Here is a 56,561-nt window from a genome sequence, read left to right as displayed (position 1 = left end):
TCTGTGAGAATTTAATGCCTTTTACTTTAATCTAATTCACCCGAATCTTAATCAGTGGTTTTTGTTCGCGAAACTTACTCGCGAACCAATGCTCATTTCTCATCTATTTTTCTCTGGGAATTTTTAAAATGAGAATTGCTGCAATCTCCCAATGCCGAATTATTTTTACCCGTAACCTGGGGAAAATTTTGTTTTATATTCCCTAGCTCCCACATTTCCCACCATTCAGGATAGAGACACCAGACAATTCTTTCGCTTTGATTTTTCGTTTTGCTAACCCTTATCCTCAAATACCCTGGAGATTTTTTTATCGATTCGAGGTCTAAGTAGAATAACTCAAAATTTCTCAATCCGTATGCTGCCATCAACCCAAACGCATACTGCCAACCGCAACGATTGGGAATTTTTCCTCGCCACTGCTCTATTTCTAAATCTGTAGGAATTTCTCTAGGATTAACCGAGCTAGGCGAATAATTTCCAGCATATTCAGACGGCTCGAAATCCACACCAGCAAACTCAGCTAGTTATTTTAAGTAAGTACAAGCTTTTTTTCTGGTTCTCGTATCGGGTTTAGTTGACAACACAACTTCCAACAACGTAGCGCGGTCGAGCTTTGTACCGTCGGGAAATTTATTAAATATCTTAAGATAATCCTTCCAGGTTGTCTCAGATTTTTCGTTTCTCTCGCGTTTGTTGAAGTAATCTTCTTCAAATTTATCTACCCAGTAATTTACCGAGCCAACTGCACGGTCTGAATTCAAATAGTTAGACCAATCAAATTCATTGAGAGCGATCGTAGCTCCTAGTTTTTGCGCTTCTTTTTCAGCAACCTTAATACCAGCACCATTAGCATAGATATCTAAAGCCACGGTCTGCTGGCTAAATTTAGTTTTGTTACTTCCAGGTTTCGGTGGCAGCATTCCTCGTAGCGATAACTTGCTACCCCGTCTAAAAATGATTACTCCTGTGTTAGTCAACTTCAATCTTTGATTTGCCGCCGACAATAACCTGTCTAATTTGTCTCCCACGCGATCTAAATCCGATCTATTTTCTGCTGTAATCCGATCTATTTTCTGCTGTAAATTGTTATATTTTATTGTACCTGGAAGTAGATCGACATTACAACAGTTTACGCTGGGATTGGCTTTTAGTTTGAGTTTAGGAATGGCTCGGGTCAGATTTGAACTGACGACCTAGGGCTTATGAGTCCCCCGCTCTAACCAACTGAGCTACCGAGCCTAGTAAGCACTCGATTGTTTTAGCTAACTGGATAATTATAAAATACTTTTTAAATTTTTGGAACCTCAATCAAAAATCATTCTCAAAAATTGGCTAGGATAAATTACACGACGAAAAATACTCAAAAATATTAGAATCATCTAGCGAGCCGAGAACGACATTTATGGGAAGCGAACGAATTACTTTACTTTCTAGCCGAGAAATAGATAAAATGCGCCGTGCTGGAACTTTAGCTGCCGAGTTACTCGAGTACCTATCTTTTTTAGTCAAACCAGGAATCAGTACTTTAGAGCTCAATGATGCAGCTGAAGCCTGGACGCAAGCCAGACAAGCTAGAAGTGCGCCACTAGGTTATCATGGCTTTCCTAAATCTATTTGCACTAGCGTTAATGAAGTGATTTGTCATGGAATTCCTAATGCCAAACAAATACTTAAAGAAGGAGACATAATTAATATCGACGTTACTCCGATTTTAGATGGCTATCATGGCGATACCTCCAAAACTTTTTTTGTTGGCACTCCTTCTCCTGAAGCTAAAAAATTAGTAGAAGTCACCGAAGAATGTTTGCATCGCGGTATTGCCGAAGTCAAACTCGGTGCGAGAATAGGCGATATCGGTGCGGCAATTCAAGAATATGCTGAAGCTAACAACTATTCAGTAGTCAGAGATTTTGTCGGACATGGAGTCAGCCATATTTTTCATACTGCTCCTCAAATTCCCCATTACGGTAGGCGAGGTAAAGGCAAAAAGTTAAAACCTGGTATGGTTTTTACCATCGAACCGATGATCAACGAGGGAACGTGGGAATCGATAACTCTCGATGATGGCTGGACGGCAATTACCAAAGACGGCAAATTATCCGCTCAATTTGAGCATACGGTTGCTGTTACCAAAGATGGAGTAGAAATTTTAACCCTGCCTAACTAATATTCCGAACGGCGAATGTTAAAGCAGCACCACTCTTTGCGTCTCCATAAAGCGGCGACAGTCCATCCGTAAGCTTCGACTAAATCGGCAATTGCGTCTGCTTGTTCCAACAAAATGCCGCTTAAAATAGCCCAACTGCGCTCGCCAACGAGCTCATTAAACTGAGGAAACAGCTCACTAATCGTATCGGCAAGAATGTTACAAATAATGCCATCAAAAGTCAGTCCGAGTTTTATTAGTTGTTCGATACTGCCATCACTAACGGTTACTCGCTCTTTACCTATTTGATTTAGCTGACAATTGCTTCGAGAGGTTTTAGTAGCTAGAGGATCGGTGTCTACAGCATAAACTCGTTTCGCGCCGAGTAAGCTCGCTCCGATGGAGAGGATGCCAGAACCACAGCCAATATCAGCAATAACTTGGGACTCAGCGTTTTCGTAGAGTCGCATCTCTAGAGATTCCAAACACAGTTGAGTAGTAGGATGAGTTCCGGTACCAAAAGCTACCCCTGGATCGAGACGTAGAATAACTCTATCTGAAGCTTCGGAAAATTCTAACCAAGCCGGATAGACCATAAAGCGATCGCCAATTTTCGTGGGTTGCCAATATTGCTTCCAACTATTCGCCCAGTCTTCTTCATTAGTTAATTGCCATTGAACTTCGGGTAGAGCTGCGGCGAGCGATTTGGCATCTCGATTCAGCCATTGACATAAAGCTGCTAAATCGGATTTTTGCACCTTAATTTCGGGAAGATAAGCGCGAATTAGCAGACGTTCTTCTTTGACCTGACTAGCAGTTCCGGAACAACCAAATTGTTCTAGCCGCCAAAAAAACGATTCTTCTAAAATTGGTTCGCAGAGTATAATTATTTCCCACCAGCGATTAGACATAAATTTTTTGCGTTATTGGGTTATGTATTATCTCCAGAAGGATAGGTTAGGTTATTCTTCCAGTTATTTTCCTACTGTATGTCAATATTTAAGCTTCATCTACATTTTTCGAGTTTAAATAGGGGGTTAATTTGGCGATCGCTATTTATTCTCTATGCACTAGCATCTTTTTTCAACCTTAAATTAGGATTGAATTTTTATGTACTTGCGATCGCCGGAAGAAAAATGTCTTTTTCAAAGAATTTTTGTTATGTTTCGTAAAAATTTATTAGCGAGAAGGTTTGATAAACTTGTCTGTAATGTTTAACGGTTAATATCTATTTAGCCTAAAAACCAATAATAAGAGTAAGTTGTCGGCAATTTTTCTCTTATTTTAAAAAAACCACCAAACAAAATTAATTTTCAGGAGACTAATCATGGTTCAACGAGGTTCTACAGTCAGAATTCTTCGTCCGGAATCCTATTGGTATCAAGACGTTGGTAAAGTAGCGACCGTTGATAAAAGCGGAATTCGCTACCCGGTAATCGTTCGTTTTGACAAGGTAAACTATGCTGGAGTCAATACTAACAACTTCGCCGAGTCAGAGTTGGTAGAGATCGAAGCACCTAAAGGCAAAAAAGCCCAGAAAAAAGCCAAAACTCCTGCTTCTGATAACAAACAAACCCCAGTGGTGGCTAAAACCCGCCGCACTGGAAGCGAAGAACGCCGTGAAGACGTTAGATCGGGAGCACAGCCAGAAGCACCAGGGGATAAAAATGTTCAGACTGAAGGCGATCCCAACCAAGGAACGGAAGCTCGTTAAGTAAGTAGCTGTTAGCTATAAGCTATAAACTACTGTCTGAATCATATATATAGAAAGAGGTTGAGGAGAGCAGTCTGAATTCTCTTCTCAACCAAAAAAAAGCTACTTTTGTTGTCTTTGACGACGAATTTCTTTTGTGGCGGCTTGATGTTCGGCTAGAGTTTTGCTAAAAACGTGAGTGCCATCGTAGCGGGCAACAAAATAGAGATATTCAGTTTTTTCGGGATTGAGAGTGGCTTTAAGACTAGCAATTCCAGGAGAGGCTATGGGAGTGGGGGGCAAGCCAAAATTTATGTAGGTGTTGTAAGGAGAAGGCGTTCCTACCTGAGCATAGGTTAGAGGTTTATCGGCAGTCTGTTTGATTCCCAATCCATACTCTACAGTGGGATCTGTTTCTAGTTTCATTCCCCGTTCTAATCTGGCAGCAAACACTCCGGCAATTAAGGCTCGTTCCTCAGCGACGACCGCTTCTTTTTCTACGATACTTGCCAAAGTTACCCAGTCGAGTAGACTGAGATCGGTTTGTGCTTCTTGATAAACGGGAAGAGCGACTTGTTGAAAGCGATCGAGCATTACTTGAATAATTGCCTGAGGATTAGTAGCGCGATCGCTGCTAAGTTTATAGGTATCGGGGTATAGAAAACCCTCTAAAAGCGGTAAATCGGACGGCAACCAAGGATAGCGTTCGTAGTGTATTTCGCGGGCAGCCGCTTCAAACTCTGCCGCACTAAAATAATCTAAAGTGGCAAAATATTGACCCATTTGCTCGATCGACCATCCTTCGGGAATAGTAAAGCGAGTCTGCATAATTTCGCCGCGCCAGATTTTACCAGCGATCGCCGGTAAAGATTCTTGAGGAGATAATAAATAAGTACCTGCTTTAAATCCACCTGTAGAGTCTAATTGTCGCTGTTGCCAAGACCAAATTTTCCAGGCATCTGCCGACTGAATCAAACCTGCCGCTAATAACTGATCGCCAATTTGCCGTCCCGTCATGCCGCGCTCGACGGTAAAACGTACTGAATTGGTACCTAATTCGGTTTCTTGTCGGGCAACAGGGGCAGTCGCTCCTCGCCACCACAACCAACTAGCGATCGCACCAAATCCGAAAATTAGAGCAAAAATACCGAGAAAATAGGGTAACTTCGATTTTTTTACAGCGGTCGTGGTAATTTTCTTCATTCTTCATCCTCCGAACGCTCGGATTCGTCAAACAGCAGTTCTTGTAAAATCGGCAACAAATTTTCCTGTTCTGGGGACACTAATTCTAGCCGATTTTCTAAATCGTAGCGAGCAAAGAACAATAGTGGAGTTAAAGGTGTATAAATACAGTACTTGCGTCCGAAGTGATAGAAACTAGCCAGCAACTGTAATTCTTCTGGTTCTAGCTGAAAGTCTTCTTCATCTAGATTTAAAGTCAAAATTTCATCTTCTTCCAACGGCGGGAGTTCGCCGATCGCAGTCAGAGTATAGGCAGTATGGTAGAGATAGAGATTTTGTTCGGCGAGTACGGCTTTAGCATCGCCAAAAATTTCTGCGATTTCAGCATCGTCTTCTAGCATCGTGGCTTCTACTTCATCATTTTCATCATCTTCTTTATCCCAACTCATGATTACTATTGGTATATCTGTTGGCATGAGTAATAAATAGGTTATGCCATCGACTTCAATAGAATGCTCGATGTAGCAGGGAAGAGATCGCCCATTTTCATCAACTAAAGTTAATGTCTCTCCATCGTATTGTTCGTTGTCTCGATTAAATTGAGATGAAGACATGATCGGAAGTGCTGTTACGGTTCGATAAAATTCGATCGCTATAGATGTTAGTTTTCAAATGCGATCGATTTAGTTCAAAACTCAGAATATCATGACCCAGGACGCGAAAACGTTTTACCTGGGAGTAAGTGCTAATTAATCGCTCTCGTTCTCAAGCAATTTTTTAAATACTCGGAGATCGGTAAAATTGAAAAGATTTGTTTCTTTAGGAATATTTCAGTTATGGGCGATCGCCGTGGAGTTAAGGAGCGAAATGTTTGGATACACTGGGGTTTGCTGTTGTTTTGGATTTTAATTGGCGCAATTTTGCGCTTTACCAATCTAGAATCTAAACCACCCTGGGCTGATGAATGGGCGACTTTGGTATTTAGTCTCGGCAAGAGTTTTAAAACCATTCCCTTAGAGCAAATAATTTCACTCGATAATATTTTGCTGCCAGTAACAATAGACCATGAGCTTCAAAATTTGGATGTCGTCCGACATCTGATGAATGAAAGTACTCATCCTCCACTATATTTTCTTTTAACTCACTGGTGGTTGCAACTATTTCCCAGCCAAACAGAATTAGTATCTCTTTGGCAGGCTCGTTCCTTAAGTGCCCTATTTGGAGTATTAAGTATTCCCGCTATGTTTGGCTTGGGTTATTTGCTACGCAGTTCTTTATTAACCGGTCAGATAGCGGCAGCACTAATGGCAGTTTCTCCCTACGGAATTTATTTGGCTCAAGAAACCCGTCATTACACCCTAGCAATTCTTTGGGTTATTGCTTCTCTAGCTTGTTTGTTAGTTACGATAAAGTGCTTGCAAACCAAGTCTTTGCCACCTACCGCCGTAATTCTACTGTGGATCGTAGTGAATAGTTTGGGGATGGCTACCCATTATTTCTTTGCCCTTTCCCTACTCGCTCAAAGTGCAGTTTTAACTGGATTTTGTTGGCGAGAAGCAAACTCAAAAGGGTTTAAATATTATTTAGACATTCTCGGTTCCTACCGTTGGCGTAGAGTCGCTATGGCAATGTTAGGCACTTTTATTGGTTGTATTGGATGGATCTTAGCCTGGAAAACTATTCCCGACGACCGCCTGACGGAATGGGTATATCAGGACGATCCTTTAGGAGGAGAATTTTTCGCGCCAATTCCCAGACTGTTTGGCTGGATCGTCACGATGTTGTTAATGTTGCCCCTACAGAGCGTTCCAACTACGGTAATTATTATTTCCATTGTAATTATCTTGCCGATTTTAGTTTGGCTAGCCATCGCCACACTGAACTATTTTAATCGGGTGAAACATACGAGCGATCGCCTAATTATTTGGTATCTTCTCGCTGCGATCGGCTTAATTTGGGGATTTACCTATATATTCGATCGCGATTTAACTCTAGCAGCGCGATTTCAGTTTTTTTATTTTCCGATGGTTATACTGGCGATCGCCGCTGTTTTTAGCGAATTATGGCGCAAAGTAGCTCAGCAAAGTAAATTTCAAACAAAACGGCATATTCGAGCTTCAAGAGCTTTAGTTATCCTTACCCTATTAATCGGCGGTTGTGGTGGAATCAGCGTGGTTAATAATTTAGCCTATCAAAAACCAGACCGACCCGATTTAGTCGTTCCGGTAATCTTAGAAGCCCAAAAACAATATCCCACAATTCCCACTGTAATCGCTACCGTGCATAAAACTCACGAACAAACTGGTGAAATGATGGGTTTAGCCTGGGAGTGGCAAAGACTTAGAGCCAAAAATTTAGCCAAGTCAGGGGAAGTTTCGTCTCTTAATAACCATTCCTCGACCGAGACCTCATTGGCAGGATCGCATCGCTTCTTCAGTGAAGTCTCTCTGTCGCCACCAAAATTTTTGTTACTACATAAAGAAGAAGACGAGGATATTCCGACTCGCAATCTAAATCGGCAGATCGAGCAGTTATCTCGACCTGTGGATGTCTGGGTGGTAAATTTTTCAGCATCAGTAAAATTGGAGACTCAAAACTGTCTTGTAGACGAAAATTTCCATCGGCTGAGAGTTTCTGGTTATCGCTATCGACTGTATCATTGCTCTTGAGTGAGCTTAGCTCTTGCAAAAAACAGAAGACGAGTAAAAACAACTCGTTCCTCAGAGCGAAGCGAGCTAAAAACGTATTAAATTGTAAAAGCGATAGCCTATTGCTAACTACTGCTCGTTAATTACCACTACTTATGCCCAAAGCTGAGATTATTGGATTAGGAAGATCGGGAATTGCTGCTGCCAAACTTTTAAATCGAGACGGTTGGCTGGTAACTATAATCGATTCTGCCACCGAAACCCAGCTAAAATCTCGTTTTCATGCCGATGAATTTCAGGCATCAACACAAAAGTTAATCCAAGAAGGAATTGAAGTCAAACTTGGCTCTAAGATCGCTTTGGCTCTCAATAAGTTGCCAGACTTAGTAGTAGTTAGTCCTGGCGTTCCTTGGGATATACCCGCCCTAATCGAAGCCAGAAAATTAGGAGTTGAAACCATTGGCGAGATCGAACTAGCTTGGCGTTATCTCAACACAGTTCCTTGGGTGGGAATCACGGGGACTAATGGTAAAACTACCACAACGGCAATGGTTGCAGCTATATTCAAAGCGGCCGGTAAAATCGCACCTGCCTGTGGCAATATCGGTCATGCTGCTTGCGAACTAGCTTTATCGCATTTTGAGAATAAATCTAGCCAGCTCGATTGGATTGTTGCCGAACTGAGTAGTTATCAAATTGAATCTTCCAGTCAACTCGCTCCCAAAATCGGTATTTGGACGACTTTAACTCCCGATCATCTCGATCGCCATAAAACTCTAGAAAATTATGCGCGAATCAAAGCTTCTTTACTACATCGCTGTAACCGACAAGTTATTAACGGCGACGATCGCTACTTACAAAGTGTAGTAAGAGAACAATTTCCTCGTGCTTATTGGACGAGCATTCAAGGCAAAGATCGATTAACCTGCGATCGCACCAAAACAGTATATTTGGAAGAGAACATGTCTGCTGAGGAAACCTCGACAGCTTATGCTGTCCGTGATGATTGGATTGTGGCTTTTGGCGAATTAATTTGTCCGATTTCCCTGTTTAAAATGCCTGGGTTACACAATCGACAAAATTTGTTACTAGCGATCGCCGCAGCTAAACTAGCAGGAATTAATAAAAGTGCGATCGTCGAGGCAATTACCACTTTTCCTGGGGTAGCCCATCGCCTCGAACCAGTGGGAACTCATCGCGGAATTAAGTTTATCAACGATAGTAAGGCGACTAATTACGATGCAGCAGAAGTGGGTTTAGTTTCTGTAGAGGCACCAGTTATTTTAATTGCAGGTGGAGAAGCAAAAGTAGGAGATGATACCGCTTGGTTAGAAGCCATTAAAGCCAAAGCAGTATTTGTATTATTAATTGGTACTGCCGCTCCACTGTTTGCCCGCAGATTGAGCGATCGCGGCTACGATAATTATGAAGTCGTCACCACCATGAAAAATGCCGTATTCAAAAGTCTGGAACTTGCCTTAAAAACCCAAACAACTGTAGTGTTACTATCTCCCGCCTGCGCTAGTTTCGATCGCTATCAAAGTTTCGAACATCGCGGGGAACACTTCCGCCAGCTTTGCCAACAGCTTTTTTCCCAAGCAAATGAATAGAAAAATTTTCTGGTTCGCGATTACTAGCTAATAGCTTGACTAATTGACTAATTCTTGTAATCTAGCGATCGCATTATTATTTTCACTCGGAGTTCCGATGGTAACTCTCAAGCCGCCCCCAGTATAACGAATTGAAGTTCCTCTGGCTTTAAGGTCGTTAATTAGCCGAGTATATTTTTGGGTGGTATTATCGGACTTAATATTTTTAAGTCTTAGATAGAGAAAGTTAGCCTGACTTTGCCAGACTTGAAGCTGGGGGTTTGCCGCTAAAACCCGCCACATTCTAGTTTTTTCCTGCATAATCTCGTTGACGAGGGGTAAAATCAGTCCGCGCTGCCGGAGAATAGTTCTAGCAGCGATTTGGGAAAAACTAGGTAGATTGTATGGCAGTCGGACTTTTTCTAACACGGCAATTAGATCGGGATGGGCGATGGCATAACCAACTCGATGAGCAGCTAAGCGAAAAGCTTTGGAAAAGGTACGCAAAATTATCCAGTTAGGATGTTGGGCTAATTCTCCTACTACTGAGGTTTGACTGAACTCAAAGTAGGCTTCATCAATGACGACTAAGATATTATCTGAGAGGTTACGCAACCAATCTAATTCTGTTTGACTCAAAACATTTCCTGTAGGGGAATTGGGGTGTACGACAAAGACCACTCTAATTGGCGGCGGCTGAGTAGTAGCGAGCGCTTCTTGCGCTGCCTCTAGAGCGATCGTCCAGTCAGTTTCTCTTCTCGCTACGGATCGGCAGGGAATACCTAGAGTTCTGGCTAAAATGCCATACATCGAAAAAGTAGGTTGAGCAACCAAAATCGCTCCTTCTCCACCCAAACAAGTGGCAATTAAGATAGAACGTATCAGTTCGTCCGAACCATTACCTACAGAAATATAATTAGAGGCGATCGCGCCGTCTAAGTTAGCAGAATCATTGACGTATTCGGCGATCGCTCCTCGTAGTTCCCAGTGACTACCATCGGGATAACGGTTGGCGGCAATTTCTTGTCGATACATCCAGGCAAGCTTGGCTTTCAATTCTTCTGGCAGATCTTCGGGATTTTCGTTCGCATCGAGACGATCTGGAGAACGAAAAATTTTTTCTCCTGGGTTGGGAGTATAGGCTACGAGTTGGTTTAGGTCAGAACGAATAAAAGAATAGCGCTCGCTCATAGGAATTTTGGTAAGTGGACGGACGGCACGATGATTACGATCTCTGAGTTAAATTTTTGTAATTGGGCAATTGAGTTAATATTTTATCGATTATTAGACTAACTAAAAATATCGTTTCTCAAACAGTAACAGTTATGACTACTACCGCTAAAGTTAGAGTATCGCGCCGTTTTCGTTTTAACCCTTCACTAGCCTTAACTATTGTCGGATTAGTAGTTACAATTTCTTTTATAGCGATCGCCATCTTGGCACCGAGTTTACAACAATTGGGCTGGCTGCAAGATCCTACCGAAGGGTTGAGTAATCCCGTTCACGAACCGCCAGGAGCAAGCTACTGGTTTGGCACTACTCGCCAGGGATACGATATTTTTGCTAGAACTTTGTTTGGTACCCAAGCAGCTTTAAAAGTAGTAGTTTTGGCAACTACGATAAGCTCGTTCATTGGGGTTCCTTTGGGCTTAATAAGCGGTTATTTAGGAGGCAAAATTGACAAAATCGCGCTCTTTTTTATGGATACCGTTTATACTTTGCCAGGATTGTTACTATCTGTCACTTTAGCTTTTGTGGTAGGACAAGGAGTGGTCAATGCCGCCATTGCCCTCAGTATTGCTTATATTCCGCAGTATTATCGCCTCGTGCGCAACCATACTACTAGTGTCAAAACCGAATTATTTATCGAAGCTGCCCAGGCAATGGGAGCCCCGACTTCGAGAATTTTGTCACGCTACTTATTTTTGAATGTAATTCAGAGTGTTCCCGTCTTATTTACCCTTAATGCTGCTGATGCTATTCTAATTTTAGGGGGATTGGGTTTTCTGGGTTTGGGACTACCTCCCGAAGTTCCCGAATGGGGACATGACTTGCGCTTGGCATTAGATGCACTACCCACTGGAATTTGGTGGCCGGCAACTTTTCCAGGCTTGGCGATGACTTTAATGGTCACTGGCTTATCTTTAGTAGGGGAGGGAGCGAGCGAATTTTTAAATCCGAAATCTCGCCGATAGGTCTATTATCGACCCCGATCGACAGCAAGTTTTGTAACAACAGCCAACGGTATATAAATATATGCTGCGAACTCGTATGAGTAAAGCTCGAAACTATTACAACTCGGTTAAAATCTGACAAACAATCATGAAGATGGATGCCAATCTCGTAGGACAAAATATCTATGGACGCTATCGTATTATTCGGCAATTAGGGCGAGGTGGAGTAGGGATCACTTTCTTAGCTGAAGATTTACAGTGTTTTAATAGTCCTTGTGTGGTCAAACAGCTAAAGCCTAAAGAGAACAAACCCAAAACTTTAGAAGTTACCAGGCGTTTATTCAATCGTGAAGCCGAAATTCTCAACGATCTAGGTCATTGCGAATATATTCCCCGTTTGCTTGCTTATTTTGAATATCAAGGCGATTTTTTTTTAGTTCAAGAATTAATTGAAGGAGAAGATTTAAGTAAAGAAATTATTGCCAACCGCCCTTGGTCAGAAGCTCAAACCATTAAGTTGTTAACCGATGTTCTCGAAATATTGTCAGTGGTTCAACGACATGGAGTAATCCATCGAGACCTCAAACCATCTAATTTAATGAGACGAACCCGAGATGGCAAAATCGTCATGATTGATTTTGGTTCGGTAAAACAAGTCAGCACTCAAGTTATGGATCGCTCGGGGCAGATTAAGCATACTGTTGCAGTGGGAACCAAAACCTATATGCCCATGGAACAAATGATGGGTCATCCAGGATTTTACAGCGATATCTATGCTGTAGGGATCGTCGCCATCCAAAGTTTAACCGGAGTTCCTCCCCAACAACTACCAGTAGATCGCGATGGTGAATTAGTTTGGCGCGATCGCTTGAGAAGCGACATCTGCTATAACCCGAAGCTCTTAGATATTCTAGATAAAATGGTACGCTATCGATTTCAAGAACGCTATTCTCATGCCGAAAGCGTACTGGCAGACCTCAAGCAACTGACCGTTGACAACGGCAGCGATCGCACCACGATCGTCGTTAAATCCGAGCGACAGAATCTCAACCACCATTCCCCGACCTCTAGTCGCCCCGTAGACCGTACCAAAATAATCCCCAGGGTCGAGAGTAATTTACCCCGCTCCTCGCGGTCTTCTCCACGTAAATCTAAGTTAATTTTAATCTGTTCGATTTTGGGCGCGATCGCTGCTTTAATTATCATTTGGGGTTTCTGGCGACAGAGAACCCCCAAATTTGAATTAGCTCCCTACGAAGATCGAGAACAGGGTTTTCAAATTAATTATCCCAAAACTTGGACTAGGGAAAATAGAGATGATTTTGTTGCCGTTGGGGTAGTATTTATCTCTGACTTAGAAGATGAAAGCGATAATTTTCAAGAAAAAGTCAGCGTGCTGGTAGAAAACTTAACTTCTGAAATATCTTTAGACAAGTATACGGATGAATCGATCGCCGAAATTCAAAAATTATCCGATCCGGCAGTAACTTTTCCCAAGTCAGTTAGTCTGGGGAACAATCAGGCTAAAACAGTGATTTATCAAGGAGAAGAAAACGGTTATCCAGTCCGCAGAATGCAAACTTGGTCGGTAGAACGAGACCGAGCCTATATCGTTACCTACACTGCTGCTCCTGAAAGGTATAATTTTTACCTACCCGTAGTCAAAAAAATGATTGGGTCGTTTGAAATTATTTCTCAACCAGCTAATTGAGAAACTGATATTGAGACGAGCTAAGATCTCCAACTCAAAGGTCGCGGGATCTAAAATCCCGCGCTGCTTTGAGCGTTGCTCAAACCGAAACTTCAATTCGTTCCTCTCCAGACAACTCAAAGGTTTCGTGAACCGCTTTTAAGGCTCTTACCCCATCTCGTCTCTCGACAACGCAGCTAATTTTAATTTCCGAGGTAGTAATCATCTTGATATTAATGTTTTCTCTGGCTAAGGCTGCAAAAAACTTGGCTGCTACCCCGGGTTGCGCCACCATTCCCGCTCCAACTATGCTAACTTTGGCAATCTCTCGATCTGCCGAAACTGCACCACAGTTTAACCGAGTAATTGCCTGACAGGCAAGGTCTGCATCTGTTTGAGCTACGGTAAAGGCGATGTCGCGGGTAGGAATTTCGTTGACGATTCGACAGCGTTGAGATTGAATGATCGAATCGACGCTAATTTTTTTCTCCGCCAGCAAACCAAAAATTCGCGCTGCCATACCGGGACGGTCGGGTACGTGACGAATGGCGATTTGTGCCTGATTGCCATCTAAGGCGACTCCCCGAACGGGAGGGCGATCGATGGACAATTCATATTCTGTCTTGGCTGGTTGAGAATTGAGATCGATCTCGAAAGCTTTGGCGAGAACGGTTAAGGCGCGATCGCATTCTTGTTTATCGATGACGCAGCTTACTTTGACTTCCGAGGTAGAAATCATCTGAATATTAATTTGCGCATCGGCAAGGGTTTTAAACATTAAAGCAGCAATTCCAGGACGACCGATCATTCCCGCACCGGAAATGGCAACTTGAGCGATATCGCGCTCGACAATTGCTTCTGCTTCCTCTGAGGCTGTAGGATGATTGCGTAAGGATGGAGCGATCGCTTCGGTTACAGCTTCGGCTTTGGTCAGTAGATCTCTGACTACGGTAAAAGCAATATCGTTGGTATTGCCTTCGTGAATTGATTGAATAATTAAATCCACATCGATCTGCTGGCGGGAAATTTCTCCAAACAGCCGAGCGGCGATCCCAGGGCGGTCGGGAACTCTCAATAGGGCGACTTTGGCGCGATCGGTATCTACCGCTACCCCATCTACTGCTTTGGCTAACTCTAGCCCTTCCAGAGAGCGGGGTTTGGGTAGGGGAGAAATCACTTTAGTGCCTGGGGCATCGCTCCAACTAGACAAAACTACTAAAGGAATGCCAAAGTTGCGGGCGATTTCTACGGCGCGAGGATGGAGTACCTTGGCTCCCAAACTAGCCAGCTCCAGCATTTCGTCGGCAGTAATTTCCGTCATTAGACGAGCCGAGGGAACGAGGCGCGGGTCGGTAGTCAGAATTCCGGGTACGTCGGTATAAATTTCGCAACGACTGGCTTTGAGAGCAGCCGCTAAGGCTACTGCCGAGGTATCCGAGCCCCCCCTACCTAGGGTGGTAATTTCTAGTTCTTCGCCGTTACTAATACCCTGAAACCCAGCAACGACTACAACTTCTCCGCGATCGAGATGTTTGGTAATTCTTTTGTCACAAATTTGTAAAATCCTGGCGTGACTGTGTTCTGCCTCAGTAACAATTCCTACCTGTGCTCCTGTCAATGAAATTGCTGGCTGGTTTAATTCTTGTAAAGCCATGCTCAACAGTGCGATCGAAACTTGTTCTCCCGTAGACAGCAGCATATCCATTTCGCGGCGAGACGGATTGCTAGAAACTTCCCGTGCTAAGTTGACTAAAGTATCGGTGCTTTTACCCATCGCCGATACTACTACTACAACACTATTACCCTGTTGCACGGTCGTTTGTATTCTACGAGCGACAGCCTTGATGCGCTCTACCGAGCCGACAGAGGTACCACCATATTTTTGAACTACTAAAGCCATAATTTTGTGTACTTTTTCTTAGCCTAAGTATCGCTTACGAAAAGGGCGATCGGCTATTAATTCTCAGTTACTATACGCAAACTTTACCAAGTTAGAGGCAGTTCCACCGAAAAAAACGGGCTTTCTCTTACAGTAAGTAAATCTTAAAAGAAAAATCGAGCACTTACAATTTCTGTTAAGCTTCGGTAAATAATTTTGGCGTTCTAGAGGAATTACCAATTATTACTGGGTTAGAAGTGAGAGCGAACTCTAATTTTCGATTTAGATTTATCCGTCCCAGATTCCGTCACAAGTAACCGCTTTCAGTAAACCGAACCCCAAAATGTGTTAGACAAGAAAGATATACCCCGATCGAAAGCGTAGAAGATGTTAGAAGTAGGCAAAATTGTCAGCGATCGCTATATGCTCGAACATAGATTGGGTCGTAATGCAGGCAGACAAACCTGGTTAGCAAGAGATTTAAACACCGAATCTAGAGAACGAGTTGTGGTTAAGTTTTTGGCGTTCGGAGGCGATATTCAGTGGGAGGATTTAAAATTATTCGAACGAGAAGCTCAGACTCTCAAGCAGTTCGATCATCCTCGAATTCCTCAATACAAAGATTATTTTTCCATTGACGATCGCATTCTGTGGTTTGCTTTAGTACAGCAGTATATCCCTGGATTGTCTCTCAAACAATTATTGGCTTCAGGGAAACGTTTTACCGAGTTAGAGGTTAGAAATATTGCCGAAGAAGTCTTACAAATTTTAATTTACCTCCATTCACTCAATCCACCATTGCTGCATCGAGATATCAAACCAGGCAATTTAATTTTGGGTGAAGACAGCAATGTATATTTGGTAGATTTTGGTGCGGTGCAAGACTGTGCTGCCACGGAAGGTGATACTTTTACCGTAGTGGGTACTTATGGTTACGCTCCAATCGAACAGTTTGGTGGTAAAACGATTCCCGCCTCCGATCTCTACGCTTTAGGAGCGACTTTAATTCATTTATTGACTAGAACTTCTCCTGCAGAATTACCCCAGCGAGACTTAAAAATTCAGTTTAGAGAACGAACCAACATTACAGAACAACTGGCTAATTGGCTAGAGCGAATGACGACACCTGCTGTAGAACAAAGATTGGCTACTGCCAGGGAAGCTCTTGAGAGTCTAAATTCTAAATCTGTCTCTACTGCGGTGGTAAATTTTCAGCGAGAGCCACTCAAACCCTACAATACTGAAGTCAGACTCAGTCGCTCGCCCAAATTTTTAAAAATAACCATACCGATGCGAGGCGAGTTTTTGATTCGAGACAAATCTCTAATAACTCTAGTGCGAATGGCTCTATTAGTTATTTGCTGTAGCTCGATTCCCCTAATAATTTTATCTAGAATGCTGCTTTTTGTCGTTTTTGGCATGGCTGGTTTGGGGCTGATTTTGATGCCAATTGGCATCGCCATATCTTACACGATTTTAAAGTACTTTTTTTCTACAACTCGGTTGACCCTAAATCCGAAAAAGTTTGAAATCGAAACCCGATTTCTATGGTCGAATAAACGACAGTGGGGTTTGACTAAGAGCATTCAAGATGTTTCGGTTAATTATGTAGCTAGTGCTCCCAATACTACAGAAATGGAAACTAGTTCTCTGGTAATCAATACGAGATCCTCAGGAATTTCTAATCGATTTAGCCGATATTTATTCGGAAAAAGTTTGACTGAAGCAGAATTAATTTGGTTGGCTAGCGAAATTCGCGACTGGCTAGCTGCTCTAAGAATTTCTCAGGGATAAGAAATATAAATAAAACCAGGCAGATCTGGTTAAAAAGTTTCGATTGTAGAATATAAAAACGTAGTTTCATCAAATAAAAATATTAGTAATGATAGCTATACTCGATCGAGAACCAACAACCTATCAGGGTCAATTTGGCGAATACACTATTGCTAAACACGATCGCCTAGAAGTAATCGTCTATCGCTTGGGGTTGGCACTCGCCGCCATTAGTTTGGCGATCGCTAGTAATCTTTTCTTTGCCAAAGGCGAAGTTATTTTACCCTGGATTACTCCGCTATTTGGACTATTTACCTTGGGTTTGGGCATTAGCTTATTGACCATTCATATTTACCTAGCACCACTGCACAGGCTATTACAAGCTTTTTGGGTTATAGGAACGATTTCGGCGATCGCTCTAGCTTGGCAAACTAAGGAACCTCTGGCACTATATGTCTACGAACATCCCCTAACTTTACTGGGTGTTGGCTTTACCTTTGCCGCTTTGACCGGAATCTATTTTAAAGAAGCGTTTTGTTTTAACCGTTTTGAGACTAAAATTTTGACTCCGATCGTGCCATTTTTACTTTTGGGACATTTATTTAGCTTCTTGTCGGTCAATGTAGAACAAGTACTCTTAGCAATCTGGACGATTGGATTTACTATTTTTGCCGCACGCAAACTGACTCAGGAAATCGATCCCGATATCGGCGATAAGTCAGTATTTGCCTATTTAAAACAACAAAAGCAATAACTCAGTTTGAGAGCAACTAACGGTAGCCATAACTTGCTCTCCAAGCCATGATTAGCTTCACCGATCTAAATCAATTTCAGGGCGTTAATCAATCATAGAGGATATCTTGCTAGAGATTAATTATTTGTAGCGGTATCTTATAACGAAACTTTCAAATTGATAAAAAAGCGTAATCTATGCAGTGTAAGAGATACAACTCAGTTAAATCACTCAATTAATAGCTACAAATTAAGGAAACACCGAGTAAATCTAAGCAGAATTGTTGTAGCGCAGTAGATTGAGTTATCTCCACAAATTCTCCGACTCTGATGAGTCAATTTTTCCCAAAGTGCGCGTTCCCTCGCGCCTGTCGTCGGCGCAGGGTCGCATTTGAGTTTTTTCTTCTTCAAATAAATCTGAGAAAATTGCGATCTAGTAGAGTCTGGCAACCGAGAGAATTTTTTCTCTTCTCTACCCTTGGTGAGAGGAATTTTAGTTAAGAGTATCGCTACGGTGGAATTGCAGCGCACGTAACCTTCAATAAAACATCGTTAGTGGAAGGGAAGAAAGCTTGGGTTCGTCATTCCGCTCGAACCCTCTACGTTGTTCGATGGGAAGGAATGGTAAATATCGATTAATTAGAGCAAAAAATAGGGATGAAGTTGAAAATGAGACGTTTTGAAGACCTAGTAGTAATTGTCACCGGTGCGGGTACGGGTATTGGAGAAGCGATCGCCCATAAATTTGCCAAAGAAGGTGCCAAAGTAGTAGCCAATGGCTTACACGACGATCCTTTAGATGAGGTGGTTGCGGCAATTAAAGATTATGGCGGCGAAGTAACTGGTTATCGCGGCGATGTCTCGGAAGAAGATCGAGCACTAAACTGTGTCAAAACCGCGATCGAGCGCTACGGCAAGCTAAATATTTTGGTCAATAACGCCGGTGTCTTTTTAGCTGTAGCCGAAACTCAAGACTATCCCGTCGATGCTTTCGATCGCACCCTGAGAATGAACTTGCGTTCGGCTTTTTTAATGACTAAATTTGCTCTACCTCATTTACAAAAAACCAGAGGCAACATCGTCTGTGCGGGTTCGGAAGCGGGCTTTAATGGCTTGGCGCAGAATACTCCCTACGGTGGTACTAAAGGTTGGATGCACTCTTTTGTTAAAGGGATAGCAGTAGAACAAGCCAAATACGGAGTTAGAGCTAATTGTTACTGTCCTGGGGCAATCGATACGGCTTGGACGCATCAGGAAACGGGACCGATGGATGCACAGATGGAAGAAATGCTAATTAACGCTACGCCAATGGCAAGAAGAGGTACCCCAGAAGAAATAGCGAATGTTTGTGCTTTTCTAGCTTCCGATGAAGCGAGTTACGTTACCGGAGCCTTATGGCTGGCAGATGGGGGAGTTACAGTAGCTAAAGGTGCGGTAGGTCAACAAACACCAGAAGAGTTGCGTTCTTTACCTCATGGTGAATTACGTTTAGACCACTCCAAAGAAGGATTAGCCAACAAGCAAACTCAGACGATTAAGTAAGAAGTCTCTTGTTCTAATAAGATTGGATTTTTATCTGGATAGCTAATGGTTGAGTGTCCCGAGTCAAAGGACCAGTCCAATCGATAATAAAAAATATTATCTCACTACCAAGCTTAGTAAGAACGCAATATAATATGCAATCGATCGCTAAATACTTGTCATCAAAAAAATTAGCCAAAATTCTGTTGACCTTAGGTGTAACTTATCTGGTTGGAAATTATCCACTAACTAACTCCAGTCAGCCAATAGCTATCGCTAGTTCCATTTCCGATTTTCTAGTAGAACAGCCCGAAGCAGCAACAACTTCCGAGCCAGCTACTTTACCAGTGCCAATTCAAACTGCAGTATTAGAAGAAGTTGCTCGACGAACCAGCCGAACTGTTGCTGAGTTTAGAGTTTTGAACGCCCAACGGCGCCAGTGGTCCGATGGCTGTTTGGGTATTCCCCAACCAGATGAATTATGTACTCAAGTAATTACTCCTGGATGGCAAGTAATAGTTACCGACGGTCGCAGAAATTGGGTTTATCGAACTGATGTCTTGGGCGATCGCGTTAAGTTAGCCGAAGCACCCCAACCATCGGAAGGAGAAAGTAACTAGCAAGCAATAACTACAATAACTTTCAATTTCGGACTTCCAATTAAAATCTGAGAGCTTGCCAGGGCGGGAACGGCAAAATGAAGCGAAAAACTAGTACATTAACCATTACTAAAATAATCTTACCTATTATTTTATTTCCCTGGTTACTAGGTTGTGATTCTGGGACTAATTCTGAGTTGCAAGCAAGTCGGTCAACAACAGCAACATCTGCAGACAAGACCGACCCAACCATCTCTCTCAGTCAAACCTGTAGCAACGATCGCGCTGGTTATCAAATTAATTATCCCCAAGATTGGCAGACTAATCCTGGCGAAGTACTCAATCGCTGCCAAGTTTTCGATCCCCAATCGGCAACCGTTCCGGAAAATACCGAAAGTACTGGTAAAGCAATTTATCTGCGAATCGAAGCAAATGTACCTTTCGAGCGAATCGCAACAGAAAATCGCGGCGAGCGGCATTTGTCCCGTCAAAGGATGAGTATTGGAGATTATCGAGCCGTGGCAATTGAAAGTGAGTCTACTGGTAAGGCACTATTACCTCAAGGAATCCGTACCTATAGTTACGTTGTCGCTCTAGACAAAGGCACTTTGGTTGCTATTACTTACGATTTGGGAAGCAACGAATATCAGACCAATAAGCAGATTTTAGATCGCATGATGGAAACTATCGAATTCAATGACAGACCATGACTACTCGGCAACACTCGGCAAATTATCAGCTTGGCTTGACTAGCCTCGAACGGGAAGTAGAGAACGAACCCCTATCGATTCAAGGAAAACTGCTGCCCTCTTGGTTGAATGGCAGCTTAATTAGAACTGGTCCGGCTAAGTTTGAAGTAGGTGCCAACTCATATCGGCACTTGTTAGACGGTTTGGCGATGCTGCATCGGTTTGACTTTGAAGGAGAAGTAATTTATACCAACAAATTTCTCTCTAGTCAAGCATACCAACAAGCAAAAGCTACGGGAAAAATTAGTAAAACTGAGTTTGGCACTTTTCGAGACCGCTCTTTTTTGGGCAGACTGTTCGATTTTTTTTCCGATAGCCAAGCTACAGATAATGCTAATGTCAATATCGCTCAGTTAGGCGACCGCCTGGTATCCCTGACAGAAACTCCATCACCAGTGATTTTCGAACCTAAAACTCTCGCTACTGTGGGCAAATTAGACTACGAACCCAAACTACCAGGACAAATAACTACGGCTCATCCCCATTTCGATTTCGAGCGCGATCGCATTTACAATTATCAAACTCATTTTGCTCGTCACAGCAGCTATCAAGTTTATTATCTAGAGGCAAACAAAGTCAGCCAACATTTGCTCTGCACCGTATCTGCTAGAGAACCTGCCTATATGCACAGTTTTGCCATGACTGACAATTACCTCATCTTGGCAGAATTTCCTTTAGTCGCCAATCCCTTAAACTTGGCAACTAGCGATCTTCGGGGTAAATCTTTTATCGAAAATTATCACTGGAAACCGCAACTGGGAACGTGCTTTTCCATAATTAGTAAAAATGATGGCACTATAGTTAATACCTATATCAGCGAGCCATTTTTTGCCTTTCATCATGTCAATGCCTTCGAGCGAGATAATGAAATCGTGCTCGATATCAACGCCTATCCCGATGCGGCGATCGTGGAAAAACTATACCTCAAAAATTTAGCAACAGGAAAGACTGACTTCGGTAAAAGTAATTTACGTCGCTATTATCTTCCTCTTAACGGCTCTGCTGCTAACTTTGAGATACTCTCAACAGAGACGGTAGAGTTTCCCCGAATTAACTATAAGCAGTGTAATGGTAAAAACTATCGCTTCGTTTATGGTGGCAATAGTAGTCAACCCGATAATTTTATCGATCGCCTGGTTAAGGTAGATGTCGAACAGCGAGCGACAAAGTTTTGGCAAGAAACAGACTGCTATCCAGGAGAACCAGTATTCGTAGCGGCACCAGAAACATCAGTAGAAGATGCAGGAGTAATTCTGTCTGTCGTTTTGGATGCTCGCAAAGCCAAATCCTTTTTACTCGTCTTAGATGCTAGCTCTTTCTCTGAGGTAGCCAGAGTGCATTTACCGCACCATATTCCCTTCAGTTTTCACGGACAGTATTTTGCTGACGACCAAAAATCTACCTTCAACTCCAACCTTCATCGATAAGCGCTTGGTTTAGGCTCTAACTTATATTAGCGAGCCGGCGATCGAGAAATAAATATAACTAGAAAAAACAAATGTTACTAACCCAGACTGTAGCTAATTAATTATGCAGTTGTCTAGCAGAACTACCCAAATTTTAATGGCAATAATTGCCACCATCTTAGTTGTGGGGGCTCTTAAAGCGACTCGCCCGATCTCGATGCCGCTGGCATTTGCCTTTTTTATCGTGGTATTAGTGCATCCCCTACAACGTCGGCTCGAACGCCATTTACCCAAATGGTTGAGTCTCATTCTAGTTTTGTTACTCTTACTAGCAATACTAGGCTTGGCAGGTGGAGCGCTATCCTTGAGTGCAGAGATTATCGAACCCAAACTTCCCGAGTATCTCGATCGCCTTCAGCAGTTGTTGGAAACAGCGCGTTCTTGGGCGAGTGCTCGCAACCTATCATTTCCTCAATTCGGTTCTCAGTCTAATGGCTCGTCGAGTCAATTGACGCAACAAGCAATTGGCGGCATTGAAACTTTTCTATCCGCACTTAGTTTGTTCGTGTTGGTAGTATCTTTACTGGTATTACTTTTGTTAGAAGTCAGTCAATATCACCAAAAGGTACAAAAAGCTTTTCCCGGTCGAACTGGCGATCACTTGATTGATGCCGTCGGTAATACTAGTGAAAAGCTACGTCGTTATCTTCTGGTTATGAGCCTTACTAGTTTTTTGACGGGAGTTTTGACTAGCATCTGGTGCTTTATTTTAGCAGTCGATTTAGCCATTGTCTGGGGATTAATTGCCTTTGTACTGAACTTTATACCAACTTTAGGTTCGATTATTGCCGTCATTCCACCCACTTTGGTAGCACTTTTGTTTAATGGAGTCAGTCGCGGCATTGCTACTTTGGCAGGTTTAGCCGTTATCCAAACGGTGATGGGCAACTTTGTCGATCCGCGAGTGCAGGGCAAATCTTTGCAACTATCACCTTTTGTAGCTTTAGTTTCTATTGTTTTTTGGGGATGGGTTTGGGGAATTCCGGGAGCTATATTGGGTGTCCCCATGACCATATCGATTATTCTATTTTGCCAGGAATTTAAGGAAACTCGGGGAGTAGCGATAGTTTTAGGGGCAGTTGAAAGATAGTAAGAGCTCAAATTAATTTTATTTTTTCAGATTCTGGATTTTTTCTCTGTCATGAGATGGAGAGTTTTTCTGTTGCTTTTTAATAGCATCAAAAATAGAGATTGTAGCTTCAAAGAGATCTTTGAGTAATTAGAATGAATGATAGGAGCATTATCGTGAAAGCTGAAGAACTTCAACAACGTTATAGAGCAGGAGAACGAAGTTTTCCTCAAACAGATCTGTCTGGTGAAGACCTGAGCGACATGGATTTAAGCGAAATTCAACTGCCTAAAGCCAATTTACAAGGTGCTAATTTAAGAGGAACGAGACTAAAAGGAGCAGATCTTAGTGCGGCAGATTTGAGTAATGGCGATCTTAGTAACGCCAATCTTACCGGTGCTAGTCTTTACGAGACAGTATTAAATAATGCCAATTTCACTCAGGCACAGCTAGACCAAACTAGTTTGCAGACAGCAGATCTCACGGGAGCTAACTTAACCAAAGCTAATCTAATTCAAACCGATTTAACGGGAGCTAATTTAACTAAAGCTAATTTAACTGCAGTCGATCTCAGTCACGCAACTTATAAAAAAACTAATTTTAGCTATGCCAATTTGCAGACAGCTAATTTGAGCCAAGTAGATTTAGACGAGCTGGTTTTAGATAATGCTTCCCTGCCTAAAGATTTTTCTCCGTTCGTCTAATCCACTCTCTTAAGGATATATAAATATAAATAAATTAAATAAATACCTTAAATAAATACCAGTAACGATGCACAGTTTTCGACTTGGTTCTATCTTTGGTTTTGAAATCCGCGTCGATTTGTCGTGGTTTATTATTTTCTTTTTGATTCTCTGGTCCCTTACCGCTAGTTTATTTCCGGCAAACTATCCAGAACTCAGCAATACTACTTATATAATTATGGGAGTAGTGGGAACGCTGCTGTTTTTTGCTTCACTCGTCGCCCACGAACTAGCTCATGCTCTGGTTGCTAAAGCCAAAGATATTCCCGTCGAAGGAATTACCCTATTTATATTTGGCGGAATTTCCCGCACTCGTATGGATGCGGAGCGCCCAGGGGATGAGTTCCAAATCGCTGGAGTCGGACCTTTAGTGAGTTTAATCTTAGCTGGAGTGTTTGGACTAATTTGGTGGTGGGGTAATAGTGCTGGTTGGAGTGTGGGAATTACTGGTGTTGCCAGATATCTCGCCTCGATTAATTTATTGCTGGCAATTTTCAATCTTCTTCCCGGTTTTCCACTCGATGGCGGTCGGCTATTTCGTTCCTTAGTTTGGAAAATTACGGGAAACTTAAAACGAGCGACACGTATTGCCAGTTGGGGTGGGCGATTTTTTGGCTACTTTCTCATCGCCTTGGGATTCGTACAGCTATTTGGCAATAATTTTTTAGGCGGTTTGTGGTTGATTTTAATCGGCTGGTTTTTGTCTAATGCTGCCGAAATGAGTTACCGACAACATTTAGTCCATGCTGGTCTAGAAGGAGTGCCGGCTAAAGAAATTGCGACGCGATCGCCCCAAACCGTTACTTCAGACTTGAGTTTACAGGAGCTAGTTGACGAATATTTTCTGCATTATCGTTACCAGGCTTTTCCAGTAACCGAAAACGGTCAGTTAGTAGGCATAATTACGCTCAACCAAGTTAAAGAAATTCCACGAGAGCGATGGCAACAACAGACTGTAGCTAAAACGATGAAGCCCATAGACGATGTCGTCACGGTCAGTCCCAATGAAAATATGACGCAAGTCATACAAAAGATGGAAGATTCGGGGATTCGCAGAGTCTTAGTAACTCAAGACGCACAATTGCGGGGAATTATTACTGGAAGCGATATATCTGGCTGGTTAAGACGCAGACGCGAACTAGACCAAAGTTAGTTTTTTTAATTTGAATTTGAAGTAAAAATTATTTTATTAGTTGTGAATATTATTCGTAGGCTTGTTTTAGTAATTATTTTGTGCCTTTGTTGGTTGGCATACGATAGTGGCGCAGTTGCTGAAGATTTAACTGTCTATCAAAATCCCCAAGCTCAAGCGCGGATTCTGCTCAAACCGGAAAATCGCGATCCGACATCTCAAGCATTACAAAATACCCTAGTAGAACTTATAGATCTCTCGCTTTCAACCAAACAGGCTCACTGGAATCTCAACGGTCCGCTATTTTATTCTCTGCACGAACTATTAGACGATTTTGTAGAAGACTACCGCGAACATGCAGACATCGTTGCCGAAAGAATGCTAGCGGTGGGACGTACGGCAGATGGTAGACCAGAGGTAGTGAGCGATACTGCCAATTTAGCTACTTTTCCTCAAGGGTACATTAGCGATTATCGAGTAGTAGATTTGCTTTCCCAGCGTCTCGATGAGGTAGGTAATCGATTGCGAGATCGCATTGCTCGGCTAGACGATCTTGACTTAGTATCTCAAGATGTTTTGATCGACCTCGAACGAGAAATTGCCGAGCATTTATGGATGTTACGAGAATTTCAACAACAAACCAACTCTAATTTTCCTAGCCGATCGCTCTGAGGTTGCCTGAAAATTATAATTTACTACAATAAATGAGCTACGAAATTTTCACTTCTGCGAACTTCAACTCGCTCGAGATTTACTTCAATAATTCAAGAAGCGGTATTAATGTAATTGGCAATAGTATTGAGAATTAGTTTGGCTTCCAAATATTCGTCGATTAATTGGGAACAACCAGCTCTTTTAGCCTTAACCCAATCACCCGAGCCAATTGTTTTGCTATATAAAATTATTGGAGTATGGCTAAAAACATCTGTTTCTCGTAACCAAGAGCAGAGATCGTAACCGCTAAATTCTGCTAATTCTATATTGATGAAAATTATATCGGGCAAGCTTTCCTGTAAAACCGCACTCGTATTTAAAGAGCCACTGTCACTAATATATAGATAACTAGCACTGGTAATAATTTTTTTCATAATCTGACAGACCATCGAATTAGAATCGATGCAGGCTATCTTTAACTGGTGGTTATCCCTCAAAGCTAGAGAAGAAAAATTAGTGCTATTGAGCCGAGCATTGGTAGAGTCTGTAAGAGTACGAAGGACAGTTGGTATCGCCAATTCTGTGGCTGAGGTGGGCAAGGTATTAGGCAAGTCGGGAATCGATACTAATTCTATACAGCCCAATCGGTAATAGGGAGTTAGAGAACGCGCAACTAACAGCAAGCTAGTTTGTTTCTGAACTGCCAAATCTCGGAATGTATATTTTCCCTTGAGTAATTTGGTCAGGATTTGGTAAGTTGACTCAGAAGCGTTAACTTTTTTTTGTAGTGCTTGTGACTGCTTAATTAATGGAGCGAGATTGGGAGAATAGGCAGCGAATTTAGTTTCTTCCCACTGTTGCCAGAGTTTCCAAGCTTCAATAATTTGTTGCTCGCAGTCAACCATCGCTAGCGGCTTAAATGAAGCTCGTTCTTGAGGAATTAGATAGTAATCGACATTTTTAGCATGAGTGATGTCGAACAGAACTTCTGCGGCAACGGCGCGAATCATTTTGTTAGCCTGTTCTCGATCAATTTTTTGGCGTTCTATCCAAAGGGATAGCAGGTAATAATCCCAACTGAGGATTATTTTTTCAGTAGCTATGGTCTGAAGTAATTCTAATTCCGATTTTAAATTAGCTACTATTTGAGGAAAATAGTAAGCGAGATTGCGCCGCCATCTTCTAACTGGATGTTCGCCGCCGGTAGTATAAACGATTCTGCCCAGATATAGATGAAAATGCCATGTGATGTTTCGGCGATCGCTAAAGACAACTTCACCACTAAAACATTTTTCCTTTAGTTCTTTGAATAACTCAAGTTGTTTAGAAGCGATAAAATTATCGATTAATTTGGGCTTAGAAGTTGACTGTGGGGTCATTCTAATTAGGCTGGCAATTTCACTTTATCGAGTTGGTTCAATTTTCTGAGACAATGCTAACACAGGAAAAATAGCATTGAAGTCACGAGGGAGGGGCATTAAAGTGCAGCTAAAGCTGTTAGGGCAATTTTTATCGAGAATCTTCCCTAAAATGCTTGTTGCTAAGCCGATTAATTGATAGTGTATTCAAACTCTCTAGCAACCTAAGTAAATCTAGTAGTTGTAGTTAATTATGGAGCGCTCTTTGTACGAAAAAAACAAGCAGATTTTAGACAGTTTGATGGAACGAGCTAACATATCCGAACTGTCAGAACTTAGCAGATTGTCAGGAGTTTCTCAATGGCAATTAAATCGCTTGCAACATGGTTTAATTGGCAAAATATCGGTAGAAAATATTGCCGCTCTTGCCAGTGTTTTCCAGCTATCTATAGAACAATTCCTCGATACATTTATTTCTTTTGACCGCAAAAACGTTAGTCCGGAGATCCCTACCCAAGATTCGACTACCATCGCTAATTTGAAACGAGAATACGCTAACTTACAAGAGCGAATGGAGCAACAGCAAGAAACCTTAAAACAAGAATTTCAACGAGAAAGTTTGCAAGTAATCGAGTCTTGGTTACTACAGTGGCCTACGGCCGCTGCTGCGGTGCGGAAAAATTCTCAATTACCAGCAGAAAGATTGTTACCACTGGTTAAACCTCTAGAACAACTGTTAGGAGAGTGGGGCATCGAACCAATTTCTGCCGTAGGAGAGAAACTGCCTTACGATCCGCAACGGCATGAGCTATTAAAAGGAACGGCTAATTCGGGAGAATTAGTTGAGGTACGATATGTAGGATACAAACAGGCAGATAAGTTACTTTATAAAGCAAAGGTTAGTCCCGTAGAAGAATAATTAAACAGAAGGAAGAGGGAAGAAGGGTAACTTCTTACTTCGAGCGCAGCGAGTTAAAATTGAGCAGCAAGGAGTGAGTTCAATTAGCTTTCGAGCTCTAACTTCTTTATAATCACTGATTGGCAAGTTATCTTTACGAGTTGGGCAAGATTGAGCAATAACTATTTACTAATTTACTAAAACTAAATTACTGCAATGATCTGGTGGCAAAAACTAAAAAAGAATCCTCTAGCGCGCTTTGGGGCAATTACGCTGATTATTTTGTATTTATCGGCAATTTTTGCTGATTTTCTCGCGCCATATACTCCTTATGCCGTACAAGTTGATGGTTCTTTATTACCACCCACGGAAATTCACTGGCGCGATCGCGAGGGGAATTGGACTGCACCTTTTGTCTATCCTACCGTTCAAGGAGAAACAGATCTAGAGACGGGCGATCGCGAGTTAATCGTAAATTACGATCGTCCCGCACCAGTGGCTTTATTTGTTAAGGGTGCGCCATACAATTTATTTCAAATTCAGCTACCTTTACCGCCCAACTTCGAGCAGGTAACTATTTTCCCGGGTATTCCTCTGCAACGGCATTTATTCGGTACCCTGGGAGAGGCAAAAATCAATATTTTAGGCACCGACCAACAAGGTAGAGATCAGTTTAGTCGCTTACTCTTTGGTGGTAGGGTGAGCTTATTTATTGGTTTGGTGGGGATTGCAATTTCTTTTCCTTTGGGAATGCTGGTTGGGGGAATTTCAGGCTATTTCGGTGGCTGGATCGATGCAGGTTTGATGCGGATAGTAGAAGTATTGATGACTATTCCAGGAATTTATTTACTAATCGCTCTAGCTTCGATTTTGCCTCCTGGTCTGACCAGTCCGCAAAAGTTTTTACTAATTGTCTTTATCACTTCGTTTATTAGCTGGTCGGGACTAGCTAGGGTAATTAGAGGACAGGTTTTATCCCTCAAAGAAAGGGAATTCGTGCAGGCTGCTAGAGCTATGGGAGCAAAGCCTCTATATATCATTGTCCGTCATGTGTTACCCCAAACCGCTACCTACATCATTATCTCTGCTACACTCGCGGTTCCCGGTTTTATCGTCGCTGAGTCGGTTCTCAGCCTAATTGGCTTGGGAATTCAGTCAAAAGACCCCAGTTGGGGCAATTTACTTTCTGTAGCTACTAATGCCTCGATTTTGGTGTTACAGCCCTGGTTGATTTGGTCGCCTGCACTACTAATTGTAATTACGGTATTATCATTTAATCTCTTGGGAGATGGCTTGAGAGATGCCCTCGACCCCCGCAGTTTACAACAGAGAGATTCATTATGATAGAGGTGGCGAGGCGAACTAGAATAATCAATGAGCATCATTACCTTACAAAACCTCAGTAAAGATTTTGGCATCAAAGAAATTATCAAGGATGCCAGTTTTAGTATCGAACCCGATGACAAAGTAGGGTTGATTGGAATTAATGGTTCTGGCAAGTCTACCCTACTAAAAATGATTGCGGGTATCGAACCTTTAGATGGGGGTTGCCGCCTGGTTCAGTCGGGAGCAAAGATTATCTACCTACCGCAACAGCCTCAAGTAGACGAAAACCTTACCGTACTAGACCAGGTATTTGCCAATAGTAGCGAACAGATGAAACTGGTACGTCAATATGAAGACCTATCACATCAAATGGCTAAAGCCAAAGGAGATCGACTCAATAGCCTGATGGCTCAATTGGCGAGCATTACGGAAAAAATCGAACTAGCAGGAGCTTGGGAACTAGAAACTAAGGCAAAAATAGTCCTCAGCAAACTGGGAATTGAAGATTTTGAGACGAAAGTAGGCAGTCTTTCGGGAGGCTACCGCAAGCGAATTGCGCTAGCGACGGCACTATTAAATGAACCCGATTTACTATTGATGGATGAGCCGACTAACCATCTCGACGCAGAGTCGGTAGAATGGCTCCAAGAATATCTCGATCGCTTTTCTGGGGCGATCGTACTGATTACTCACGATCGCTATTTTCTCGACCGAGTAACCAAACGTATTATTGAAATCGATCGCGCCGATCTCTATACTTATGCTGGCAACTATTCCTACTATTTAGAGAAAAAAGCCCAACAAGAAGCCGCCGCCGCTAGCACTCAGCGCAAACATCAAGGGGTGTTACGTCGAGAATTGGAATGGCTCAAGCGAGGTCCTCAAGCCCGTAGTACCAAGCAAAAAGCCAGGATCGATCGCATTGGACAAATGCAGCAGCAAGAGTTCAAACAGGCTCAGGGAAAAGTTGACATCGATACTCCAGGTAGACGCATCGGCAAGAAAGTAATTGAAGTCAAACATATTTCTAAAACCTATCACGGCCGCACTTTATTTCAAGATTTTAGCTACGAATTTACCCCAAGCGATCGCATTGGTATTATTGGTGGCAATGGTGCAGGCAAGTCTACCTTAGTTAATATTATTACCAATCGGGTCGAACCAGATACGGGTGAAGTCGAAATCGGTCAAACCATCCACATCGGCTATTTCGACCAGCATTCAGATAAGTTACTCGATGCTCTCAACCAAGAACAGAGAGTCATCGACTACATCAAAGATGTCGCCGAAATCGTTACGACTGCCGACGGTAGCCAGATTAGCGCGTCGCAAATGTTAGAAAAATTTTTATTTCCTCCCGTGCAACAGTATGCACCCATACACAAACTGTCGGGTGGTGAAAAGCGTCGCTTGTTTTTATTACAAGTACTGATGGAAGCACCAAATGTCCTGATTTTAGACGAGCCGACTAACGATTTAGATGTACAAACCTTAGCAATTTTAGAAGACTACTTAGAGAATTTTAATGGTTGCGTAATTACCGTCTCTCACGATCGCTATTTCCTAGATCGTACTGTAGAATTTATTTTCGCGATCGAGCCTGGTGGCGAGATTCGCAAATATCCGGGTAATTACTCAGTGTATTTAGATTACAAGCAAGCTGAAGTCAAAGCTGCCAAAGAAGAACGGAAAGAAAAAGAAGCCAAGATTCAAACTACAAGCAAAGATAAAAAAACTACATCTAAAACTTCTAATAATAAATCTCGCCGTTTATCTAATTACGAAAAACGAGAATTTGAATCTTTAGAAGGTAAAATTGCCGAAATGGAAACCGCTAAGGAAGAACTAGAAAAAACTCTCTATCATAACCCTCCTGCAGACTTTACTCAGTTGCAAGAACTATCGGAACAGTTGGCAGCTTTGAATGATGAAATCGATCGCCTTACTGAAAGGTGGATGGAACTAGCAGCAAGAGAAACTTAACCAACCTATACCAACGATCGACACCGAAATGACGAGCACATTGACTCCAGATATCTTTTAACTCTAGAAATTGCTCCTCAACCCAAACTAATATTAAATCACTAAATGTTTGTGCTACACATAAAGCATCGACAATAAATGGATAGTAGGTAATCGAATTCACAATTGAATTATTTAGTTTATTTAGGGTTTTACTAAGAGTAATTCTCAGGCGAGCGAGATTTTCAAAAACATTTTCCACTCAAAGCCGATAAGTGTCCAATAGTTTCAGCAAGGTTAGTTTTAATCCAATAAACTGCCTAAATTCTTTCTTTCTTTTTAGGATTTTTTTCTTGTCTAAGTAACTTTGATAATGTTTCAACTGATTCAACAATTTCTATTTTAAGTTTTCCGGTCACGAATGGTTATCTTTCTGTATTGGCATATTCAAGCGATCGCATTGTTGTATTTATAGCATATAGCAATGGTTTGCGAGTATTGTTGTATCCTTCACCAATAAAATTGTATAAAATCATAGATTATTAGGCTAGTGAAAATTTATTATTAAATGCCAAAATAATTATATTCTGCAATCAGTGAATTTCTAGCAGTTTATTATGAGCAAATTTTGGACAAAAGTCGATATTATCCTTATAGATGCCGACGGAACAAAATTTCAAATCTAAACCCTGTTCGAAAATTTCATCTATAGGGAGCATTTGACCGTCAATAGTCATGAATTTATGATCTTTTGTGGCGCGAATTGTAGAGCCATTTTCTAAAGTATATTCAAATATTTCCTGCTCGCCGCGAGCGTGCCACTGGGCGATCGCTTGAGTATAGATAAAACCATTGTTATCGACACTATAGACCGTACACTCAAGTTGTTCTTCAATAACTTTACCAATCGCAATTGCCCCATATTCTATGGTATAAATTTCGGTATCGTAACTCAAGCAGTATTCGGCAAACACTACCATTTCATCGAACAAGCTATTAGCAAGTTCTTTACTAACACCATTTTTAGCCGCACCGTCGATAAATTTTTCGCGATGTTTTTCCATTTCAGCTAACTTTTTCTTACCCATACATCGCCTTAATAAATCGGCTTCACCGAGGGAATAACCAGCTAAATCTTGAGCGATTTTCATGATCTGCTCTTGATAGACAATTACACCGTAAGTTTCGTTTAAAATTGGCTTTAGTAGCGGATGCTGATAGGTAACTTGTTCTTGACCGTGTTTGCGTTTGATAAATTTAGGAATTAGTCCCGCATCTAAAGGACCGGGACGATAGAGAGCCGAAATCGAAGAAATATCTTCAATACCAGAAGGTTTTAAATCTCTGGTAATCTGTTTCATGCCATCAGATTCTAGCTGAAATATTCCTTCCAAATTTCCCGCTCGAAAGAGTTTATGGGTTTCTTGTATATCTTCTGGAAGTTTTTTTTGTTTGCCTTTGGCTAAAATTTCTAAAGCTTTACGTTCGTCTAGTGGTATTTGGTCTAAATCCAAGCTAATTTTTTTAGTTCGTTGGACTAAGTAGGCAGCGCGTTGAATAGTGGTGAGATTTTTTAAGCCTAAAAAGTCCATTTTTAACAGACCCAAGGCTTCTAAATCTTCCATATAGTATTGAGTAATTACTGAGCCATCATTATTCTTTTGTAGGGGAACAATTTCATCCAAAGGTTGGGAAGAAATAACAACCCCTGCCGCGTGAACGCCAAAAGTTTTATTAGTACCTTCAATGCGTATTGCCATATCGACCCAATGCCGTACCGTTACCGTTCCCACTTCTTCTTTTTTATCGTTATAAACTTTTACCGTAGCGTTTTCATAGGCATCTTTGAATGCTGGTTCTGGTGTATCTTCCGAGATCATTACTTTCAGTTTGGTAGGCTTACCGCGAACGACGGGGATCATTTTGGCAATCCGATTTTGATCGGCAAAATCTACACCCAATACTCGACCGACATCTTTTAGTACCGCCTTGGAAGTCATGCGGTTGAAAGTAATAATTTGGGCAACATTTGCCTCACCATATTTAGCAGTAACATACTGAATCATTTCTTCGCGGCGATCGGGACAAAAATCCGTATCCACATCTGGCATCGATTTCCGTTCGGGATTGAGAAACCGTTCGAATAGTAAGCCGTGATGAATGGGATCGATGTTAGTAATTTTAAGGCAGTAAGCTACCAAAGACCCTGCGGCACTCCCCCTGCCAGGTCCCACGGGAATGTTATTATCCCTAGCGTATTTGATATAGTCCCAAACCACTAAAAAGTAAGTAGAAAATCCTTTTTCCTGCATTACCTTGAGTTCGGTTTGCAGTCTTTGTTTGTAGACGGGATCGATTTCGGAGTGGTGACGACATTTTAATCTTTCGAGTAGTCCTTGCCAGGTTACTTCTTCGAGGTAGCTATCGGCTGTATGACCAGAAGGAACGGGATAGTCGGGTATGCGAGGTTCGCCTAAAATATTATAGGCTTGGACTTTATCGGCAACTTCTAAAGTGTTATTAATGGCTTCTTCGATAACATCATCGGGTAAATGGTCGCGGAATAATAATTTCATTTCCGCGGCAGATTTTAAATATTCCGTACCGCTATAACGCAGTCTTTTATCGTCGGTAATGCGTTTTTGAGTCAAAATGCACAGTAAGGCATCGTGAGCTTCTACGTCGTAGCAGGAAATAAAATGAGAGTCGTTAGTGGCAACAATTTTTATTCCTAGTTCTCTGGCGATTTTAACTATACCGACATTAACAATGCGATCTTCTGGCGAACCGTGATCCTGTATTTCCAAATAATAATCATCGCCAAAAACATCCTGATACCACTTAGCTACTTTTTTGGCTTCTTCGTAATTATTTGATAGCAATCTCTGAGGAACTTCGCCCCCCAAACAAGCACTAGTAACGATTAAACCTTCATGATATTTAGCTAACAGTTCTTTGTTTACACAGGGACGTGCAAAGATGCCGCTACCCTGAAAGCCTTTGAGATGAGAAATAGTAGTTAGCTTCACTAAGTTGCGATAGCCCTGAGTGTTTTTGGCTAAAACAACCTGATGAAATTTTTTGTGGCGTTTTTTCTTTTCTTTGGGATTGATTTCGATGTCGCCATTGATAACGTACATCTCATTGCCAATTATTGGTTTAATACCTTTGTTGCGACAGACTTTAATAAGCTCGATCGCACCATACATTACCCCGTGATCCGTAAGGGCGATCGCTGGCATTTCTAATTCTAAGGCGCGATCGATCAACTGCGGTATTTGAGAGGCACCGTCGAGCAAACTATAGTCGCTGTGAATGTGTAAGCCAACAAAAGACATGGATTCAATCAATCAAAAGTAAACAGGTTTTCATTATTAACGATCTACGTCTGTTATGGGGAGGAGTAGTAAGAATATTTAATCTAGACTGATAGAGAGGTAGAGCGATCGCTTGTAAACTATGATTCATTTGATTATAGTTTTACTTCATATATTTCATAGTGAAACTGATTTTCCCAGATATAAGCATATATTCTTCTGCTGCCTTTGAAATATGAAACCACCACAAACTCTAGAAACTGAAAGACTACTCTTAAGAAAACCAACGGATAAAGATGTAGTTTCCATCTTTGAGCAGTATGCACAAGATTCTGAGGTAACTAAATATGTAAGTTGGCAGCCTCATAAATCTATTAAAGAAACAGAAGATTATATCAACAGATGTATTTTAGTTTGGGCTGATAATTCTGCATTCCCCGTAACCGTCCCAGAGCTTTACACCAACATAGGGGTTTCAGTGTCCATCCGAGTCTGTGGTAATAGGGATGGAGCCGATAGACCTAATCGGTTGGCAAGACAAGCATCTGTTAGATAATCCAAAGGATTTCGTTGCTGTGCTTTGAGGGATGTTACCACAGTCAGAATCCGAGCCACGAATTCACTACCCGTTTGGGATTGAGAACCAAAACTAGTCCGTCGCCAAATGACCGCTGTGCGTAGTGCTTGTTCCGCCATATTGTTAGTTGGCTCCACCCCATCAACAGACACAAAGGTCCACAGAGCAGCCTCTACCTTCAATAACTGCCGAGCAGTGCGTACTGTTTTAGCCAATGGGGATTTTTCGCTCTTGCCAATGGGCAAGGCCGCCGCTGTTTCTAACTCCGCCTTGAATCCTGCTCTCAATGCCCCTACCGCCGCCACCAACTTTTCCCGACTCATGGTACCATCTCGCACCCGATGCCACCAGCGAAATAAACGACGTTCTCGGCGCAATAGGTCTTGCCCTATTTGTTTCGAGACCCCACTCCGTTCGGCGATCGCCGTTAAATCGCGTTTCAGATGAGCCCAGCAGATTTGACGCTGCCTCACATCCAACCAGTTGTAGGCAGAGTAGCGGTCTGAGATTAAAATGCCCTTGAAAGTTTCTCCCAACAATTCTTTGGCTGTTGCTTGGGCGCGACTGAGTGCTACCGAAAACACCTTGACACTTTGAGTTGCTGAGACCCACAACCATCCTTTGGTCTCTTTGGGATTGGCTCCATCTCCATTTCCCTGGCGAAAACTGGTTTCATCACTATGCACCACCACAGTACCTTGAACATACTGGTGCGCTTGCTCCACTGGTACTGCCACAGCCTCACTGACCTGGTGGCGCAGACGATTGATGCTGCCACGGGATAGCTTCACACTAAACAGCGTTGTCATTAGAGACTCCACCATTCGGTGACTTTGACGATGTTCTCCACTTAACCAAGCGACGACTGCCGCCAATCGGTCTCCATAACCTGTCGATGGTACCTCCTTCGGCAGTGAGCCTCTGGTCTTCTGACCACAGCAGGCGCACTCCAACTGATGCAGTTGATGCTCAATTACATAAGCTGATAAGGTGGGAATCTCTAAGATTTGATGACGATATGGATGCTCATCTTCCCCCGTTAACTGCTCGCCACAATGCTGACACTTTTCTGGCACATGGCAATAAACTTCGCTGCATGCCTCTAGGGGATAGAGTCGTCTTTTTTTTCTGGATGAGACACTACTGCTGGATTTTTTCTCGGGCTTTTTCTTGTTCTGACTTTGAGACTTCTCTGGCTTACTAAAACCATCACTTGAAGGGGGACGGGATGAATTCTGTGAATAATGAATTGAGTTGCTCCTCTATATAGGCTAATCGCTCACTCAACACTGTGACCACCGCTTTGACACTTTCTGGGGTGGTATTCCAATCTGCTACAGCAATTTTAATTCCTGCGATGTCTATTTCTGCACTCATGAACCCGATCTTAAAACATTATCGCCATTTAAATCCACCTTTTTTCGTTAGACCCTGGGACGGTTACCATGCAAGAAGTCTAATAATAACGGTATAGTTGGGATTTTTCATAAGCTATTACTTTATTTCTTTTAGTCTTTTTAAAGCCTTCTCTACATCTTTTTCTTGATACGGTTTTGCATCGCTTCCATCTTTTCCCGATATTACTATTTTCCCAGATAACAATGGATGCGACCATTTTGTATGACTTCCCTTGCCACGGCTTTCTTTAAATCCTGCTTTGCGTATTTAGGCATCTAGCAGATTTGATTCATTTTCTTTATTTTACTAGCGATCGTTCGGACATGTCTGGTGCGATCGCTTAGGCTTAGGCAATATCATCAACAAATTTATAATTAATAAAAGTGTTTTAAGTAAAAATTATGGAAGCTATTTCCGTACCGAAGGGATTCAAAGTAACTCCAGAACAATTCGATAGGCTAGCTGATGTCGAACAAATAGCACGGATGGAGTTAACCAAAGATGGAGAATTAATCGTTATGAGTCCTACTGGTGGTGAAACAGGAGAAAAAAACTTCAACTTATATATAGATTTAGGAATATGGAATCGCCAGAATAAATTGGGAAAAGCTTTCGATTCTTCAACTATTTTTGTTTTACCAAATGGTGCGAGAAGAAGCCCAGATGTTAGCTGGATTAAATTAGATAGATGGAATAATCTGACTCTGAAAAAGAAACAAGGTTTTCCTCCTCTTGCTCCCGATTTTGTTATTGAGTTAGTAAGTCCTAGCGATCTTAAAAATCAGAGATATGAAGACTTGCAGGCGAAAATGCAAGAATACATAGATAATGGCGTGAGACTTGGATGGCTAATCGAACCATCAGCAAAAACTGTAGAAATATATCGACTAGATAAAAAAGTAGAAATTTTAAATAATCCTCAAATTTTGTCGGGAGAAAATGTTTTACCTGGGTTTGTTTTAGATTTAAGAGAGATTTTTTAATTTACTGTGTTGCGATAAGCTTACCCTGATATATCATCGGCTAACGGCATGGCTGAGTATGACGACTTGCTTCGTTTGTCTTTTTGGGAGGGCAAACGCAATTTTAATCTTCTGCTTAACTGATTGAAACTACTTTCTACTTTTTACTAACAGTCCACCAAGCCAAAGCATAAGGCTGAATTGGCTCATTCATCTGGCGGCGATAGTAAACGCGGATTTTGTAGCGTCCAGTAGCGGGAATGGGACAAAAGATATGTTCGACGCTATCTTCGGCACTGAGAGAAGAACAGGTGCTGCGGAGATTACTTTCTTCTGAAGCTGGTAATAGATAGACATCGAGATTATTCAAACTGCGATCGTGAAAGCTTTCGCCCAAATCGTACTTGCCATTGCGATTGCGATCGTTTAACAGCACCAAACGATCCCAAGCCAGAGTAATTGCGGCATGACTACCGGCAACTAGAGGCTGTTCCAAATAATAATCTCGATAAGAATTAACTTTAACTCGACGGTAATCCCAACCGACTGGAGGAGCTAAGTCATTTGGTGAGTGTTGTCCGCCACGTAATTGTTGATAAGCTCTAAAAGTATTAAGGTGACCAGTACCCATTTGGATGTCTAGGGGAATGCGTGGATTTTTATAGGCATCAGACTCCAACCAGGTGCGATTTTTTTCGTTGAGTATCGTGCGTTCCATACCTAGCAAGAGATTATCCCCGGCATCGCGAATTTTATCGGCAGAATTAAATAAAACTGCCTTCATCACTTCATGACGACGAGAATCGATCCCGTTAAATACAGACTTGGCGATCGCGCGATCGCCATATTCCTGTAATAAAGCTACTGAAGCCGTAATGTGAGGTGCCGCAAAGCTAGTGCCGCTTACTTTCTCCAGTTCTCCTTGTCGGTTGTAAAGAGCGATTTGACTACCGGGAGCGAGCAAACCTACTGCTCGTCTCATCCCTTGATTAATTTCTTTTTTAATAATGCTGCGACCAATTCCTACCGGTAATGCGCTTAAGTTAGCAAAATCTACTTTGGTAAATAATCCTTTGCGCTTGGTTGTATAAGCCGTAGTAATGCCGTTAAATTGATCGGTGGGAATGGGAATTCCCCCGCTACCCTGATTGCCAGCTACGACATAGAGCACATTGTGATGTCTGGCAGACCAATCGATACATTTAGTGAGTAACGCTCTACCATCGAGGGTAGCAGCGTCACGCTCGTCCCGTTCTAGAGATTCTCCAAAACTAAAGTTAATCGCTCGAATGTCGCCGCTATTTTGCAGCGCGATGTGCTGGCTGGTAAGACACTCTAACGGTTGTCCTCCTTCCTTGAGAGAACCTATCGCCGAGGCATAGAGTTTGGCTTCTGGAGCTACTCCCTGCAAGGTTTTGTGTTTGGCAATCATTACTCCCGCCACTAAGCTGGCATGATCGTCAACATGCTCGTTGGATTTGGGTTGGCGATCGCGAAAAAAAACGGCGTGAGGTGAGATCGAAAAATCACTAACTTTTAGTTTATCAATGCCAAATTTTTCGGGTCTGCCAATCTCAACCTGACCAATACCAATTTTACGACCGAGCAGGTTGTAAGGTTCTCGATGTAGCCGACGTGCTTGAATTCCACTTTTGCCAATTGAATCTTGTAATGCCAAGGCTGGTACGAGCTCCCCTAGCATTACGCCAAACGTAATCACACCCTGTGTTAGTATGTTAATGGAGGTCAGACTAGGAAGTAGCCACCAAAGTTTTTTTCTAGATTTTTTTTGTCCATTTCTCTGGCGAGCGCCAGATATATTTCTCGATTCTTTTAGATAAACTGGCATGAGCCGACTTTCATTAGCCAAAATCAATTAACTTACAACCAACCGTATTTTAGGTCGTTTTTATTTTATCCAGATTTCTCTACTTGCCAGAGTGATTACCGTACCTATAGTAAAAAATACTTGCCAAAAAGTGTAGCTTAGGTTAAAAGTAGGTCATGTCTATTTGCTCATCATCAGCTCTAGGTAATTGAGTATTGGAGCGAGGCAAAAGACAATCGATCTTTAATTACTTATACACATCATAATAGATAATATTGAGCGTATGACCAAACAAGTTGCGCATCCGATGGTGAAATTGCAGCGCAAAGTATCTTCTTTAATCGATTCCAACATCATCAAACCAGATGATAGTATCAGCAAAATTGCCTTATTATTAGGCAACGACTGGTCGTATTGGAAAAATGAACTTATCGATTTTGATTTTTCCCTAAAAGACCCGGTCGAAGAATTGCTAATGGTCGAAGATTGGGATGAAGGATGAAGCTCGATCGTTATATCTTCTAGCTACTCACATGAATATTGCTTTTTGTTGACCTTCGAAGTCAGTGGTGAGCTACTCAAGATCGCAACGCCGCGCGGCAGAGCCAACTCTGACTAAAGACAGACAGACAAAGCCTCCAGCAAATCTTCTGCTGTTTGATAGCGGTCTTTGGGTTCGGGTTGGCAGGCAGTTTTGAGTAACTCAGCCAAAGCTATAGATAGGTTGGGGATATTATCTATATCAAATTCGAACTTATTGCTGCGGTAGCGGTAGTATTGCATGGGTGTCTTACCGGTCAACAAAAAGATAATCGTCGTACCAATTCCGTAAATATCTGATTGAGGACATGGTTTGCCTCGATATTGTTCTGGCGCACTATAACCTTCTACACCGATACGAGTATCTAAAGCAGTTCCTAACTCTTTAACCGCTCCAAAATCCAGTAGCATCAGACGGCTATCGAGATTGCGTAAGATCAAGTTAGCTGGTTTGATATCGCGATGGATCAAAGGGGGTTGAAGGTTGTGTAGATAAATCAAGATTTGACAGACTTGAATCATCCATTTAACAGTTCTTACTCGATCTACTGGCCCTCTTAGATTAACGAACTGCTCTAAGTTGTGACCGTGAATTAATTCCATGACCAAATATTTGCGGTTGTTGTCCACAAAAAAGTCATAGTATTTAGGAATACCTGGGTGATCCAAAGACTTGAGAATTCGAGCTTCTCTTTCAAACAATTCTTTGGCCTTAGGCACCCGAATCATATTAGCGTTCATTTCTTTGAGAACTAATAGCAAAGGAGCGTTTCTAACCGTTCTATTTTTATCCCAAACTAAGTAGGTGGTTCCCATACCACCCCTACCCAAAGTTCTCAGAATCTGATAGGGACCGATAAAGTGTTCCTCTTCAACTATTGCCGCACCGCAGTGACAACAAAAAATACTATCGGGAGGATTATCGGCATGATCGCAACTGGGATTAGAAGCATTGGTTTGAGGAGAGCTTTGTGCTTCTCGAACTGCCAAAGCCGATTCGAGTTCAAATCTAAATATAGGTCCGTTTTCTGCGAGGCGGAGCGAGTCCTCGTGTTGGAGAATAGCCTCGTCAATCATAATATTGTTGACTAAGGTTCCGTTAGTGCCTCTGTCAATCGCCAGCCATTTGTCAGTATCGATTAACTTCAGTTCTAAATGCTGCCGAGAAACCTGAAAATATCCCTGCAAAACGATATCATTATTTTGAGCGCGGCCGATGCGAATCAAAGTTTTTTCTGTAAAATGCCACTGTTGTAAAGGTTGATTTGTCTGCGGCGCTAAAAGAGTTAAAATAACCATATAAGACAGCTAACGGTAAATCAGAGGAACTACCTCTTAAAATTCTGGTTTTAGTTTGATTCTAATTGAAATACCGGTAATATTATCGTGACCATTATGGCGGTCGGCAAAATCAACTAGTTTGAATAAACCTTCCTCGAGATTAGAATTAGAGCTAATCAGTGGTTCGAGATACTCCTGCCAGTGGTTTTCAATTAAATCGCGATCGCAAAGACCGTCAGAGCATAATAAAATTAAACAATCTTCGGTGATTTCCACGAATTGAATTTCGGGCTTGATATATTTACTGCTTCTCGGTCCTAACGCTTGAGTTAGCTGATAGGCATCGGGACGACCATAGGCGATGTCTGGTTCTACTCCTCTGCCGATTTCCCGTTGACCGACTTCGTGATCTAAAGTCAATCGTTCCAATCCTTGCTGGCGAGAAACATAATAGATTCGGCTATCTCCTACATGAGCGATCGCTAGTTGACGGTCGTGGAGTAAGGCAATTGCCAGAGTAGTACCCATTCTACCGCTACCAGAACTGGAGTTATCTAAATTAGTTTGATAGATAGTATCATTAGCCAACAAAATTCCTGCTTCAATTGTCGCTCTATCTGGTAAATCATCCAGCCAATGAGTTTGAAAATAACTCACCAGAGTTTCTACAGCCATTTCACTGGCTACGTCTCCTGCGGCGTGACCTCCCATGCCGTCGCAAACAATATATAAACCTCGAACGCTTAAGTTTTTGTTGGTGTTATTTTCTTGTTTGATGATTGAAGTTTCGATCGCAAAAAAATCCTCATTGCGATTTCTTTGCGTCCCTACATTGGTACAGCCAGCATCGACAACACTTGCAAGCTGCATCGAGTAATTTACCGTTACTTGATTTTGGAAATCGCTGTCACTTATTTCTCCAAAATCAAAGAAATGTTGTTCATATAGTTCGGAGTCGAGCTCTTGAAGCTGAAAATGAAGTTGTTCGATATTTTGAATTTCTTCAGAGATAACTCGGTTGAAAATTCTGTCGAGCTCTTGTCGATATTTTCCTGGTAATTTATTCGACCAAGTTTGCCAAACCCAAGCTAAATTTTTTAAGCTCGGTATATTCTCCGGTTCATCGAGAAACAGCTGTTGCAAACAAAATGCTCGATCTTCGTCTACTCGTATATTGGTTTCGAGTAGTAAACTACGGCTACAGCCAATTTTGCTTAAGGGAACCCATAGTTTTGCCATTTCGTCTAAAAACCACAACACCTGTGCTGGCGGCAGTTCTTCTCTCGACCAAAGTTCGGTCAACAGTTGCCAATCAGAACGATCTTCTAGTAAAGTTGCTCCACCATCGGCTTGTTGCCAAGCATCGTAAATTTTTGGAACTGCAGGGGTATATCGTTCTAAGATTAAATATGGCAAAGTATGAATTGGAATACCTAGCGAATGCCAAGTTTCAGCGTCAGTCAAATAGGAATTATTTAAATTGCATTTCAACTCCTCGAATATTTGCTTTTGTTGCTTCCGTACTGTTGCTAGATGAGATGGTTGTCGGGGGTAGCGGTCGATAACTTTTCCTCGAACATATACGGCTTCGGAATTATTAGCGGTTATTTCAGCCAGTACTTCCTGGTAAGAGGCAAAAACATATCTTTTTAAATTCGTGGTATCATTTTGAGGACGATTGAAAAAATCAGCTAAATTTATTTCTGGCTGGTCAGACTGGCTCGTTTGGGGAACCGGAAAGCGCTCCTGAGTATTTTTGATTGCCCAATCTCTGTCAGGAATTTGGTAAGTTTCCTCTGAAGAAGCTTGAGAAAGAGGTTTCGATACGTTGCTATCTCTAAACTTATGAATATTGTCCGAAAGTTTGCCTTCAGTGGGAACTAATCCCTCGGTTTGTTTTGGAGGCTCGATTATCGCCCAAAGCACGATAGGATTGGTAGGGGCGCTACTTTCATCATTATTGATTGCCAGCGGCATATCCTTACTATTAGGATGATAGAGTTTGTCCGCTAGGGAAGCTCCGCAACTTTGGCAAAATTTATTGATCTTAGGATTTTCAGACTCACATTGAGGACAAATCGGCATATTAAAACTTTTTCTAGATTATTTTTTATTGCTTTAAATATAGATAGCTATCTCGTACCAAATCAATTAAAGATAAAAAAATATAGAAATATAGAGTAGGTCGGTTTTTGGTTACTTGCATCTAGAAGATGCTGACTATGATAATCTATAAACTTCTCTAATGAGAAGTTACAGGCAGTAAAATAGCCCTGGTTATCTAGGGCAATCTTAACTTATAGTATTTTTTTGACAATACCTAATAAACTATGAAAATTGTAGTTGAAATTTACGGTATAAATATCTATTTGTAGTGAAAAAGTTGCCTCGATCTCCGTAAATTTACTGAAATAGGAGAATACTCGATTGCGATTCGGTTTGGTTTCCCGGTCGAGTATTTGTAAGTAATTTTTAAGTAAGTAGGCATATTTATTTCTAAAAATGCCAATAAAGAAATAAACACAGACTAAAATATTAGTCGGAGTAATAGTTTTAATTGAGGTTTGAGAATTAATTTATCTCTACCCACTTAACTAAAGGCAAATAATCTAAGCTAGCTAACAACTAGACAACGATTTGTAGTAATTTTTAATCAGAATTAAATTGACGAGTAATTTTATCGATCGACCAAGATAAAATTGCTCCCAAAAACAAAATACCAATGGCCGGATTAAACACGGGCTGCCACAGTCGATACCAGAGCTCGAAACCCAAAGGAAGATTTAAATAGCGACCGACAACGGCGATCGCAAACCAAATAAAGCCAAACAGTACCAAAAAAACGTCGGCGATCAAAAGGCGATTTAACCAAATAACTAACTGTTCTTTCATGGAAATATCCTAACTTACCTTTGCTAAAGTAAGATTTAGCTGTTGATGCCAAGTTGTCAAGTCTGCTAGAGCGCGATCGCGATAATTGCCATATCTTTCCCGTTTGTTTTTAACTCTGTTTGGTAATTGGGGAACGATCCCAAAATTAGGCGGCATTGGCTGGAAATGCTTGGCAGAGGCAGAACTAATGAATTCAAACAAAGCTCCCATCATGGTCGTTTCCGGCAGAGTTACGGGGGGGAATCCCAATATTACTCTGGCGGCATTAGTTCCCGCTAGCCATCCTCCTGCCGTAGCTGCGGTGTAACCTTCCGTGCCGATTAATTGTCCTGCGGCAAGTAAAGTAGGTCTAGTTTTGAATTGTAAAGTGGAATGGAGCAGATTGGGAGAGTTGATGAAAGTATTGCGGTGCATCACTCCCATGCGAACGAATTCAGCATTTTCCAAGCCGGGAATCAGACGAAAGACCCGTTTTTGTTCACCCCAGCGTAAATTAGTTTGAAAGCCGACCATGTTCCATAACTGTCCTGCTTTGTCTTCCTGTCGCAGTTGAACTACTGCATAAGGACGCTTGTGTTTGTTGGCAGGATCGCGAAAATCTCCCCAGCGAGGATCGAACAGACCGACTGGCTTTAAAGGTCCGTAACGCATCGTATCTTCTCCTCGTTGCGCCAACTCTTCGATGGGTAGACAGCCTTCAAAAAACTTAGCATTTTCCCGTTCGAAGTCTTTTAATTCAGCTGTTTCGGCATGACACAATTCTTGTCTGAAACGGAGATACTGTTCCCGATCTAGGGGACAGTTGAGATAAGCGGCTTCTCCCTTGTCATAGCGCGAAGCTAAAAAAGCCACTTTGCAATCGATCGATTCTCCTACGATAATCGGACTTGCCGCATCAAAAAAGCTCAGGTATTCCATTCCCGTAAACCGCTGCAAATCTTCTGCTAGTGCGGGACTAGTTAGAGGTCCCGTGGCTAAAATGACTACTTCTTCTCCAGGAATCGATTCAATTTCTGTTCGCTTTAGTTCGATGAGGGGATGATTGGCTAAAGTTGTGGTTAAATCGCTGCTAAATATTGCTCGATCTACAGCTAAAGCTCCTCCTGCTGGTACGGAGTGTTTATCGGCAGTACTAATTACAATCGAACTCAAACGACGCAATTCGGCGTGTAGCAATCCTGCAGCGCGATCGCTTGAGACAGCGCCGAACGAGTTACTACAAACTAATTCGGCTAATTCTTGAGTGTGATGCGCCGGAGAAGTCCGCACGGGACGCATTTCATACAGGGTTACGGGTATTCCCGCTCGTGCAACTTGCCATGCTGCTTCTGTTCCTGCCAGTCCACCGCCGATTACCGTTACTCTATTGTGAGTCATCCTTGAAATTAGTCGCTAAACGTTCGTCTTCTTCTAGTCTAATTAATTTTGCAGCTGCAAACTAGTTGCCACAGCCATTCAAAACAATTCAGTTTTTTTCTAACTAAAGATTTTTTCTCTAAAGATATGAGTTTACCCGAGATTCCAAGTTTGAAAGTTCATATTTAATTAGAGATTTTTGCGGATTACATTAGTATCATAAATAAGTTATTTTTTAAATTAAAAGTTTATTAAAAACGAGGTGGGATATGAGCCCAGATTACTTAACAGAAAAAATTGGAACCAGTGAAAACGATAATATATTAGGTTCAAATTTTGAAGTTATTTACAGTTTAGCCGGAAATGATACTCTCAGGGCATCCGATGAAGCATTGGTCTCGATGGCTGGAGGTTCTGGAGACGATCGATATGAATTTCAAAATAATGTTAGTATAGCTATTTATGAAAATGGTAATTCTAACAATGATGTCATAGTTGCAGATAATATAGGTGACCCTGAAGACTATGTTGACTATTTAATAGACGACCGTCATTTATTTACTTACAACGAGGATTCTGGAGCATACTTAGCTGTTATAGATTGGCAAGTCCCTGAAAATCGAATTGAAAAATTTATTATTGAAGGGCAAGAATTTTCCTACGAAGATCTTGTCTCTAACTCCGCTGACTTTGAAAACATTAGTTTGACAGAGTTAGACAACCTTTTGGAAATAGATTTGTCAAGTGCTACCAATAAAGAAATTGAAGGTATTTTCGCTCGCGCTGAGGAATTAGAAAATAATGGAGAAACTCCAAATCCGCCTACAAGTTTGGAGCTGACTGGTGGTACAGCACAAATTGCTTATGTCGCTTACTATAGTAGACCGGCAGATAACGACGGACTCGAGTTTTGGAACCATGTTCTTGAAGAGAATAATGTCAGTTACGCACCACGAGATGGTGATCGCTTAATAGAAAGCGAAACCGATGTCTACAATCGAATTGTCGATGCTTTTGGCAATGCGGCAGAGGCGGAGCGTCTTTTTGGACAATTCGATAGCGATAGAGATAGAGTCAATCAAGTTTATCAATTTGCCTTTAATCGTCATGGAGATGAGGGGGGGCTAGACTACTGGACAAATCAGATAGAGCGAGGTAATGTGACACTAGCTACTTTTGCTTTAGAAGTTGCTTTAGGTGCCCAAAACCAGGATATTGTCGTACTCAATAATAAGATTGAGAGTGCAGACTTGTTTACTAATAGCATAGATACTCAAGCAGAAAGAAATGCTTATCAGGGTTCATCGGGAGAAATTTTCGGGCGTAATTGGTTGAGTCAGTATGGTTCGACAATTAGTTCTCAATCTCAGGTAGATACAGCATTAAATGACTTAGTTGGTTGAGAAGCAAAATTATTGATTTTCAAATAACTTTAGCCCTAGGATCGAATTGTTTTAGCCAGTCATAAACCAAAGTTCTTACTGGAGGGGGTAACAAAACTATAACCAACTGTTTGGTAATGGCTACATAAGCAACGGGAGACGCTTTGACTTGCCAACAACCTTGCCAACCAACGCGAACGTGCGTTAGGGCTACGCGCCAGTTATTACGTGTGAAGGTACCATCTGAAAAACGATAGTGAATTATAGGCTGGGGTAAATTGGCAAATTTTAGTCCTGCCTTCACGCAACGAAACCAGAGCTCGTAATCTTGACGTTTTGACAACTGAGGACTGTAAGAACCCACTCGTAAAATTGCCTCCCGACGCAGCAGCACCGTCCCGTGAATAAATGGATTTGTCCACACCAAACGACAAATATCTTTGTGAGTAGTAGGAACTTTGCGATCGCCCAAGATTTGACCGCGATCGCTAATGTCTAGGGCATAACCTCCTACAATATCGACTTCGGGATGTTCTTTAACGTAAGCAAGTTGCCACTCCAAACGTCGAGGTACTGCAATATCGTCGGCATCCATTCGAGCCACCCAAGGAGTTGTGGCTATTGTCAGCCCATGAGCCAAATTGTACCCCAAACCTCGATTCTGCTGATTGGTGATAACTTCGATGCGAGAGTCTCTTTGGGTGCGATCGCGTAATACTTCAGGGGTACTATCGCTAGAGGCATCATCGATAATGATAAATTTAAAGTTAGTCAAAGTTTGCTGCAAAATACTGTCGATCGCCGCTGGTAAATGAGGCATACCGTTATAAACGCTCATTAAAACAGTAACTATGGGTTCTTGAGGATTGGTAGCTGGAAGATTAGTCATTGACTATTGCTCCAATATGGATAAAGTAACTGTAACGCCTGCCTTCGTAAGTCGAATCAATTGAGATCGCATTCCCGTCTGGACTCCAACGAGGATGCAGGTCGCAGCGTTGCGCCGCACTGTATTTTAAGGGTGCTAAAAAACGCCCCAGTTCGACAGTTTCTTGAGTGCTGCGATCGTACAACAGTAGGTGCTGCTGTCGAGCGCGGTCTGGATAGGTATCGGTAACGATCCAGCGTCGGTTAGGAGAGAAGGAAGGATGACCGTCACCGTAAATGTCTAGGGTTTCTTTACCGATTACCTGCCATTCGCCAGTAGTAACATCGATTGAGTAATAGCGATCGCCAGCCACTTTAGTTCTCGCCCAAGCCAGTAAGTATCTTTCGTCTTCCCAACTGTAGTGAGAAACCATGTCTTCATCGAGTAAGAGTTTGAGATTACTACCATCGCTGTCAGCAACGTAAAGACGGGAAAATTTGCCCTGGCTGTTGAACCAACGGTGCATGAAGACAAACTTGCTTCCTTGAGGAGAATACATGATGTGGTTGACTTTGTGTTGGGCATCAGCCATTTCAGGGCGTGGTTGATAGGCGATTAAAGCCTGCAAACTAAGGATTAATTCTCCTTTACCCGACTTTAAATCTACTTTCCAAATTCCATCTCCTGCTAGAGATAAATCGCCACTAAAATTACTGGCATTGACGGCATAGCCATATTCTGGACGAAGGCGAGCCAAGCGTTTGTAGTTGAGGGTTAGAGCTTTTTTGCCGTTGGGATGAAGTGTTTGAATGGGAAAAGGAATCGTATTTTCTGTTTTTGCTTTTAAAGAAATAATTCTGGCTGCAAGTTTACCTTCTACTAAATCGTTAAAAATTATTTTTTCACCGCTGCAATTTCGCAACCACTGAACCATACTTCCCTGTTGCGAACTCCAGGTTCGAGAAGTAGCGACTTCTGTAACCTGCTGCTTGGCGCGATCGCAAACGATAATTTCAACTTTTTGACTACCTGGTTCCTTAAAACGGTGACAGACAAATTTTGACATATCGGTCGACCAGGGAGATTTGTCATAGTAACCAAAAACTAGTTCCGACGAACTAGATTCGACACCGCACCACTGATAGGGAGTCGAGATTTTTACTGAAGGATGAAGGGCTAATTGAAAGCCGCGGTCGCCAAAATACCAATAGTTAAACCGTTGATAAGTACTTTTGGCAATTTGTTTTACTTGAGGAAAACTATCGAGAGTTTTGGCAATTGTCCGCTCGAAGGGATTATAGGATTTCATCAGTTCAATAGGTTCGACCGAAAATTAACTGGCTGTATCGATCGCCATTTTTTTATCCTGGCTAAGATTGTTTTGAGTGCGTTTTCGAAGCTGGAGATAGAAAGCATAAGGTAGAAGACGAGCCAAAGCAGCGGCAGAAGGATACTGTAGCAAACTCAGCAAAACGTACCAAAACCTTCTTGAAGAACCAGCTTGTAAGTACTTATCGGCAATCAAAGTATAGTGAGAAGCATAAGCTTGTCTGGCTTTTTTGAGGGGTAAAGACTCGATATCTTGCTGATATTTTTGCAGAATCTTTTGCACCGCTCCTTCGTAAATTTCGGGTTTGCTGCTGGTTTGTTTTCTAGGTCGAGCGTGTATCGTCCACTGAACCGTAGCTTGGGGATCGAAGGCGATCTCGGTCTGCTTGGATAATCTCAGCCAAAGTTCGTAATCTTCTCGAACTGCTATTTCATCATCAAAACCTCCCGCTTCTAAAAATAAACTTCTCCTTACCGCCACGCTAGAAGTCACGCCTATATGATTTTTTTGCAGCATTTCATCGTATATTCTGCCTGCTAATTTGGGAGTTATCTGAAACAAAATCTGACCAGTTTCATCGATGACAGAACGAGCGGCATAAACCAATCCTACCTCTGGATGTTTTCTGAAGATTTGCAACTGATTGGATATTTTTTGCGGTAGCCAAAGATCGTCATCGTCTAAAAACATGAGAATATCCTCCGAAGCTAGCTCGGCACCTAAATTACGAGTCGCGCTAGGACCTAAACTTTGTGGCAGTCGGCGATAGATGATGGGAATATCCAACTGCTCTAACTGAGCGATAACTTCATCGTAAGTTGCCATAGAAGCATCATCGACGATAATAATTTCTGCTGGCGGGATACTTTGCGAGCAGATGCTATAAACCGCTCTGGTTAACATTTGCGGTCTATCTTTGGTGGGGACTATGACAGAAACTTTAAGAGAATCCATGAGTTAAAAATATTTTCTTCTCAAACTCACCAAACCGAGCGATCTAGCAATTTTTCTCAATCTAGAATAGACTATCTTTTGCCACAGTAGTTTACGAGCTTGAAAATTAATCGCACCCGCGATCGCACGTCTTAGTTCCTGGTGGAGTGTTTGATTATTTTCTGCCGATATCCCCTCCCGGCGATGAATGGTGAGAACTTTATCGGTAATTATTACTGGTTCTGCGGTAATTTTGTGCGCCATAGTAATCGTGTCAGCGATAATTTTATAGCTGAAATCAAACCAAGAGTTTTCGGTTCTCAGACCGATAAAACCCTGATGATTGAGCGGATATTTAACTATGTTGAGAGCTAGGTTCTGTTCTATTGAGTAGGGCAATCTTAGCTTGCAAACTTGCTCTTTCGGCAGAAAAAACATTACCCTACCTGCTAAATTAGCCTCAGTACAATTCAATTGCGCATCTGGGGTTTGCCACAAGATATCGTCGGCATTGATATGCCAGGTGTGAGAGCCTAAGGCTGCTTTGGTGCCTTTATTCATCGCATCGTAAATACCGCGATCGCTTTCGCTGATCCAGTAATCTATTTGCCCTTCGTATCGTTTGATAATATCTAGGGTTTTGTCTTCAGAACCGCCATCGATAATAATGTATTCTAGATTGGCATGGGGCTGATTGATGACCGATTGAATAGTTTGTTCTAAATACCGCTCGCCATTAAAAACTACCGTAATTACTGAAATAAGAGGTAGTTCGGGAGTAGGCTGTTTGTAAATACCTCTAGTGCGTAACCCTCCTTCCCCCTTTCTAGCTGAATGATAAGGAAGTAATAACTTGTCGGTAAGATGCTCTCTTTTTTCGGCGATAAGGGTTTTAGCTAAGCGATCGATAGTCAGATAAGATGGCGATTTGGTTTCTACAAGCTCTCTTTGAGGCAAGGGCAAATTGGAAACAAAAGTAGAATTAATTTCTGCTAGGCAATCTAGCTGAAGATAAACATGAGTTATACTCTGCCAGTATTCACCAATTAAAAAATCCCTGGCAACGCGTTGGACTTTTTGAGGAACATCTAACCCAGTACTGGCGGTGCAGAGATAGATAATTAATTTATGTCGGGAATTGCTCTGGCTAAATGACTTACGAAACAGTAAAGTTCCTTCCGTCCAGCCATAGTCAATGAGGTGTTGAGTGAATATTTCTCGTCCCCAAGCATAACGCATATCTACGTCATAAAGTTGCTGCTGTCGATCACGGCAAACTAAACTTAAAATTCCCTTCCACCCTCTAAGCTCGCTGTCGGAGTGAGGTGACTTAGTGGCGATCTCCTCGAAACTGATGCCGAGTTCTAACTGATTGAGAAAAGTCACATAGCTGCGATCGCTGGCTGGCGAATTAACTGTAGTTTTTAGATTCTTCATATTAAATCGAGCGCATATCCTGACTTAACAAAATAGTGCGATCGCTCGAATGGGGAATAATTTTGTTTTCTCCAAATGTAAACAAGATACATTTCGGTTTTTAATATTTTTTTCTTATATTCTAATAGTGCGATCGGGAAGATCTTTTATTTCAATGTCGTACACAAAACCATCGTGAGCTATTTCTATATAGTCAAATACACTCGAATTAAATACACGACCATCTAAGTAATTAAAAGCATTATCTCCTATATGTATATTGTATAGAAAATAGCAAAAATAGAGGAGTTTTGCAACTAACGCAATCGGCAATATTTCTTTTTTAAATCCCTTCCATTTATATTCGACAAGAAAATAATAAAATACCCCAGCAAAAGTATATAAAATAAATCCAAATCTAAAAGAAAAAAGTGGAAGATTTCGTCCGACAAAGGTAAAAAACAGTAAGACAAGGTGCAGAAAAAGCAGTATTTTTTCGGTAGCCGTTTTAACTTTTATCTCTCTAACCATAAAGAGTATTAGCATGAATACTACAATATTTTCCAAAGAAGTAAATCCAAACCCACCTTGAAGATCGTTATTTTGATTGACGTAAAATCTAGTTTTGGCTACAAGAATCGAACCATATAATGAAGGCAAAAAACCAGCAATAATATTGACGATATTAACTAAGATCCCCTGAGTAATGGGTAATAAAATTCCAATTAATAAAATTATTATTTTAACTATTTTTTTATTTAAAAAATTACTCGCTTTATTATAGAGCAGTAAAATCGGCAGATAAATTATATTTGCCAAGTGAGCAAACAAGCTAATTATATACAATCCCCACGACACCATTTTTTTCTCAGCATAAATCACTGCAACCAAAAAAATTAGACTAGCTATGTATTGTCTGACTAAAAAACCCTGATTAGTAAAGAAAATGGGGGTGGCAACGATAAACATTGACAGCAATCCATAATTGCGAGGAGATAACCCTTTAGCGATAACTAAAAGTGTGACAGCATTAAATACAAAAGACCAAAAGAAAACAAAGGCATATTTTGAGCCGTTGGAAATAATATATATAGGATAGCTGACCAACCACATGATAAATTCAAGTCCTTGTTCTCCAGAAATTTCCCAAGGAGTTTTAGTATTTAAATTTTCATAATTATCTATATAAATCGCTAAATCGGAAATAACATCTAGAGAAGAAACAAATATAGTATTAGTCAGAATTACCAAGAAAATAATTAATAAGTTTAATTTGCTATTTAGTTTGTGATTTAGTTGAACGAATAAAAGTAGCGGAAAAACTCCCAAAATTGGAATAAACATCCACAAAGCCAAACCGAAAAACAGTACGATTGCCTTGTCGTATTTATTGACAAGAATGCGATCCTTATAATTCTTAGTTAAATTTATCTGCATGGGAGTTAACTAAAATCTCATTAAAAAGTTTGAGGTATCTCTCAGCCTGTATTTCTACAGTAAATTCTCTTTCTATTTTGGCTGTTGCCTGGCAAGATAATGATGACCATCGTAGTTCATCTTCTATAATCCAGGCAATTCCGCGAGCTAGGTCTTCTGTTTCATATGGTTGAGCTAAATAGCCATTTTGCTGATGGTCGATAATGTCTTTCAATCCTGTGGTATTAAAGGCGGCAACTGGTGTGCCGCAAGCTAGAGATTCAGAAGCAGTCTGTCCAAAAGCTTCTTGAATTGAAGGAACGATCGTTACATCGGCGGCTGAATATACAAGTGCTAGGGAAATATCGTCATTTAAAAAGCCCAAATAGTGGGTTTTGAATCCCAACTCAGGCGGATTTCTCGGTTGAGAACTCCCAAAGACTACTAGCTCGATTCGGTCTTTCTCTAGAGTATGACTCAATTTTTGCAAAGCTGGCAGTAATAAATGAAATCCCTTGCGGCGATCGCTCGTTGCCCGTAATGCACCAAACAAAATAATTTTTTTATTTGGCGGTAGACCAATTATCTGTTTAGCTAAACAGGTGTCTATGGGCTTATACCTTTGAACGTCCAAACCGTTGGGAATGACTTCTACTCGCAAATTTTGTAGTAGAGAACTTTTTCTGGCACACTCAGCCAGCCAGTTACTAGGAGTCACCAGAGTTAAATTTAGTTTTTTCCAGGCTTTGAGCTTACGTTGCCAGATCCACCGCGATAAATCCCAGTTGCTGCTGCTGTGTAGTTGGGGACAGGCACCACAAGAACCCGTATAGCGATCGCATTCTTGACTATAATGACAACCTCCAGTGAAATTCCACATATCATGAAGCGTCCACACGATTGGTTTGGCTAACTTAGGAACCGATTCAATCTGGAGATGTCCACCATTAATCCAGTGCAGATTGATGATATCTGGTGCAATTTGAGCAACTTTTGCCGCGACTCGATCTGGTAGCCACTGTACGGAAAAGGCAGCAGTTTCTCTTTGGGGATAAAATTGCTTGGGAATTCCATCCAATGTAGGAGCCAATTTTACCCAGGCTTTTGCCAGCTTGCTGCCAGAAGACAAAACTGTAAAATCATCGCGGTTGCCCTCACCAACCAGCATCAGCGAATCTACTCCCGACTTTCTCAAACCCTGGTGGAGACGATAGGCAGCAGCATAACCACCACCCCGACCATCAGAACGACTAATAGAGCATACTTTCATTGCCTAAAAAAAATTCCATCCATCTGAAGTAGTTTACCTGTTTTATGTTCGGTAAATCCTGGAACGAGGGCATAAAGCTCGTAGCCTAATTTTTCTAGAAATTTTATCATTTCTCTATAGATCGGTTGACTTTCGTAGAGAGGAACCAAAGAAAGCTCTAACTGAATTCCTTTGACTTGCGGCAAAATCTCAGTTGCACCCGCTAAAACCTGTCGTTCGAAACCTTGAACGTCAATTTTCAAAAAAACTCGGTCGTCTCGCTCGATATATTTTGAAGCGGCAGTATCTAAGGTGCTAAGTTTGACTGTTTCCGAATCGACGTAAGCCGAACTAGCTGAGGCACTAATATGATTGTCTAAAAGATCTAAAACCGAACTGCTATAGCTGTTGGCAGAAATATTGACCGTTATTTCACCATTGCGATCGCCAATAGCAGTACGAGGTGCAATTTCCCAGAACTTGTCTCGATGAGCAGTGGCTTGTAAACGAGTATGAGCAGAAGAGAGTGGCTCGAAAGAAACAATTCGCCCAGTATAGCCGAAGTCTCTCAGAAAATAACGATATTGACCCATATTTGCCCCCACATCTAAAATCAAATTGATGTCGTGATAGGCAAGTAGTTGTTGCAGGCGAGCTGCTTCTGAGTGGGTGGGGTTGTACTTTTTGATTTCAAAACCGATTGTTCTCAATAGCTGCCTGATTAGCTTTTTTACCATATATTCAATTACAACAAAATAGAATTATAACGATTGCTGCTCTCGCTCTTGTAATATGTTGGGTTTAAAAAAACTTCGTCGAGCTTAACGGCTTTGCTTTGTAGTCATGATTTTAAGATCGATCTAAGTCTAGAATTATTTATATTTAATACCCTTTTTGCTTTATTAACTGCACGAACTCTAAGAGTTTTGCTAAAGAAATTGTTTTGGGTAAAGCGATCTGCTTCAGCATGGCGAATAACGTAAGGTGGATGTTTTAGAGGAAAGTTAATCGCTTCTATAGGAAGATTAGCCATCGGATGTTGACTGTTATTCGTGTGAGTTCCATCGCTACCAAACCCAATATTAGTTACCAAGTTAACCTCTGGAAGAACGGTTAAACCATTTTGAATCCAACAGGCAAATGTCCAGCGATATGCCCAACTATTAATCTTTTCTCGCTCGGTAAAGTTAAAAATTTTATTCCAGTAGTTTACGGTCCTGGTATCCCCTAAAAGATATTTAAGCCAATCGCCATCTTTTATTTCCTGCCAGTGTTTCATCTTTATATCATAATGTTGCCAGGCGCGTCTCCAAGTCGCCCAGCCCCAGCAGTGATTGTAGCGCGAGTAATAGTAGCTGTATCTAGTGCGTCTGCGTCCCAGCTGAAAGTTATCGCCAGAAATAGTCATAATTCGCTCGTCCCCTCGATAATAAGCGAGTAACTCTTCACAAAAACGAAAAAAGCTCGGATGGGGAAGGCAGTCATCTTCTAAGATAATTGCTTCTTCTACTAGTGAAAATACCCAATCCAAGCCACTCGAAACCCTCAGCTTACAGCCCAAGTTGAGCTCGGAGAAATTGGTTAAAACTTGGCAGTCCCAATCGACGCGCTCGATAATGGCTCGTGCCTCGGCACATTTTTCAGCTTCGTTAGGGCGATCGCTTCTCGCTCCATCTGCGATCGCTAACAGTTGGGCTGGTTTTGCCTGGCGGATGGCTTCAAATACCTTTTCAGTCGTATCTGGACGATTAAAAATTACTAGGACAACAGGGGTTTTCATTTTGCTTTACGAAGAAAACTCTTTTTTTGTAGCAAACAGAATACTTGAAGGATGAAGCCTGCATTGTAACGCCGATCTTTTGCCCTTTGGCGATCGAGTCTAAACTGTTCAGAAACAATATACAGATGTTTGCTTCAAAAGTCACGGTTTAGCGTTCGTTATCTAAAATTTATAGTTTTTGCCGTAAGCTATCTTTTGTTGTTTGACGTTAATCGATGAAAATCGTAATATGTATCTACTCTTTGGGGAGCGAAGAAATAAAACGCTAGCTGACTCACAGTTACTCCTCTAGCGAAAGTAGAATGACTTCTGAGAAGATTGCAATGTATGTTCATAAGTTTGCTAAAAATCTATATGTTCGAGATAGCGATAAGGGATGACAACCAACACAGAGCTTATAGCGATCGCTAGTTCGGCAGGCGATCCGAAAAACCCCAAAACCTGGTCTGGTACTCCCAGCAATATAGCTAGAGCCATTGAATCTTTGGGAATACAAGTAGTTGGGATTAATACAGATCTGAAAAAATATCAAAAACTAACTTATAAGCTCCTCAACCAACTATCAGGACTTAAAATAGACTATCGCCGAGGAAAAGTGGCTCGAACTCACGGCGCAAAAATTCTAGAGGCTCAAGCCCAAGCTTTAGGCTGTACAAAAATACTCCATACGGGAACATTTGACCTTCCTTTTCCTCAGGTAAATAATCAATTCGAACACTATTTGTTCTGTGACTCGACTTGGAACCTCTGGTCTAACTACGTAACCAATATTGCTAAATACACTCCCAAAATGCTCCAGCTTGCCGATCGGCTAGAGCGAGAATCTTATGCTCAAATAAATCATTTTTTTCCCATATCCGAATACGTCCGCCAAAATTTGATCGACTACTATCAAATAGAACCAGAGCGTATTACAGTCGTCGGTACTGGTAGGGGCAAAATAGAACCTTTTACTGGAGAAAAAGATTACGAGAATGGACACATTCTATTTGTTGCCAAAAATCGGTTCGAGGATAAAGGAGGTTCTTTATTGATAGAAGGTTTCCAGAAAGC

The 56,561-nt window shown here is 41.7% G+C and carries 47 protein-coding genes, 1 tRNA gene and 1 pseudogene (1 of these 49 running past the window's edge); 24 read left to right on the top strand and 25 right to left on the bottom strand.

All coding sequences use genetic code 11. The features are described 5' to 3' along the window. Positions 1–92 precede the first annotated feature (92 nt). The 3 genes from ACLFKQ_RS18890 to ACLFKQ_RS18880 all read right to left on the bottom strand — a co-directional run bounded on the left by ACLFKQ_RS18890 (position 93) and on the right by ACLFKQ_RS18880 (position 1,239). A complete protein-coding gene (locus tag ACLFKQ_RS18890; protein ID WP_449001297.1) occupies positions 93–506 on the bottom strand; it encodes a hypothetical protein in 414 nt (137 codons plus the stop codon). A gap of 18 nt (positions 507–524) precedes the next feature. Continuing rightward, the gene (locus tag ACLFKQ_RS18885) at positions 525–1,028 is read right to left on the bottom strand and encodes a hypothetical protein (protein ID WP_449001296.1); all 504 of its coding nucleotides are present in this window, start codon (positions 1,026–1,028) and stop codon (positions 525–527) included. Positions 1,029–1,165: 137 nt separating this feature from the next. Further along, positions 1,166–1,239 (bottom strand) — tRNA-Met (locus tag ACLFKQ_RS18880). Positions 1,240–1,402: 163 nt separating this feature from the next. Between ACLFKQ_RS18880 and map the strand changes: the two genes are divergently transcribed. Continuing rightward, positions 1,403–2,167 (top strand): type I methionyl aminopeptidase, encoded by a 765-nt coding sequence (gene map / locus ACLFKQ_RS18875; protein ID WP_449001295.1) that lies wholly within the window; start codon positions 1,403–1,405, stop codon positions 2,165–2,167. Here map and prmA read toward each other — a convergent pair. Continuing rightward, the gene (gene prmA, locus ACLFKQ_RS18870; protein ID WP_449001294.1) at positions 2,164–3,057 is read right to left on the bottom strand and encodes a 50S ribosomal protein L11 methyltransferase; all 894 of its coding nucleotides are present in this window, start codon (positions 3,055–3,057) and stop codon (positions 2,164–2,166) included. The two genes, map and prmA, sit on opposite strands and share 4 nt — an antisense overlap. A 416-nt stretch (positions 3,058–3,473) precedes the next feature. Here prmA and ACLFKQ_RS18865 point away from each other — a divergent pair, with 416 nt between their 5' ends. Then, positions 3,474–3,860, top strand: a complete 387-nt coding sequence (locus ACLFKQ_RS18865; protein WP_449001293.1) for a photosystem I reaction center subunit IV — start codon at positions 3,474–3,476, stop codon at positions 3,858–3,860. Between the two features lie 102 nt (positions 3,861–3,962). Here the strand turns inward: ACLFKQ_RS18865 and mltG are convergent, their stop codons facing one another. After that, positions 3,963–5,042 carry an endolytic transglycosylase MltG gene (gene mltG / locus ACLFKQ_RS18860; protein WP_449001292.1) on the bottom strand — a complete coding sequence of 360 codons (1,080 nt, stop codon included), beginning with the start codon at positions 5,040–5,042 and terminating at the stop codon, positions 3,963–3,965. Continuing rightward, positions 5,039–5,635 (bottom strand): DUF3727 domain-containing protein, encoded by a 597-nt coding sequence (locus tag ACLFKQ_RS18855; protein WP_449001291.1) that lies wholly within the window; start codon positions 5,633–5,635, stop codon positions 5,039–5,041. Before ACLFKQ_RS18855 ends, mltG begins: the two co-directional genes overlap by 4 nt. A 222-nt stretch (positions 5,636–5,857) precedes the next feature. On the opposite strand from ACLFKQ_RS18855, the gene ACLFKQ_RS18850 reads away from it, so the two are divergent. Together ACLFKQ_RS18850 and murD are read left to right on the top strand one after the other, a co-directional pair. Beyond that, positions 5,858–7,690, top strand: coding sequence for a glycosyltransferase family 39 protein (locus ACLFKQ_RS18850; RefSeq protein WP_449001290.1), 1,833 nt, complete (start codon positions 5,858–5,860; stop codon positions 7,688–7,690). A gap of 134 nt (positions 7,691–7,824) precedes the next feature. After that, positions 7,825–9,279, top strand: a complete 1,455-nt coding sequence (murD, locus tag ACLFKQ_RS18845; RefSeq protein WP_449001289.1) for a UDP-N-acetylmuramoyl-L-alanine--D-glutamate ligase — start codon at positions 7,825–7,827, stop codon at positions 9,277–9,279. A gap of 39 nt (positions 9,280–9,318) precedes the next feature. Here murD and ACLFKQ_RS18840 read toward each other — a convergent pair whose 3' ends face one another. Next, a complete protein-coding gene (locus tag ACLFKQ_RS18840; protein WP_449001288.1) occupies positions 9,319–10,449 on the bottom strand; it encodes a histidinol-phosphate transaminase in 1,131 nt (376 codons plus the stop codon). 134 nt (positions 10,450–10,583) lie between these two features. On the opposite strand from ACLFKQ_RS18840, the gene ACLFKQ_RS18835 reads away from it, so the two are divergent. Then, complete coding sequence (locus tag ACLFKQ_RS18835; protein ID WP_449001287.1) at positions 10,584–11,453, top strand: ABC transporter permease; 870 nt, start codon at positions 10,584–10,586, stop codon at positions 11,451–11,453. A 127-nt stretch (positions 11,454–11,580) separates the two neighbouring features. Next, complete coding sequence (locus tag ACLFKQ_RS18830) at positions 11,581–13,143, top strand: protein kinase domain-containing protein (protein WP_449001286.1); 1,563 nt, start codon at positions 11,581–11,583, stop codon at positions 13,141–13,143. Positions 13,144–13,222: 79 nt separating this feature from the next. Here ACLFKQ_RS18830 and ACLFKQ_RS18825 read toward each other — a convergent pair whose 3' ends face one another. Further along, complete coding sequence (locus ACLFKQ_RS18825) at positions 13,223–15,022, bottom strand: aspartate kinase (RefSeq protein WP_449001285.1); 1,800 nt, start codon at positions 15,020–15,022, stop codon at positions 13,223–13,225. A gap of 366 nt (positions 15,023–15,388) precedes the next feature. Between ACLFKQ_RS18825 and ACLFKQ_RS18820 the strand changes: the two genes are divergently transcribed. The 10 genes from ACLFKQ_RS18820 to ACLFKQ_RS18775 all read left to right on the top strand — a co-directional run bounded on the left by ACLFKQ_RS18820 (position 15,389) and on the right by ACLFKQ_RS18775 (position 25,457). Then, entirely contained in the window at positions 15,389–16,795 is a 1,407-nt protein-coding gene (locus ACLFKQ_RS18820; RefSeq protein WP_449001284.1) for a serine/threonine protein kinase, read from the top strand. Positions 16,796–16,883: 88 nt separating this feature from the next. Then, positions 16,884–17,528: a DUF2301 domain-containing membrane protein gene (locus ACLFKQ_RS18815; protein WP_449001283.1), complete on the top strand. Its 645-nt coding sequence runs from the start codon at positions 16,884–16,886 to the stop codon at positions 17,526–17,528. A 635-nt stretch (positions 17,529–18,163) separates the two neighbouring features. Next, entirely contained in the window at positions 18,164–19,048 is an 885-nt protein-coding gene (locus ACLFKQ_RS18810; RefSeq protein ID WP_449001282.1) for an SDR family NAD(P)-dependent oxidoreductase, read from the top strand. A gap of 155 nt (positions 19,049–19,203) precedes the next feature. Then, positions 19,204–19,647, top strand: a complete 444-nt coding sequence (locus ACLFKQ_RS18805) for a hypothetical protein (RefSeq protein ID WP_449001281.1) — start codon at positions 19,204–19,206, stop codon at positions 19,645–19,647. Positions 19,648–19,724: 77 nt separating this feature from the next. Further along, a complete protein-coding gene (locus tag ACLFKQ_RS18800) occupies positions 19,725–20,336 on the top strand; it encodes a hypothetical protein (RefSeq protein ID WP_449001280.1) in 612 nt (203 codons plus the stop codon). Further along, positions 20,333–21,802: a carotenoid oxygenase family protein gene (locus ACLFKQ_RS18795; protein ID WP_449001279.1), complete on the top strand. Its 1,470-nt coding sequence runs from the start codon at positions 20,333–20,335 to the stop codon at positions 21,800–21,802. Before ACLFKQ_RS18800 ends, ACLFKQ_RS18795 begins: the two co-directional genes overlap by 4 nt. Before the next feature lie 103 nt (positions 21,803–21,905). Continuing rightward, on the top strand, positions 21,906–22,931 hold the full coding sequence (locus ACLFKQ_RS18790; protein ID WP_449001278.1) for an AI-2E family transporter: 1,026 nt from the start codon (positions 21,906–21,908) through the stop codon (positions 22,929–22,931). 155 nt (positions 22,932–23,086) lie between these two features. Then, positions 23,087–23,614: a pentapeptide repeat-containing protein gene (locus tag ACLFKQ_RS18785; RefSeq protein ID WP_449001277.1), complete on the top strand. Its 528-nt coding sequence runs from the start codon at positions 23,087–23,089 to the stop codon at positions 23,612–23,614. Between the two features lie 67 nt (positions 23,615–23,681). Next, positions 23,682–24,806: a site-2 protease family protein gene (locus tag ACLFKQ_RS18780; protein ID WP_449001276.1), complete on the top strand. Its 1,125-nt coding sequence runs from the start codon at positions 23,682–23,684 to the stop codon at positions 24,804–24,806. Positions 24,807–24,848: 42 nt separating this feature from the next. Further along, on the top strand, positions 24,849–25,457 hold the full coding sequence (locus ACLFKQ_RS18775; RefSeq protein ID WP_449001275.1) for a Dps family protein: 609 nt from the start codon (positions 24,849–24,851) through the stop codon (positions 25,455–25,457). Positions 25,458–25,549: 92 nt separating this feature from the next. Here ACLFKQ_RS18775 and ACLFKQ_RS18770 read toward each other — a convergent pair whose 3' ends face one another. After that, positions 25,550–26,818, bottom strand: a complete 1,269-nt coding sequence (locus tag ACLFKQ_RS18770; protein WP_449001274.1) for a response regulator — start codon at positions 26,816–26,818, stop codon at positions 25,550–25,552. A gap of 232 nt (positions 26,819–27,050) precedes the next feature. Between ACLFKQ_RS18770 and ACLFKQ_RS18765 the strand changes: the two genes are divergently transcribed. The 3 genes from ACLFKQ_RS18765 to ACLFKQ_RS18755 all read left to right on the top strand — a co-directional run bounded on the left by ACLFKQ_RS18765 (position 27,051) and on the right by ACLFKQ_RS18755 (position 31,004). Then, complete coding sequence (locus ACLFKQ_RS18765) at positions 27,051–27,716, top strand: helix-turn-helix domain-containing protein (RefSeq protein WP_449001273.1); 666 nt, start codon at positions 27,051–27,053, stop codon at positions 27,714–27,716. A 195-nt stretch (positions 27,717–27,911) separates the two neighbouring features. After that, complete coding sequence (locus tag ACLFKQ_RS18760; protein ID WP_449001272.1) at positions 27,912–29,039, top strand: ABC transporter permease; 1,128 nt, start codon at positions 27,912–27,914, stop codon at positions 29,037–29,039. 30 nt (positions 29,040–29,069) lie between these two features. Next, the gene (locus ACLFKQ_RS18755) at positions 29,070–31,004 is read left to right on the top strand and encodes an ABC-F family ATP-binding cassette domain-containing protein (RefSeq protein ID WP_449001271.1); all 1,935 of its coding nucleotides are present in this window, start codon (positions 29,070–29,072) and stop codon (positions 31,002–31,004) included. A gap of 572 nt (positions 31,005–31,576) precedes the next feature. On the opposite strand, the gene ACLFKQ_RS18750 is transcribed toward ACLFKQ_RS18755, so the two are convergent. Next, the gene (locus ACLFKQ_RS18750; protein WP_449001270.1) at positions 31,577–34,321 is read right to left on the bottom strand and encodes a DNA polymerase III subunit alpha; all 2,745 of its coding nucleotides are present in this window, start codon (positions 34,319–34,321) and stop codon (positions 31,577–31,579) included. Between the two features lie 214 nt (positions 34,322–34,535). Between ACLFKQ_RS18750 and ACLFKQ_RS18745 the strand changes: the two genes are divergently transcribed. Next, positions 34,536–34,856: a GNAT family N-acetyltransferase gene (locus ACLFKQ_RS18745; RefSeq protein ID WP_449001269.1), complete on the top strand. Its 321-nt coding sequence runs from the start codon at positions 34,536–34,538 to the stop codon at positions 34,854–34,856. Here ACLFKQ_RS18745 and tnpC read toward each other — a convergent pair. Next, positions 34,757–36,254 (bottom strand): annotated as a pseudogene (gene tnpC / locus ACLFKQ_RS18740) (IS66 family transposase). The gene ACLFKQ_RS18745 and the pseudogene tnpC sit on opposite strands and share 100 nt — an antisense overlap. Positions 36,255–36,371: 117 nt before the next feature. Next, positions 36,372–36,542, bottom strand: coding sequence for a type II toxin-antitoxin system HicA family toxin (locus ACLFKQ_RS18735; protein WP_449001308.1), 171 nt, complete (start codon positions 36,540–36,542; stop codon positions 36,372–36,374). A gap of 134 nt (positions 36,543–36,676) precedes the next feature. Here ACLFKQ_RS18735 and ACLFKQ_RS18730 point away from each other — a divergent pair, with 134 nt between their 5' ends. Next, the gene (locus tag ACLFKQ_RS18730) at positions 36,677–37,258 is read left to right on the top strand and encodes a Uma2 family endonuclease (protein WP_449001268.1); all 582 of its coding nucleotides are present in this window, start codon (positions 36,677–36,679) and stop codon (positions 37,256–37,258) included. A gap of 136 nt (positions 37,259–37,394) precedes the next feature. Here ACLFKQ_RS18730 and ACLFKQ_RS18725 read toward each other — a convergent pair whose 3' ends face one another. Beyond that, positions 37,395–38,939, bottom strand: a complete 1,545-nt coding sequence (locus ACLFKQ_RS18725; protein WP_449001307.1) for a S8 family serine peptidase — start codon at positions 38,937–38,939, stop codon at positions 37,395–37,397. A gap of 409 nt (positions 38,940–39,348) precedes the next feature. On the opposite strand from ACLFKQ_RS18725, the gene ACLFKQ_RS18720 reads away from it, so the two are divergent. Next, positions 39,349–39,567 (top strand): DUF4327 family protein, encoded by a 219-nt coding sequence (locus tag ACLFKQ_RS18720; protein ID WP_449001267.1) that lies wholly within the window; start codon positions 39,349–39,351, stop codon positions 39,565–39,567. A 113-nt stretch (positions 39,568–39,680) separates the two neighbouring features. On the opposite strand, the gene ACLFKQ_RS18715 is transcribed toward ACLFKQ_RS18720, so the two are convergent. The 4 genes from ACLFKQ_RS18715 to trmFO form a co-directional block, all read right to left on the bottom strand. Continuing rightward, a complete protein-coding gene (locus ACLFKQ_RS18715) occupies positions 39,681–40,904 on the bottom strand; it encodes a protein kinase domain-containing protein (RefSeq protein WP_449001266.1) in 1,224 nt (407 codons plus the stop codon). A 36-nt stretch (positions 40,905–40,940) separates the two neighbouring features. Further along, entirely contained in the window at positions 40,941–42,971 is a 2,031-nt protein-coding gene (locus ACLFKQ_RS18710; protein ID WP_449001265.1) for a serine/threonine phosphatase, read from the bottom strand. 564 nt (positions 42,972–43,535) lie between these two features. Next, a complete protein-coding gene (locus ACLFKQ_RS18705; protein WP_449001264.1) occupies positions 43,536–43,778 on the bottom strand; it encodes a hypothetical protein in 243 nt (80 codons plus the stop codon). Between the two features lie 9 nt (positions 43,779–43,787). After that, positions 43,788–45,155: an FADH(2)-oxidizing methylenetetrahydrofolate--tRNA-(uracil(54)-C(5))-methyltransferase TrmFO gene (gene trmFO / locus ACLFKQ_RS18700; RefSeq protein ID WP_449001263.1), complete on the bottom strand. Its 1,368-nt coding sequence runs from the start codon at positions 45,153–45,155 to the stop codon at positions 43,788–43,790. A 248-nt stretch (positions 45,156–45,403) separates the two neighbouring features. On the opposite strand from trmFO, the gene ACLFKQ_RS18695 reads away from it, so the two are divergent. Continuing rightward, on the top strand, positions 45,404–46,537 hold the full coding sequence (locus ACLFKQ_RS18695; protein WP_449001262.1) for a DUF4214 domain-containing protein: 1,134 nt from the start codon (positions 45,404–45,406) through the stop codon (positions 46,535–46,537). A gap of 19 nt (positions 46,538–46,556) precedes the next feature. On the opposite strand, the gene ACLFKQ_RS18690 is transcribed toward ACLFKQ_RS18695, so the two are convergent. The 8 genes from ACLFKQ_RS18690 to ACLFKQ_RS18655 all read right to left on the bottom strand — a co-directional run bounded on the left by ACLFKQ_RS18690 (position 46,557) and on the right by ACLFKQ_RS18655 (position 55,508). Then, the gene (locus ACLFKQ_RS18690; RefSeq protein ID WP_449001261.1) at positions 46,557–47,405 is read right to left on the bottom strand and encodes a glycosyltransferase; all 849 of its coding nucleotides are present in this window, start codon (positions 47,403–47,405) and stop codon (positions 46,557–46,559) included. Further along, positions 47,398–48,693: a TolB family protein gene (locus ACLFKQ_RS18685; protein ID WP_449001260.1), complete on the bottom strand. Its 1,296-nt coding sequence runs from the start codon at positions 48,691–48,693 to the stop codon at positions 47,398–47,400. Before ACLFKQ_RS18685 ends, ACLFKQ_RS18690 begins: the two co-directional genes overlap by 8 nt. A 24-nt stretch (positions 48,694–48,717) precedes the next feature. Further along, positions 48,718–49,668 carry a glycosyltransferase family A protein gene (locus ACLFKQ_RS18680; RefSeq protein ID WP_449001259.1) on the bottom strand — a complete coding sequence of 317 codons (951 nt, stop codon included), beginning with the start codon at positions 49,666–49,668 and terminating at the stop codon, positions 48,718–48,720. 3 nt (positions 49,669–49,671) lie between these two features. After that, positions 49,672–51,084, bottom strand: a complete 1,413-nt coding sequence (locus ACLFKQ_RS18675; RefSeq protein ID WP_449001258.1) for a glycosyltransferase — start codon at positions 51,082–51,084, stop codon at positions 49,672–49,674. 114 nt (positions 51,085–51,198) lie between these two features. Further along, on the bottom strand, positions 51,199–52,500 hold the full coding sequence (locus ACLFKQ_RS18670; RefSeq protein WP_449001257.1) for an EpsG family protein: 1,302 nt from the start codon (positions 52,498–52,500) through the stop codon (positions 51,199–51,201). Then, a complete protein-coding gene (locus tag ACLFKQ_RS18665) occupies positions 52,481–53,749 on the bottom strand; it encodes a glycosyltransferase family 4 protein (protein WP_449001256.1) in 1,269 nt (422 codons plus the stop codon). Before ACLFKQ_RS18665 ends, ACLFKQ_RS18670 begins: the two co-directional genes overlap by 20 nt. Then, complete coding sequence (locus tag ACLFKQ_RS18660) at positions 53,746–54,465, bottom strand: FkbM family methyltransferase (RefSeq protein ID WP_449001255.1); 720 nt, start codon at positions 54,463–54,465, stop codon at positions 53,746–53,748. The genes ACLFKQ_RS18665 and ACLFKQ_RS18660 overlap by 4 nt, the downstream gene beginning before the upstream one ends. A 104-nt stretch (positions 54,466–54,569) precedes the next feature. Beyond that, positions 54,570–55,508 (bottom strand): glycosyltransferase family 2 protein, encoded by a 939-nt coding sequence (locus ACLFKQ_RS18655; RefSeq protein ID WP_449001254.1) that lies wholly within the window; start codon positions 55,506–55,508, stop codon positions 54,570–54,572. A gap of 376 nt (positions 55,509–55,884) precedes the next feature. Here ACLFKQ_RS18655 and ACLFKQ_RS18650 point away from each other — a divergent pair, with 376 nt between their 5' ends. Next, a protein-coding gene (locus ACLFKQ_RS18650) for a glycosyltransferase family 4 protein (RefSeq protein ID WP_449001253.1) crosses the window boundary here: on the top strand, positions 55,885–56,561 show its 5' portion. Its footprint extends 478 nt past the window's final position; only the first 677 of its 1,155 coding nucleotides appear in the window; the start codon lies at positions 55,885–55,887; the stop codon falls past the right edge of the window.

Source organism: Myxosarcina sp. GI1(2024), from assembly GCF_053543375.1.
The sequence above is the reverse complement of the archived record's forward strand: the minus strand, read 5'-3'. Positions and strand labels throughout refer to the sequence as shown.

Bases quoted from the DNA above. Each gene is read 5' to 3' on its own strand.
- ACLFKQ_RS18790 (WP_449001278.1), top strand. From the start codon at position 21,906: ATGCAGTTGTCTAGCAGAACTACCCAAATTTTAATGGCAATAATTGCC.
- ACLFKQ_RS18800 (WP_449001280.1), top strand. From the start codon at position 19,725: ATGAAGCGAAAAACTAGTACATTAACCATTACTAAAATAATCTTACCT.
- ACLFKQ_RS18665 (WP_449001256.1), bottom strand. From the start codon at position 53,749: ATGAAAGTATGCTCTATTAGTCGTTCTGATGGTCGGGGTGGTGGTTAT.
- ACLFKQ_RS18720 (WP_449001267.1), top strand. From the start codon at position 39,349: ATGACCAAACAAGTTGCGCATCCGATGGTGAAATTGCAGCGCAAAGTA.
- trmFO (WP_449001263.1), bottom strand. From the start codon at position 45,155: ATGACTCACAATAGAGTAACGGTAATCGGCGGTGGACTGGCAGGAACA.
- map (WP_449001295.1), top strand. From the start codon at position 1,403: ATGGGAAGCGAACGAATTACTTTACTTTCTAGCCGAGAAATAGATAAA.
- murD (WP_449001289.1), top strand. From the start codon at position 7,825: ATGCCCAAAGCTGAGATTATTGGATTAGGAAGATCGGGAATTGCTGCT.
- ACLFKQ_RS18850 (WP_449001290.1), top strand. From the start codon at position 5,858: ATGGGCGATCGCCGTGGAGTTAAGGAGCGAAATGTTTGGATACACTGG.
- ACLFKQ_RS18695 (WP_449001262.1), top strand. From the start codon at position 45,404: ATGAGCCCAGATTACTTAACAGAAAAAATTGGAACCAGTGAAAACGAT.
- ACLFKQ_RS18835 (WP_449001287.1), top strand. From the start codon at position 10,584: ATGACTACTACCGCTAAAGTTAGAGTATCGCGCCGTTTTCGTTTTAAC.
- ACLFKQ_RS18865 (WP_449001293.1), top strand. From the start codon at position 3,474: ATGGTTCAACGAGGTTCTACAGTCAGAATTCTTCGTCCGGAATCCTAT.
- ACLFKQ_RS18730 (WP_449001268.1), top strand. From the start codon at position 36,677: ATGGAAGCTATTTCCGTACCGAAGGGATTCAAAGTAACTCCAGAACAA.
- ACLFKQ_RS18750 (WP_449001270.1), bottom strand. From the start codon at position 34,321: ATGTCTTTTGTTGGCTTACACATTCACAGCGACTATAGTTTGCTCGAC.
- ACLFKQ_RS18685 (WP_449001260.1), bottom strand. From the start codon at position 48,693: ATGAAATCCTATAATCCCTTCGAGCGGACAATTGCCAAAACTCTCGAT.
- ACLFKQ_RS18710 (WP_449001265.1), bottom strand. From the start codon at position 42,971: ATGCCGATTTGTCCTCAATGTGAGTCTGAAAATCCTAAGATCAATAAA.
- ACLFKQ_RS18770 (WP_449001274.1), bottom strand. From the start codon at position 26,818: ATGACCCCACAGTCAACTTCTAAGCCCAAATTAATCGATAATTTTATC.
- ACLFKQ_RS18795 (WP_449001279.1), top strand. From the start codon at position 20,333: ATGACTACTCGGCAACACTCGGCAAATTATCAGCTTGGCTTGACTAGC.
- ACLFKQ_RS18690 (WP_449001261.1), bottom strand. From the start codon at position 47,405: ATGACTAATCTTCCAGCTACCAATCCTCAAGAACCCATAGTTACTGTT.
- ACLFKQ_RS18780 (WP_449001276.1), top strand. From the start codon at position 23,682: ATGCACAGTTTTCGACTTGGTTCTATCTTTGGTTTTGAAATCCGCGTC.
- ACLFKQ_RS18825 (WP_449001285.1), bottom strand. From the start codon at position 15,022: ATGGCTTTAGTAGTTCAAAAATATGGTGGTACCTCTGTCGGCTCGGTA.
- ACLFKQ_RS18830 (WP_449001286.1), top strand. From the start codon at position 11,581: ATGAAGATGGATGCCAATCTCGTAGGACAAAATATCTATGGACGCTAT.
- ACLFKQ_RS18675 (WP_449001258.1), bottom strand. From the start codon at position 51,084: ATGAAGAATCTAAAAACTACAGTTAATTCGCCAGCCAGCGATCGCAGC.
- ACLFKQ_RS18680 (WP_449001259.1), bottom strand. From the start codon at position 49,668: ATGGATTCTCTTAAAGTTTCTGTCATAGTCCCCACCAAAGATAGACCG.
- ACLFKQ_RS18725 (WP_449001307.1), bottom strand. From the start codon at position 38,939: ATGCTAGGGGAGCTCGTACCAGCCTTGGCATTACAAGATTCAATTGGC.
- ACLFKQ_RS18655 (WP_449001254.1), bottom strand. From the start codon at position 55,508: ATGAAAACCCCTGTTGTCCTAGTAATTTTTAATCGTCCAGATACGACT.
- ACLFKQ_RS18670 (WP_449001257.1), bottom strand. From the start codon at position 52,500: ATGCAGATAAATTTAACTAAGAATTATAAGGATCGCATTCTTGTCAAT.
- prmA (WP_449001294.1), bottom strand. From the start codon at position 3,057: ATGTCTAATCGCTGGTGGGAAATAATTATACTCTGCGAACCAATTTTA.
- ACLFKQ_RS18715 (WP_449001266.1), bottom strand. From the start codon at position 40,904: ATGGTTATTTTAACTCTTTTAGCGCCGCAGACAAATCAACCTTTACAA.
- ACLFKQ_RS18705 (WP_449001264.1), bottom strand. From the start codon at position 43,778: ATGAAAGAACAGTTAGTTATTTGGTTAAATCGCCTTTTGATCGCCGAC.
- ACLFKQ_RS18810 (WP_449001282.1), top strand. From the start codon at position 18,164: ATGAAGTTGAAAATGAGACGTTTTGAAGACCTAGTAGTAATTGTCACC.
- ACLFKQ_RS18855 (WP_449001291.1), bottom strand. From the start codon at position 5,635: ATGTCTTCATCTCAATTTAATCGAGACAACGAACAATACGATGGAGAG.
- ACLFKQ_RS18755 (WP_449001271.1), top strand. From the start codon at position 29,070: ATGAGCATCATTACCTTACAAAACCTCAGTAAAGATTTTGGCATCAAA.
- mltG (WP_449001292.1), bottom strand. From the start codon at position 5,042: ATGAAGAAAATTACCACGACCGCTGTAAAAAAATCGAAGTTACCCTAT.
- ACLFKQ_RS18820 (WP_449001284.1), top strand. From the start codon at position 15,389: ATGTTAGAAGTAGGCAAAATTGTCAGCGATCGCTATATGCTCGAACAT.
- ACLFKQ_RS18840 (WP_449001288.1), bottom strand. From the start codon at position 10,449: ATGAGCGAGCGCTATTCTTTTATTCGTTCTGACCTAAACCAACTCGTA.
- ACLFKQ_RS18815 (WP_449001283.1), top strand. From the start codon at position 16,884: ATGATAGCTATACTCGATCGAGAACCAACAACCTATCAGGGTCAATTT.
- ACLFKQ_RS18660 (WP_449001255.1), bottom strand. From the start codon at position 54,465: ATGGTAAAAAAGCTAATCAGGCAGCTATTGAGAACAATCGGTTTTGAA.
- ACLFKQ_RS18765 (WP_449001273.1), top strand. From the start codon at position 27,051: ATGGAGCGCTCTTTGTACGAAAAAAACAAGCAGATTTTAGACAGTTTG.
- ACLFKQ_RS18745 (WP_449001269.1), top strand. From the start codon at position 34,536: ATGAAACCACCACAAACTCTAGAAACTGAAAGACTACTCTTAAGAAAA.
- ACLFKQ_RS18760 (WP_449001272.1), top strand. From the start codon at position 27,912: ATGATCTGGTGGCAAAAACTAAAAAAGAATCCTCTAGCGCGCTTTGGG.